Here is a 57,671-nt window from a genome sequence, read left to right on the forward strand (position 1 = left end):
CCCGAGGCAGGGCCCGAGGCGGGGCTCGAGTCCGGCGACGAGTCCGGTCCCGAGGCCTGAACCGGGACCACACCGCGCTGGGCCGCCGCCGCACCCGCTACGGTGCGGACCGCACCCGTCGAGGTGATCCGGCGCGGCTCCACCGGCCGACGCAGCTCCGGGGCCTCCCGCACGGGCTGCTCCGGGAGCGATACCGGAGCGGCCTTGTCGGCCTTGGGGCGCGGCGGTGCCCACACGTAGGCCTGGCTGCGGTCGACGTCGGACTCGCCGCCGATGCCGGAGGTCTGGAAGTGCTCACGCACGGCCTTCGGCACCATCAGGGCGGACGCCGCGACGACCGGCATGCCGAGCGCCATGAGCAGGTCGCCGAGGTTCACGCCGAGGCTCGCGCCCGAGGTGGCGATGACCACGACGAGCCCGAGCACACCCGCGACGCACGCGGCGCCGACGGCGGGCACGTGCCCGGTGTTGGGGTCACGCTGGAGCGAGCGCCGCGCGAACCAGGCGATGCCGGCGACAACAACGCCGAGCACGAGCCGCAGCACCAGCGTCACGCCGGCGCCGGACCCGATGAAGCCCGGGTCGATCAGCTGCACGAGCGCGGCGAGCGCGCTGCAGACCGCGAGCAGCACCATGACGTCGAACGCACGCATGGCCACCCGCACCCAGACGCCGGCGGCCTGCTCGGTGCTGGCCTCCGCGTCGGCCTCGGGGTCACGGCGCACAGCGGGCGAACCGGCGACAGCCGCCGCGAGCGGGAGCAGCACCAGCCCGAACCGGCTCGGGTCGGTAATGCCCGGGAGCATCGACTCCAGCCCGGTCAGCGAGTCGCCGGAGGTGAAGACGAAGAGCAGCGCCAGCACCAGGCCGGCGGCGACGAGCACGAGCCGCGAGGGGCGGTCGTGCCGCACTGTGCCGCCCACCAGGAGCCACGCCAGGCCGACCACCAGCACCAGCCACACGGGCGCGAGCAGCCGGTCGCCCAGCGTCGCGTCCGCGGCGAACTCGGCGAGCGCCGTCGAGATGAGGGCGCCCAGGGCGATCAGCACGCCGACGCCGGCGAGGCCGAGCCGCCAGCCGCGCACCACTGCGCCGTCCTCCTCGACCGGGCCGAGCTCGCTGTCGCGCGGGGTGGCGGCGAGCGCCGCCCCGGCGAGCGCGAGGCCGAGGCCGGTGCCGACGCCCGCGCCGCTGCGCAGGTCGAGCACGAGGTGGATCAGGCCGATCACGGCGATCGGGAGCCCGGCGACCAGGCGCGCGCGCCTGGTGGAGTGCACGGTCCACGTCACGGGCAGCACGGAGAGGCGCGCGAGGTACGGCAGCGTCAGGGAGGCGAGCGACAGCGCGACGGCCAGGACCACCTCGACGCGGTCCGCGGACCGGTCGGCGAGGTTCCAGGGCAGCGCGAGCGAGACGAGCAGCGCGAGCGCGGCGATGGCGTCCCGGATGTAGTCGGCCACCTCGATGTTCGCGAAGGGTCTGGCGCTCGCGGAGCCGTCGTGCGCGCCGTCGGTCGCCGGTGGCGAGATCGTGCCGAGGTATTCGTGGCCGAGGTTCTCGGTCGGGGCGCCGTTCGCGTCCTGGGCGCCGTCGTCCGATGCTCTCTCGTCACGCTCGGAAGCGTGCTGGTCCATCATCCGTTCACTCCTCGATAACGCCGCTGGTCGAGACTGGGTGCGTGGCAGGCGGCGCTGGGGTCCACGACGTTTCTACCCGCTGGGAACGTGCCCTGTCAGGCCCTGCTGCGGCGAGTCCGGTCACACCTGCATTTCTGCGCACGTCCATCACATTAGGCGTGCGTGGAAGAACCGCTGACGGCGGGAGCCGTCAGCACGTCGAGGTCACAGGAGAACTCAAGTGGACGCTAGCGCCGCACCAGCCCCCAGAACCTGCGACGTCTGGCTCGTTCCGGTACGACGCCGGGAAGCCTGGACGCGCCTGCTGACCGTACCGGATCGGGAGCAGCTCGTGGGCCTCGACGCCGTGGCCACCGATGTGCATCTGACGTCGCGCGCCGCGCAGCGGCTGATCCTGGCCCGCTATCTCGGCCTCGCGCCGGAGGACATCGTCGTCGACCGGGGGTGTGACCGCTGCGGCGACCCACAGCACGGACGCCCCCACGTGCCGGGTTCGGCGCTGGACTACTCGGTCTCGCACACGCGGGCCTGGGTGCTGGTCGCCGTGGTGGGCGACGGCCGGGTCGGTGCGGACCTCGACGCCCGGCCTGCGGACCGCGACCTGGACGACCTCGCGGCGGCCGCCCTCACGCCTGCCGAGCACCGCGCCTGGCGCCGTCTGCCCGCGCGCGACCGTGCCGACGCGCTCCTCGCGTCCTGGACGCGCAAGGAGGCGACGACCAAGCTCATCGGGCACGGCCTGGCGATCCCGCTCCGGGACCTCGACGTGACGGGGCCGCGGCCGACCCTCGTATCGGCCGACCCGGCGGTGCGGCTCCCCCACCCGCGCCCGTACCTGACCCACCTGCCCGCGCCGGCCGGCTACAGCGCGGCGCTGGCCACGACCACACACGTGGACCAGGTCCGCCACCTACGCCTCCCGGAGGAAGTCCCGGACCTGCTCCGGCCGACCCGGCCCGCCCGCCTGGCAGCTACCCGTCAGATGCCCAGCTGGTAGGCGCCCCAGTAGGCCAGGGTTACCAGCAGCACCGTCGCGCCGAGCACTATGGCCCAGAAGCCGGTCCGGAGGACGACGACGGCTGCGCCGTGGCGGTGCGTCTCGGGGCCGACCCCCGCGGGCTGCACCACCCGTCCCCGCAGGTCCCGGACCCGGTTCAGGAGCAGTGCCGCCGCGACGACGGTCACGATCCCGAGCAGCCGGACAGCGATCCAACCGCCCTGCACCACCAGGGCGTTCCGCTCGTAGTCCAGGGCCAGGCGCGCGACGGCCGCGAGGTACACAACAAGTCCGGCGGTCGTCACGACGGCGCCGACCCCCAGCCCCGCCAGGGGTCCGCGCAGGCCGGGCGCAAGGCGGGCGCCCAGGCGGCCGGACCGACGTCGGGCAAGACTGCCGGCCAAGGCCGCCCCGCCGACCAGCAGCGGACCCGCGACCAGCAGCGCGCCGGCGGTGATTACCACCCCGACCAGCCAGTCGCCGTCGCCGTACCACTGCGGCTGCGGCACGGGCGCCGCGAGGTAGAGCTGGCGAGGTTGGGCCCCGGCGATCTGCGGCGCGGCGGACGCCGTACCGGGCAGCCCGAGCACCCAGTCGGCGACGTCGGTCGCGAAGTCGGGGTGCAGCACCAGGCCCTGCGGCGTCTCCACGTTGATGCCGTGGTTCGCGCGCTCGTAGAACCGGACGGTCACGTCGTCGGCGTCGGCGATGAGCTCCCGCGTGCCCTGTTCGAGCGGCATCGAGGCGTCGTTCGTGCCGAAGACGGCGAGGATCGGGTCCTGCTGCTCCCGCAGCCAAGGCCGCACGTCGAAGTCCGCGTACTCGAAGCCCCCGCCCGGCACCTTCATCCCCACCGCGCGCGGGATCGCGCGGAACACCCCGGCCGGCACGTCCGTGTTGCGCAGGTAGTTGTCGACGGCGTACGCGGCCTGCTGCCGAGGCGGCACGACCGGGGCGGAGACCAGGATCTGGAACGCGAGCCGCGGGTCGTTCACCATCATCACGGGTGACACCCACGCGCCCTCCGACTCCGCGTACAGGCCCACGTCGTCCGGGTCGACGCCCGGGACGTCGCGCAGGAAGCCCACCGAGTGCTCGTAGTCGCGCGCCATGGCCTCGTAGTCCCGGTGCCGGGTGGAGTAGTTGTCCAGCCGCTTGTCCGGCACCAGCGTGGTGATCCCGGCGCTCGCCAGCGCGGTGGCGGCCAGCGTGAACGCGTCGACGGCCTTGCCGGTGCCGGCGCCATGGATGAACACGATCCCGGGGTGCTCGGCGTCGGGGCCGGAGCCGTCGGCGTCGACCGGCTCCCTGAGGAGCCCGCCCACCTCCAGCCCGTCGGCGAGCGGGATGGTCACCGCGGTCTCGCGGACCTCGTAGTCGCCCGGCTCACCGGCCCCGGCCGAGGTGCCGCCGATCGCCGTCGACTCCGACCCGAGGCGCAGGTGCGCCGTCACCGGTTCCGGCTCCCAGGCCGGGCCCGCGACCGCGCCGGTAATCGCGAGCGCGACAAGAATCACTGCAGATGCGGCGACCGTCCGAAAGAACACCTTCGGATGCTACGCCCGGCGCGTACGACGTTCACTCCGGCGTGCGGTCACATCTCGGAGCCGGTGGAGCGGGCGCGCCGGTAGCGGACGGGCAGGCCCTGCGGGTGGCGCACCCAGGGCGACGGGACCCAGGCGAGATCGTGGTCCTCGACCGCGAGCTCAAGGTCCAGCTCGGACAGGAGCCGGTTGATCGCTACCCGCGCGATGATCCGCGCCTGCCGCGACGCCGGGCAGCGGTGCGGGCCTACGCCCCAGGCGAGGTGGGCCCGGTTGCCGACCTCGTCCCAGCTGTCCCCGGTGTGCACCCGGGGGTCCTGGTTCGCCGCGGCCACGGCCATGATCAGGGGATCGCCCTTGCGGACCAGCTTTCCGTCCAGCACCACGTCCTGCATCGCGTACCGGGGCAGCGGCGTGTTCGCGGCAGGTGCCTCGCGCCAGAGCACCTCGTCCAGCACCTCGTCCAGCGCGATCCGGCCGCCGGTCCAGCGCGCCGCAAACCGCTTGTCCGTGAGCAGCAGCCGCAGGGTCAGCGCGATCCACGCCGTGAGGAACTCGCTCGCGGCGATGAGCGGCACCGCCATGGAGTCGGCGATCTCGCGGTCGTTCTCGAAGTTCCGGTGCTGCACAAAGGCGGCGGTCAGGTCGGCCCCGCCCGAGGCGCGCCGGCTGAGGACGTGCGCCATGAGGCTGCGGCCCATGCGCTCGCGCGCCTGCGCAGCCTCACCCGTGTGGTCGATGATGTGCCCCGAGTCGACCATCATCTGGTCCGCGGTCTCCTGGTCGAACCCGAAGAGCGACGTGATGGTGAGGAAGCCGACCTTCTTGGCCCAGGCCGGGACGAGGTCCGCCTCGCCGTCGGTCCCGAGGTCGTCGATCAGCCGCATGCTGACCTCCTCGACCTGGGCCACCACCGCCTTCTCGGGCAGCGTCGCCAGCCCATCGTCCAGGGGCTTGCGGAGCCGGCGCCGCGTCTCGCCGTCGTGATGGTAGGAGGAGCTGCGCGGTTCGCGCGGCGAGATCGCGAGCAGGGCCGACCGTTCCGACAGCAGCGAGTCGTAGTGCCAGCGCCAGTTGCGCGGGTCGCGGGAGAACCGCGTCTCGTTCCGGGAGATGTCGCAGATCTCGGCATGCCCCATCACGAGCCACGCCGGCACACCCGGCTCCAGCTCGACGGGCGCGACGACGCCCCATCGGGCCCGCAGCACGTTGTAGATCTCCTGCGAGTCCGCGCCCCCCGTCGTCGCCGACAGGGGCGTGAGCCCGGTCAGGCGCGTGAGCTCGACGGGTGCCGTCCTAGCGGCCACTGTCTCCATGCGCCCCATCACAACACAGCGTCCGGATTGCCCGTGGTCGTAGCTGAGATATCAGTCGAGGTCAGAGTTCGTCGGGTCCCAGACCGTACGCGGCGCCGTGCTCGCGCAGGAAGTCACGGAGGTACGGCAGGGCGAACGAGACCTTGCCGTGCGACACCTGCTGGATCATGCCCGCCGCCATCAAGCGGCGGCGGTATGTGTTGGCGTGCTGCGGGGTGATGTCCCCCATGCGCCGGCGAACGTCCGCCATCTGCGATGGTCCGTCGTCGACGGACATGGCCACGAGGAACGTCCGGTCTAGGTCAGAGAGGTCGGCGAGCGCCGTCTCGTGGACGAGGCCCCCCAGACGTCGACGCGCGGCGCTGATCCCCGTCTCAGCCGCAGCCAGGTCGGCGAGGTCCCCTCCCGTGGCCCGCCAAACGTGATAGCCCACGAGCTGGATCAGGAACGGATAGCCAAACGTCGCCTCGGCGCGAGCTCGCTCGCCTCAGTTGTCATCGCTCGCCCATTCTCCTCGAACGTCGCGACCAAGGCGTCGTGCACCTCATCGATGCTCACATCGCCCAGAACATGCTTGTCGGCCCGCCTGAGGAACGTGAGGACATCGTCGGACAGCAGGTCGGACACGGCAGACGGCAGCCCTGCCATCACCAGCGCGAACTGACGCTGCTCCCGGACCATGTGCTGGGCCAGAGCGGCGATCTCACGCATATCCGGTACGGAGACGTGCACCTCGTCGACCGTGAGCAACAAACCCGAGTCGTGGTGCTCCAAGTCGTCGAGGAGCGCGTTCAGCTTGCGCCTCATCCCGGCGGACAGCTCAGGCGTAAGCGCGGTGGACACGCCCCCCAGAGGTCCTGGCAGGTCTATCCCCGTCACTCTCCGCTTCGGTCGCGGCCGGGGCTCCTCCAGCATGTGACTGACGTGCTCATCGAGCCGTCCCATCAGGCCCGCAGTCGCCGTCTCGTCGACGAACAGCCAACCGCGCTCGAGGGCTACGTCATCGACGGCGTTCAGCAAGGTGGTCTTGCCCACACCACGGGCACCCGTGAAGATGGTGAGCCGCCCCGGCGATCCGGGCCCTTCGTCGATCCCGTCGGCCACCGCGGCTATCTGGTCGTCACGCCCGACCAGATGAGGCGGGGTGGCGCCGGCCGACGGCTTGAACGGGTTCCTCGACACCGCCATCCGGACGCCCTTTCTTAGAGTTACTTATTTCTGTTTGCTCTAAGCCAGGCCGGACACAGGGGCAACGCCCGGCAGCGTTCAGAAGCCCAGCTTGCGGAGCTGCTTCGGGTCGCGCTGCCAGTCCTTCGCAACCTTGACGTGCAGGTCGAGATAGATCCGGTGGCCGAGCAGCTTCTCGATGCCCTGGCGCGCCTCGGTGCCTACTGACCGCAGCCGGGACCCGCCGCGGCCGATGATGATCGCCTTCTGGGAGTCGCGCTCCACGTACAGGTTGACGCGCACGTCCAGGAGCGACGGCTTGCCCTTCTCGGGATCGCCCGTGCCCTCGCGCTCGACGATCTCGTCGACGACCACCGCGAGCGAGTGCGGCAGCTCGTCGCGCACGCCCTCCAGGGCGGCCTCGCGTACGAGCTCCGCCACCATGACGGCCTCGGGCTCGTCGGTCAGCTCGCCGTCCGGGTACAGGTCGGGCCCCTCCGGCAGGTGCGAGATGAGCACCGCCTCGAGCTCCTCGACCTGGTAGCCGTCCTTCGCCGACACGGGCACGATGTCGGCCCACTCGCGGTCCACGGTCGTCGCCAGCTTGTCGACGGAGATGAGGTGCTCCATGAGGACCTCGCGCGGCACGAGGTCGGCCTTCGTCACGACGGCGACGACCGGCACCCGCCGGCGCCCCGTCATCAGCTCGGCCAGCTGGGCCGCGATGTAGCGGTCGCCGGGTCCCACCTTCTGGTCGGCGGGCAGGCAGAACGCAATGACGTCCACCTCGGACAGCGTGTCGCGCACCAGGTCGTTGAGCCGCTCGCCCAGCAGCGTGCGCGGCCGGTGCAGGCCCGGCGTGTCCACCAGCACGAGCTGGGCGTCCGGCCGGTGCACGATCCCGCGGATGGTGTGCCGGGTGGTCTGGGGCCGCGCCGACATGATCGCGACCTTCTGCCCCACCAGCGCGTTCGTCAGGGTGGACTTGCCGGCATTGGGGCGGCCCACCAGGCAGGCGAACCCGCTCCGGTGCTCCGTGGGGGTGTCGCTCACGAGGTCACTTCCTTCTGGTCACGCTTCTGATCACGGTGGTCGTGCTGGTCGAGACCACCGTTGCTGTCGTCCGGCTCGGCCGCCGGCTCGGTGCGGTGCACGAGGATCGTCGAGATCTGCTTGCGCCGGCCCTCCACCCGCTCCGCCTCCAGGTGTACACCGCGGACCACTACCGATGATCCCGCGAGCGGCACCTTGCCCAGCACCTTGGCGAGCAGGCCACCGGCGGTGTCCACGTCGTCGTCGTCCAGGCGCAGGTCGAACAGGTCGCCGAGCTCGTCGACCGGCAGGCGGGCCGGTACCCGCAGGACGCCCCCGCCCAGGTCCTCGACCTCCTGGACCGGCACGGTGTCGTGCTCGTCGGTGAGCTCGCCGACCACCTCCTCCAGGACGTCCTCGATGGTCACCAGGCCCGCGACGCCACCGTACTCGTCGACGACGAGCGCGATGTGGCTGGCCGAGGCCTGCATCTCACGCAGCAGGTCGTCGATCGGCTTGGACTCGGGCACGAAGACCGCGTCGCGGGCCACGTCGGAGGCGGGCCGTCGCGACGGCTCGCGCGCGCCACGCGCGCCGTCGTCCACGGGCCAGACCACCGCTGCCACGACGTCCTTGAGGTAGGCGACGCCGACGACGTCGTCCACCGACTCCCCGACCACGGGCACGCGGGAGAAACCGGAGCGCAGGAACAGCCGCAGGACCCGGTCGAGCGAGGTATCAGCATGCACGGTCACCATGTCGGTGCGCGGCACCATGACCTCGCGCGTGATGGTGCCGCCCAGCTCGATCACCGAGCGGATGAGCTCCCGGTCGGACTCCTCGAAGGCACTGCTCTCCCCCACCCGGTCCGCGATGTCGCGCAGCTCGGCCTCCGTGGGCGGCGACGGGTCGTAGCTCGGCACCGACAGCCGCGTGAGCCACGCAACCGCGCGCGAGACGCCGGACAGCGGGCCGACCAGCGCGAGCAGCACCGCCACCGGGTTGCGGAAGCCGAGCGCACGCGGCGACACCCGCACGAAGACGACCCCGACGACAACACCCACCACCAGCGCGATCAGCATGACCGGCAGCTCGTTGGGCACCCCCTCGCCCGGGAACACCTGCTGGACCAGCAGCGTCCCGGCCGCGATGGCGACCACCTCGGCGACAACACGCACCAGCGCGAACGAGGCCACGGTCGCCGTCGGATCAACCCCGAGCGCCTGGGCGCGGCGAATGCGGGCGGCACGCTCCGGATCCGGCGTCCGGCCCAGCTCGGCCTCCGCGAGCGCCTCCGTGAGGGAGGCGCGGGTGACGCGCAGGAGGGCGGCCTCGCCGGCCGAGAGCATGCCCGCCAGGGCCAGGCCGACCAGCACGAACAGGGTCAGCAGCAGGACGACCACGTCGGTCACCGGGTGGCGAGGAAGGTCAGGAGGAGCTTGCGCTGGAGCGTGAACATCTCCTTCTCCTCCTCCGGCTCGGCGTGGTCGTAGCCGAGCAGGTGCAGGATCCCGTGCGTCGTCAGGAGCAGGAGCTCCTCGGTGGTGGAGTGACCGGCGGCCTTGGCCTGGGTGACCGCGACCTCCGGGCACAGCACGATGTCGCCGAGCGTGCCGGCGGGGGTGACCTCGCCGTCCCGCCCGGGACGTAGCTCGTCCATCGGGAAGGAGAGGACGTCGGTCGGGCCGGGCTCGTCCATCCACTGCACGTGCAGGTCGGTCATGACGGTGGTGTCGACCAGGATGATCGACAGCTCCGACTGCGGGTGCACCCGCATGGCGTCGAGCACGTAGCGGCCGAGCGCGGCGAACTCCGCCTCGTCGACCTCGAACCCCGACTCGTTGTTGACCTCGATGCTCACCGGCGCTGCCTCTTGTTGCTTCCTGGACGATGGTCCTGCGGCTGGCGTCCCGGACGGCGGTCGTCCGAGAGCACGTCCCAGCGTGCGTAGGCATCGATGATGTCGCTCACGAGCCGGTGGCGCACGACGTCGGAGGAAGTGAGGCGGCAGAACTCGACGTCGTCGACACCCAGCAGGATGTCCTCGACGACGCGCAGGCCGGACGTGGTGCTGCCGGGCAGGTCGACCTGCGTGGCGTCACCAGTGATCACCATCCTGGAGCCGAAGCCCAGGCGGGTCAGGAACATCTTCATCTGCTCGGTGGAGGTGTTCTGCGCCTCGTCCAGCACGATGAAGGAGTCGTTCAGGCTCCTGCCCCGCATGTAGGCCAGGGGCGCCACCTCGATGGTGCCCGCCTCGATGAGCTTGGGCACCTGCTCGGGGTCGACCATGTCGTGCAGCGCGTCGTAGAGCGGCCGCAGGTACGGGTCGATCTTCTCGGACAGCGTGCCGGGCAGGAACCCGAGGCGCTCCCCGGCCTCGACGGCGGGGCGCGTCAGGATGATCCGGTTGACCTGCTTGGCCTGCAGCGCCTGCACGGCCTTGGCCATGGCGAGGTACGTCTTGCCGGTGCCGGCCGGGCCGATGCCGAACGTGATGGTGTTCGTGTCGATCGCGTCCACGTAGGCCTTCTGGCCGACCGTCTTGGGCCGGATGGTGCGGCCCCGGCTGGACAGGATGTTGAACGTGAGGACCTCGGCGGGGCGCGAGGCCGATGCTGAGCTCAGCATCGCCACCGAGCGCTTCACGACCTCGGGAGTGAGCTGGGTGCCCGCCGCCGCGACCTCGATCAGCTCGTCGAGCAGCTGTGTGACCAGGGCGACGTCGCCTGCCGGTCCGTTCACCACTATCTCGTTGCCACGAGCATGGACGTCGACGCCGGGGAAGCCCTCTTCGACGGCTCGCAGCACCGAGTCCCGGCTCCCGAGGAGCGCGACCGTCGGGATGTGGGCCGGAACGACGATCTTGTGCTCTATCCGGGTCTGGGACTGAGTGCTGGGCGTAGTTGTCATGAGCCGGCCTCGCGGGCCGATCCGCTCCTTAGTGCGGTAGGGATGACGACGCCCCCATCCTATCGACCTGCCCGGGTGACGCCACGGACTTTCCACAGACCGCCGCCGGAGGGTCGTGCCGGTCACGCGAAGCCGGGCAGCTCCCCGCCCGCGAGCAGGTGCGCGTGCACGTGGAACACCGTCTGGCCGGCCTTGGGCCCGGTGTTGAAGATCAGCCGGTACTGGCCGTCCGCGAGGTCGCTCGCGACGCCGTCGGCGAGCGCGACCACGTTCGCGAGGCCGGCGGGGTCGGACGCTGCGAACGCTGGCACGTCCGGGTAGTGCTCCTTCGGTACCACGAGCACGTGCACGGGCGCCTTGGGGGCGATGTCCCGGAAGGCGACAGCGGTGTCCGACGACGCCACGACGTCAGCGGGGATGTCGCCCGCCACGATCTTGCAGAAGAGGCAGTCAGGGCTGTCAGTGCTCGTCATGGTCCGCAGGCTACCGGGGCTGTCCGGGCGAGGCTCGCGCAGGTCGCCCGGCCGACCCCGGTGCGCTTCGCGAGGTTTTTCCAGAATGTTACGAACTTGGAAATGCCCGGGTGAAGGTGATGTGGGAGAGTTTGCGACGTTCGATGGAGATTGGCGTTCTGCAACACGGTTTCGTGGTCGCCCCCCACGCAGGTCTCGTCGTCGCCCCTCACACCACATACATAGCAGTCACCTGGAGGTTCGCGTGGGTTGGTTCATCGCCCAATCGCTCGCATTCATCATCATCGCGGCCCTGATCGGCCTCGCGATCGGCATCTGGATCGGCTGGCTCGTCTGGGGCCGACGGTCCAGGGGCAAGCACGCCACGGAGAAGGCCGAGGCCGCCCGCCTGGCCGCCGAGTCTGGTTCCGCCACCAAGAAGGCGACAAAGGCCAAGGGCAAGGGCAAGGGCAGCGTCGCGGAGAAGGCCGGCGAGGCGGAGAAGGCCGACGCCGAGCCAGTTCCCGCCGCCGTCGCGACGGGTGCCGCCGTGGCAGCCGCCGGCAGCGACGGGTCCGACGAGACGGACACCCCGACTACGGTCGGCACCGACACCGCTGCTTCTGACGCCGACGCCGCATCCGACGACACCGCTGACAGCGAGGCCGAGGTCGAGGCCGCCAAGTCCGCCGTCGTCGCCGAGGCTGAGGCCGTCGCGCGCAAGGCCGCCGAGGCGCGCGCCGCCAAGGCTGACGCCAAGGACGGTGCCAAGGACGAAGCAGGCACCAAGGCCGAGGCCGAGGCCGCCGTCGCGGCCGCCGCTGTCGAGGCTCCTGCTGTCGAGGCTCCTGCTGTCGAGACGCCCGCCGAGACGCCCGCCGCCGAGACCCCGGACGACCTGCGTCGCATCGAGGGCATCGGACCGAAGATCGCGTCCGCCCTGGTGGCCGCCGGTTACCCGACCTACGCCAAGATCGCCGCCGCGTCCGAGGACGAGCTGCGCGAGGCCGTCGCGGGCCAGGGCATCAAGTTCGCGCCCGCGGCCGCCAGCTGGGCCGACCAGGCCAAGTACCTGGCCGACGGCGACGAGGCCGGCCTGCAGGAGTTCCAGGACTACCTCGTCGGGGGCCAGGAGCGCCGCGCGAAGTTCAACGAGAACGTGGACTACACCGACGTCGACGAGATCGCGGACGCCGACGCCAAGGCCGCGGCCCTCGCCGCGGACGAGGCGGAGGCCGTCGCGGCCGAGCCGGAGCCGGAACCCGAGCCCGAGCCCGAGCCCCAGGATCTGCGCCGCATCGAGGGCATCGGCCCCAAGATCGAGGCGACGCTCCAGGCCGCCGGCTACACGACGTACGCCAAGGTCGCCGCTGCCTCGGAGGCCGAGCTGCGCGAGGCGCTCGCCACGGGCGGCATCAAGTTCGCGCCCGCGGCCGCGAGCTGGGGCGAGCAGGCGCAGCTCCTGGCGGACGGTGACGAGAGCGGCCTGCAGGAGTTCCAGGACTACCTGATCGGCGGGCAGGACCGCGCCTCGAAGTTCAAGGAGAGCGTCGACTACACCGACGTCGACGAGATCGCGGACGCCGACGCCAAGGCCGCCGCCCTCGCCGCGGACGAGGCGAAGGCCGCAGCGGCCGAGGGTGACGCCGGGGCCACCGGGGCTACCGGGTCCGAGGTGAAGGCATGAACCTGAAGCCGGTCCTGCCCCCGGTGATCGTCCTGGTCCTCGGGCTGGGCGTGCTGTCGGCCGTGCAGGACAGCGGGTTCCGCGAGGGGATCGAGTCGGACCTGACGGAGCGGGCGCAGGGGGCCCTCTCCGCGGCCGGGCTCGACGGGCTGGAGGTCCAGCTCACGGGTCGCGACGCCGACGTGACCGCCCCGACCGACGCGGAGGCGCTGGCTGCCGCGGACGTACTGGGCGACGTGGAGGGCATCCGCGTCGCGAACGCGTTCGGTCCGGCCGGGCCCGCACTGGCGGACGGCAGCGCGGACGTGGCTGACGACACCTCCGCCGACGAGGCAACCGCCTCGCCCTCCGCGACCGAAGAGCCGACCGAAGAGCCGACCGACGAAGCGTCGGAAGAGGCGACGCCCTCGCCCGAGCCGAGCGAGTCGCCGTCGGGCGATGCGGACCCGGCCGAGGAAGGCGCCGAGGACGAGGGCGAGCCGACGACCGAGGAGCGCGAGCAGGCGCAGGACGACCTGGTCGAGATCCCGAACATCACGTTCGTCACGGACAGCGCGGAGCTGACCAAGGCCGGCCGCGAGGCGGTGCAGGAGGCCGCGGACGTGCTCGCCGAGCACCCGGAGGTCGAGGTCCGTATCGAGGGGCACACCGACTCGGTAGGAACCGAGGCGGACAACCTGCGGCTCAGCGAGCGTCGTGCCGAGGCGGTGCTCGACCGGCTGGTGGAGCTGGGTATCGACCGGGACCGGCTGTCGTCGAAGGGCTTCGGCGAGTCGGACCCGGAGGTAGTCCCGCTGACCTTCGCCGACCTGGAGAAGAACCGCCGGGTCGAGTTCAACGTCCTGGACTGACGGCCAGCAGTCCGCCCCCAGAACGACCTGAGGTACCGATCCGATCCGGATTCGGTACCTCAGGTCGTTCTGGAAGCGGACCTGCGGCGGCAAGCCCGGTCAGGACCAGCGGTTCAGGCGCTCGCTCAGCATGGCTATCGCTACCGGGCCGGCCGTTGACGTGCGCAGCACGTGGGGCCCCAGGCGGGCGGTGACCGCGCCGGCCTCGGTGAGCAGGGCGACCTCGCTCTCGGAGATCCCGCCCTCGGGTCCGACGACGAGGAGCACCTCGCCGGCCTCAGGCAGGCGCACGGCCGAGAGGCCGGCCTTCGCCTCCTCATGCAGCACCGCCACCGCACCGCCCGCCGCGACCACCTCGCGGGTCCGGGCGGCGAGCTGCTTGGTGCTCAGCGGCACCTCGACCTCGGGGATGCGGGACCGGCGGGCCTGCTTCGTCGCGGCGCGCACGGTGCTGACCCAGCGGGCCCGAGACTTCGCGGCCCGGTCCCCGCGCCACACCACGACGGACCGTTCGGCCTGCCAGGGGATGATCACGTCCACACCGGTCTCGGTGGCGGCCTCGATGGCCATCTCGTCGCGGTCGCCCTTGGCCAGGGCCTGGACGAGCGTCACGACGACGGCGGGCGGCGGCTCGACGTCCCGCTCCTCGACCCGCAGGTGCACCTCGGCACCGTTCACGGACTCGACGACGGTCCGCAGGCGCACGCCGGCGCCGTCGACCACGTCGATGCGCTCCCCCGGGCCGCGGCGCTGGACGACACCAGCGTGCCGCCCCTCCGCGCCGTCGAGCACGTACACGGTGCCGGGCGCGTACTGGGACAGCGGATGGGCGGTGGACGCCTCCGCGAGAAAGACCGGTGCGCTCATGGGTGGTCGATCAGCGCCCGCTGAGCTTGTCGCGCAGGCGCGAGAACACGCCACCGTTGACCGACGTGAGCCGCGACTCGGGTCGCTCCTCGCCGCGCAGGACGGCGAGCTGCTGCATGAGCGCGGTCTGCGCCTCGTCCAGGGCCGTGGGGACCTGGACCTCGATGTGCACGTTCAGGTCACCGCGACCGGCCGAGTGCAGATGCCCCACACCCAGGCCCTTCAGCGTCATGACCTGGCCGGGCTGCGTGCCTGGGCGCAGGTCGATCTCCTGCAGCCCGTCCAGCGTGTCGAGCTCCAGCACCGTGCCGAGCGCGGCCGCCGTCATCGGGACCTGGAGAGTGCAGTGCAGCTCGTCGCCGCGCCGGACGAAGGTGTCGTGCGCGCGCTCGCGGATCTCGACGTACAGGTCTCCGGCGGGGCCGCCACCGGGGCCCACCTCACCCTGCGCGGAGAGCTTGATGCGCGTGCCGGTGTCGACGCCGGCGGGCACGTTCACGGCGATGGTGCGGCGCGAGCGCACGCGGCCCTCACCGGAGCAGTCGGTGCACGGCTCGGGGATCACTGTGCCGAAGCCGCCGCAGGCGGAGCACGGCTGGTTCGTCGTGACCGGGCCCAGGAACGAGCGGGCGACCCGCTGTACGGAGCCGCGACCGTGGCAGACGTCGCAGGTTCGGGCGTGGGTGCCCGGCCGCGCGCCGTCGCCGCCACAGGTGTTGCAGACCACCGCGGTGTCGACCTGGATCTCCCGCTTGGCGCCGAAGACCGCCTCGGACAGCTCCAGGTCGAGCCGCACCAGCGCGTCGTTGCCGCGCCGCGCGCGCGGGACCGGCCCGGCGGGCTGACCGCCGCCGAAGAACGTCTCGAAGATGTCCTGGAAACCGAACCCGGCCCCGAACCCGCCACCCGCGCCGCCACCCGGTGCGGTGGGGTCCACGCCCATGTCGTACTGCTGGCGCTTGTCCGGGTTGGAGAGCACCTCGTACGCGCGCGCGACGTCCTTGAACCGGTCCTCGCCCACGTCGCCGGCCACGTCGGGGTGCAGCTCGCGGGCCAGCTTGCGGTATGCCTTCTTGATCTGCTCGGGCGAGGCGTCGCGCGGAACACCGAGGATCTCGTAGTAGTCGGTCACAGGTCTCTCTCTGTGGGAAAGTTTTGTGGAAGGTGGGGATGTCAGCTGGGCAGCACTCGCGACAGGTAGCGCGCGACGGCGCGCACCGCGGCGATGGTGCCCGGGTAGTCCATGCGGGTGGGGCCGATCGAGCTCAGGATCGCCACCGTGTCGCCGTCGGACGAGCCGTAGCCGGACGTGACGACGGACGTCTCCGACAGCCCCGCCAGCCGGTTCTCGTGGCCGATGCTCACGGCTACCCCGGCGTCGTCGGTCATGTCGGTGAGGAGGCCGAGCAGGACCACCTGCTCCTCGAGCGCCTCGAGCACGGGCCGCAGGCCCTGCTCGAACCGCATGCTCGCCCGCGCCAGGTTGGCCTGGCCCGTCAGCACTATGCGCTCCTCGCTCTCCTCGCCGAGCGCGGCAGTGACGACCTCCGCCACCGCGGTGGCGAGCGCCCGGTGCCCGTCCGGCATCGCTTCGGTGACCCGTGCGAACGCGGTGCCGATCTCGGTCAGGCGGTGGCCGGCGGCCGCGGCGTTGAAGCGGGCGCGCAGCTCGCCGAGCGTCCCGTCGTCCATCCCGACAGGCACGTCGAGGAAGCGCTGCTCCACCCGCCCCGTGTCGGTGATGACGACGACGAGCAGCCGCCCCTCGACGGTGGGCACCAGCTCGAGGTGCCGCAGCCCGGAGCGCCGCAAGGACGGGTACTGCACGACGGCGACCTGGCCCGTCAGCTGGGCGATGAGCCGCCCGGCGCGTGCCACTACGTCGTCCAGGTCGACCGCCTCGGACAGGAAGGTCTCGATGGCGCGCTTCTGGGGAGTGGTCAGCGGCCGCACCTCGGCCAGCTGGTCGACGAACAGGCGGTAGCCCTTGTCGGTGGGGATGCGCCCCGCCGACGTGTGCGGCTGCGCGATCAGGCCGGCCTCCTCGAGCGCCGCCATGTCGTTGCGGACGGTCGCCGGGGACACGCCGAGCTGGTGCCGCTCGGTGAGTATGCGGGAGCCCACGGGCTCCCGTGTACGGACATAGTCCTCGACGATCGCTCGCAAGACATCAAGCCTACGTTCCTCGCTCACCGCGCTCACCTCCGTCCCGGGTACAACGTCCAGGACCCGCATCCGGGTTCCGGCCCGCTCACCGGCGCTGCCTCCAGCACTCTCGCCGACCGAGTGCCAATCCTACGCGCTTACCCGATGCGTCTAAGGCGATGCCCTAGACAGCACCCGACCGCCGGGCAGACCCGACCCGAAAGATGGGGCGACCGCCCGATCCGCCCCCGCTACCTCACGGACGAACCTTGAATCACGCCAGCAAAGGGCCGGCTTCGAGCCAGGAGGCAAAACGATGTTCGGGTTCTCCGACTACACCGAGTACCGCAGGAACGAGCAGGACCTCGACCGCCGCACCGAGCAGAATCGGGTGGCGCGCGAGCGGAAGGACACGGCCCGCCGTCAGGCGGCCGAACGACGCGCCGCCGAGCGGAACGACGAACGGACCGGCATGGGACGATGAGCCCATGCCGGTCCCCCGCTCCCGTCTCGTGGGCCGAGCCCGCGAGCTCGGCGAGCTCACGGCCGCTCTCGACGACATCCGCACGGGCGTGGGCCGCACCGTCGTGATCGCCGGCGAGGCCGGGATCGGCAAGACCCGCCTCCTCGACGAGCTCATCACGCGCACCGGCGACACCACGGTCCTCGTCGGGCAGTGCACCGACTCCGGCTCCGGACCCGTCCCCTACACCGCACTGGCCGGCCTGCTGGGCACCCTCGTCGCGGCCGTCGGCCCCGAGGCCGCCCTCGCCGCCGCCGGACCCGCCGCCGGCGCCCTGTCCGCGGTAGCACCCCAGCTCTTCGCACCGGCGCCCGGCGCCGGTGCCGACCGCGTCCCCGAGGTCCTCACCGACCTGCTCATCGAGCTAGCCGCACAACACCCGCTCGTCGTCGTTTTGGAGGACCTGCACTGGTCCGACGACATCACCCGCGCCGTAGCGGTCCGGCTCACCCGCGCGGCACCCCCCGGCCTGCTCCTCCTGCTCAGCTACCGCAGCGACGACGTCGGCCGTGCCCACCCGCTGCGGGCGGTCATGGCCGAGCTCGACCGGGCCCGGATCACCACCCGCCTCGACCTCACCCGCCTGGGCGCCGACGAGGTCCGGGAGATGGCGCAGGACCTGCTCGACGGCTCACCCCGGCAGAGCACTGGCCCCGGCCCGGAGGCGCTCGCCGACCTCGCCGACCGCAGCGAGGGTGTGCCGTTCTACGTCGAGGAGCTGGTGGGTTTCCTCGGCACCGACCTGCCCGGCTCGCTGCGCGACATCCTCCTGCTGCGCTACTGGAACCTCAGCCCGGCGGCCCAGGCGCTGTGCCGGGTGGTCGCGGCCAACGGGACCCGGGTCTGGTACGAGATGCTGGACGCCGTCCTGGCGGACACGTCGGCGGATCCGGCACCGTCGGGCCACGAGGAGACCGCACGCGAGGCGGTCGACGCGCAGGTGCTCGTCGTCACCGACGTCGGGTACACGTTCCGGCACGCGCTGGTCCAGGAGGCCGTCTACGCGGAGCTGCTGCCCGGCGAACGACGCCGGCTGCACGCCGCGTACGCGCGGGCTCTGGAGCGGGCCTTCGCCACGGAGTCCCGGTCGGTGGCGAAGCTGTCCCGGATCGCCGACCACTGGTGGCGCGCGGGGGTGCTCGACAAGGCGCTGGCCGCGGCCGTCGTCGGGCATCAGGCGGCGGCCGAGGGCGCGGCCTCGGCCGCCGCGGTCACGCTGGGCGAACGGGCCCTGGAGCTCTGGGAGCAGGTGCCCGACGCCGCGGCGGTGGCCGGCCTGCCGCACCACGAGCTGCTGCGCACGGTCGCCGAGTCGCTCCGCGGCTCGACCCGCACGGCTCGCGCCCTGGCGGTCGCGCACGACGCGATCGCGGAATGGCCCGACGACGACCCGGTGGGCCTCGCCAGCATGCTCGCCGACACCGCGCTCATCGCCGGTCACGCCGGCTCGGACGAGGCGCCGGAGCTCATCGAGCGTGCCCTCGCGCTCGTGGAGCCGGGCCGGGACGACGCGGTGCGCGGTCAGGTCCTGCTACGGCGGGCGCGCACCGCGATGCTCGACGGTCGGTCGCAGGAGGGAATCGAGGCGGCCACCGCCGCGTACGACGCCGGGATGGCGATCGGTGACGCCGAGCTCATGTCCGTCGCGCTGAACCTGCGGGGCGTGAGCCGGTTCCAGCTCGGCGACCCCGACGGCCTCGCGGAGATCGAGCGCGGGCGCGACGCGGCAGGGGGCGAGTGGCAGGGGCTGGTCCGGTACTACATCAACGGGTCCGACGCCCGGCTCACCATGGGCGACTGGACCGGCGCCGCGAAGATCGCCCAGGAGGGTGTGGCGGCCGCACGGCGGCATGGCGCAGCCGAGGGCGCCCGGATCATGATCGAGGGGAACGTCGTCGAGGCCCGGATCGGGCTGGGCGACTGGGCCACGGCCGCCGCCTGGTACGAGCGGACGATCCCCCTGGTGCACGACAGCGTGTACACCGCCTACCTCAGCGAGCGCCGGACCTGGCTCACGATGTGGCGCGGACAGGTGGAGCGCGCGCAGGCCGAGGCGCGGCGGCGGGCCGCCACCTGGGACCGGTTCGGGCGGCTGGAGGCGCAGATCCGGTCCCGGGTCGCGGTGACGCGGGCCGAGCTCGCACTGCTGCGGGACGAGCCCGCGGAGGCCCTGGAGCAGGTTTCGGCGGTGATCGCGCCGGACGACCCGCACATCCCGCAGTACGACCTGCCGCGGTTCGGCGTCGCCGCCCGTGCGATCGCCCGGCTGCGGGAGTCCGGCCAGGACGTGGACGACGCCCCCTACCGCGCGGCCCTGGCCACGTGCGCCCACTGGCGAACCTTTCCCCTGTGGTCGGCGCTGTTCGAGGCGGAGCTCGGCACCGGCCCGTGGACGGCCGTCGCCGACCTGCCCGGGCCCGCGCACCTGCGGCCGTACGCGCTCTACCGCGAGGGCGGTCTCCTGCTGGCGGCCGGGGACCGGACGGGGGCGCGGACGGCGCTCGGTTCGGCCGTCGCGGAGGCGGAGAAGATGGGAGCGGGCCTGGTGGTCCAGCACGCGCAGGGCCTGGCCGACCGGGCGGGGCTCGCCGCGCCGTCGTCGGGCAACGCGCCGGACCTGCTCACCGCGCGCGAGCGGCAGGTGCTGGCGCTCGTGGCCGAGGGGCTGACCAACGGCCAGATCGCCGAGCGGCTGTTCATCTCGGCCAAGACCGCGTCGGTGCACGTCTCGGCGATCCTCCGCAAGCTGGGCGTCGCGTCGCGAACGGAAGCCGCCCTCCTGGCCCGCCGTTGAGTGCGCCGTTGAGTGCCGGGCCGTGACACTCCGAACCGACAGATATCCAGCACTCAACGGGTCCGCGGACCTAGGCTCGCGGCGTGCGCGACGAACGGTATGGGCCTGACGTGCTGTCCCCAGCGTTTCCCGGCGCGCAGCGGGGGCGGCGGCCTACGTCGCGGCCCACGCCCGCCGAGCACGGGCTTGTGGTCGAAGAGGTGGAGACCGGCTGGGTCGGCGCCGTCGTCCGGGTCGAGAAGTCGGGCGGGATGCACGTGGTGGTCTTGGAGGACCGGCGCGGCCGCACCCGCACCTTCCCGCTCGGCCCCGGGTTCTGGGTCGAGGGCCAGCCCGTGGTGCTGACCGCGCCCGTCGTGAACCGGGCCCCCGCGCAGCCCACCCGCACGGCCTCCGGGTCCGTAGCGGTGCACGGCGCCCGGGCCCGCGTAGCGCGCGGCAGCCGCATCTGGGTGGAGGGCAAGCACGACGCCGAGCTCGTCGAGAAGGTCTGGGGCGACGACCTGCGGGTCGAGGGGGTCGTGGTCGAGATGCTCGACGGCGTCGACCACCTCGCCGAGCGGCTCGCCGAGTTCGAGCCCGACGCCGAACGCCGCGTCGGCGTGCTGGTCGACCACCTGGTGCCAGGCTCCAAGGAGCAGCGGCTGACGGACGAGGCCCTGCGCCACGTCCCGCAGGGCACCGTGCTGGTGCTCGGCCATCCCTACGTCGACGTGTGGCAGGCGGTGCGCGCCGAGCGGCTCGGGCTGGACCGCTGGCCGGTGATCGACCGGGGCACCGAGTGGAAGCTCGGCATCCTGCGCTCCCTGGGCTGGCCTGCTGATACCCAGGCCGACGTCGCGCGCGGCTGGCAACGCATCCTCGGCAGTGTGCGCGATTTCCGGGACCTCGACCCCGCCCTGCTCGGCCGGGTGGAGGAACTTATCGATTTTGTGACCACCTAGTAAGGCCGCGTGCAAGCCTCAGCCCCTACGGTTGTGATCATGTCCGAGAACCCGCAGCAGCCAGAGACTCCTCAGCAGCCTGAGCAGCCACCACAGCAGCCACAGCAGCCGCAGCCCGGCCCCGCCTACGGTCCGGGCGTGCCGTACCAGCCGCAGCCGCTCAGCCCGTCGGACGAGCGGCTGTGGGCCGTCCTCGCCCAGGTCGGCCCGTTCATCCTGGGGTTCATCGCGCCCCTGGTGATCTGGCTGATCTTCAAGGACCGCAGCCGGTTCGTGGACCAGGAGGGCAAGGAGTCGCTGAACTTCCAGATCACCGTCGTCCTCGGGCTGATCGCCGCGGCGATCATCACGGGCATCACGTTCGGGTTCGGCGGGTTCGTCTACCTCGCGTTCATCGCCGCGATCGTGTTCATGATCATGGCGGCCGTGGCGAACAGCAAGGGCGCCCCGTACCGCTACCCGGTGACCATCCGCTTCATCAAGTAGGCATCCCGGCCGCCGTCGCCGTCGTCGGCCAAATGACCATGCACCTGCTGCCAGGATCCGAGTGATTCTGGCAGCAGGTGCATGGTCATTTTTCGCGGGACGACGACGGCGGCGGCGGCGGGCCGCCGGGGCGATGTCAGGCCGCGGCAGGCCCGGCCGAGATCGGGCCGCCGGTGAGGCGGCGGAAGGCGAAGGCCATCGCGACGATCGACAGCGGCAGTGTGATGAACAGGCCCAGCCCGCACGGGATCGAGCCCAGGATGTTGATGCCCAGGAGCGCGAGCTCGAGCAGGAAAACCGCGCCGAAGTTCTGCCCCACCAGGCGGAACGACGAGGTCAGGGCCGTCCATGCGCCCAGGCTCTTGTCGACCACGTGGTGGTAGGTGAACGGCGCGAAGATCGCCAGGGCGATGGCACCGAGGCCGCACAGGAGCAGGCCGATGAAGTTGGCGACCAGCAGCAGGAGCCCGGTGAGGATCACCATGCCGTAGCTGCTGATCTTGAAGAGGTTGCCCCAGGTCGCCTTCTCCCCGGAGACCTCACGCAGCGCCGCGTTGATCCCCAGGGCCGAGAGCACCGACAGGATCAGGGAGCCGACGATCCCGAGCGACGTGCTGCCGAAGCTCACCCCCGTGCCGATCCCCATGCCCATCCCCACGCCGGTCGCCTGGGCTTCAGCCACATCGTTCGCCCGGTCGCTGTACTCGCTGATCGTGCTCCCGTTGAAGATGCCGAACACGATGACCAGCAGCAGCACGAACAGCACCCAGAACAACCAGTTCCCCTTGAACCTGTTCCACGCGAAACCCAGTGCCTCGCCGACGGCGAACGGGCCGGACGGCTGCGTCCCGTAGGTCCCCTCCGGCCCGGCGTAGGCGGGCGGCTGGGCCGGGCCGCCGTACGGCGGCTGCGACGGTGCGACGGGCGGCTGGGCCGGCCCCGGCGGCGGGGTCGGACCGGTGGGCAGCTCCGTCGGGCCCGTCGGCGGCGTGGAACCGGAGGGGTTCTGCGGCGGGGTCGGCCCGCCCGCGCTCGGCTCGTACGGGTTCTGCGGCGTGTTCTCGCTCATGTGTTCCCCTATGGACTAAATCAGTGGTCAGAGGCCACCTTCACCCTTTCTTCGCATCTGCGCATGTGCAACGGCCGAGTTGTTACCAAGGGGTGTTACCAAGGGGTGTTACCGGGGGTCAGGCCTGGACCTGGTCCCCGGTCCAGCGCTGAACGAGGTAGGCGCCCATGAGGAGCATCGCCGGCGCCACCACGACGAGCCCGAGCCCGCACGTGGGGATCGACGCGATGGCCAGGCCGACAAAGATCCCGAAGACCCCGAGCGCGGTGCCGAGGTGCGACAGCACGAGCCCGATGCCGCCGCCGAGCGCCTTGCCGAAACCCACGCCCTTGAGCAGCAGGAAGGGCACGGGGAGCAGCAGGAGCGTGAAGAGGACCTGCACCAGGAGGCCCGCCATGGGCACGATGCTGCCGACGAAGGCGAGCGCACCGGTGATCAGGGCGTATCCCACGAGGCCAAAGAATCCGCGCAGCCGGAAGAAGTCGCGGAACCTGATCCGGCGGGTCCGGGTCGCGGCGAGCGCGCCGGAGTACAGAAGGGCCTGCACCAGGAAGCAGACCGCCGTGCCGGCGGCCTCGAGGACCTGAGCGTCGAGGGTCTGGGCCGCGGCCTGCGCGGCGTCGATCGCCGCCTGGTCGGTCGGATTCGTCAGGCCGACCAGGATGGACGGACTGAAACCGACGATGACGGCGGCCTGCGCGACGCCGAGGAGCAGGCTGATGAGCACCCAGAGGCCCCAGCTCGCGCCGAACGCGCTCCAGGCCCAGCGCCACGCGCGGCCAACCGTGGGCGGCCCGTCGTCGGGCCGGGGCTCCGCCCCTTGGACCGGTGAGTACTGCGGAAGTCCCTGCTGATCACCGGGCCACGGCTGGTCACCGGGCCACTGCTGCTGTTCCTGCGGTTGCCCCTGACCCCACACGCCGGGCTGCGGGTCCGGCTGCTCCGGCCGTTGCTGGGGCTGGTAGTCGGGCCGCCCGTACGGGTTGGCGGGTCGGCCGTAGGGGTCGCGCGGACCGTACGGGTCGTACGGCTGGTTCGGCTGCGGGTCCTGGCCGTACGGGTCCCGGCGTGATGGGTCCTGCGGTCGCCAGCCACCGTCGGTGTTGCTCATGCGTGTGTGCCCCTTGTTCAGGCGTACCCGTGTCGCCTCGAAACGGTGTGAATCGCCACAAGTATCAACGATTTCGCCCATCAGGCAAAACACGGCAAGCGCGGCTCCCGTGGATAGCACGGGGGCTGGTCATCAGGTCGTCAGGTCGCGCACGACGGCGTCGGCCAGGAGCCGGCCGCGCCGGGTCAGCACCGCGCGTGCGGGGGCGAGCGCGGCGCGGCCGTCGAGCAGCCCGCGCGCCACGAGGCCCGCCACCGCGGTGCGGCCCGCGGGCGACAGCACGCCGAGGTCGAGCCCCTCGCGCAGCCGCACTCCGAGCATGACCCGTTCGAGGTGTGCCTCGTCGAGGGTGAGCAGCTCCCGCCCGGCGCCGGGGCTGTGCCCGGCCTCCAGCCGCGTGGCGTAGGCGCGGGGGTGCTTGACGTTCCACCAGCGGACGCCGGCGGGCCGCGCCTCAGCGGTCGGCTCCGAAGCCGGCCCCGGCGCCGGCCCCGGCGCCGACACGTAGCTGTGCGCGCCGGGACCGATGCCCCACCAGTCGTCACCGCGCCAGTACCCGACGTTGTGCCGGCACTCGTGCCCCGGCCGGGACCAGTTCGACACCTCGTACCAGCTCAAGCCCGCGGCCGTGAGCAGGTCGTCGGCGAGCTCGTACTTGGCCGCCTGGTCGTCCTCGTCGGGCAGCGTGATCTCGCCGCGGCGCACCTGGGCGGCCATCTTGGTGCCGGGCTCGACCACCAGGGCGTACGCGGACACGTGGTCGACGCCGGTGTCCAGCGCCGTCTCGACGCTGGTGCGCCAGTCGTCCAGGGACTCGCCGGGTGTGCCGTAGATGAGGTCCAGCGACACGTCCAGCCCGGCGTCCCGGGCCCAGCGCACGACGTCGGGGATGCGCGCCGGGTCGTGGGTGCGCTCCAGCGTCGCCAGCACGTGGGGCATCGCGGACTGCATGCCGAACGAGACGCGCGTGAACCCGGCGTCGGCCAGGACCCGCAGGGACTGGGGCGTGACGGAGTCCGGGTTGGCCTCCGTGGTGACCTCGACGTCGTCGGACAATCCCCAGGCGTCCTTGATGCCGGTCAGGACCCGGGCGAGGTCCGTTGCGGGCAGCATCGTCGGGGTGCCGCCCCCGAAGAAGACCGTTCCGACCGCGGCGGGTGACCGGCCGGCGTCGGACAGCACCTGCCGCGCGAGCGTCACCTCGCGCAGGGCGGTGGTCGCGTAGGCGGCCTGGTTCGCGCCGCCGCCCAGCTCGGACGCCGTGTAGGTGTTGAAGTCGCAGTACCCGCAGCGCACCGTGCAGAACGGGACGTGCACGTACACGCCGAACGGCCGTGTGTCAGACGCCGGCGCCGTCGGGCGGACCCAGGCGGGCAACCCGCCGTCGTCGGGCACGGGAATGCCGGGAGGAAGTGCGGGCACCTACTTCTTCTTGTCCTTGGGGCCGTCCGAGTCGGAGGAGAGCGCGGCGATGAACGCCTCCTTCGGCACCTCGACGGAGCCGATGTTCTTCATGCGCTTCTTGCCCTCCTTCTGCTTCTCCAGCAGCTTGCGCTTACGGCTGATGTCGCCGCCGTAGCACTTGGCGAGCACGTCCTTGCGCATGGCACGGATGGTCTCGCGGGCGATCACGCGCGCGCCGATGGCGGCCTGGATCGGCACCTCGAACTGCTGGCGCGGGATGAGCTCCTTGAGCTTGGCGGTCATCATGACGCCGTACGAGTACGCCTTGTCGCGGTGCGCGATCGAGCTGAACGCGTCGACGTGCTCGCCCTGGAGCAGGATGTCGACCTTCACGAGGTCGGCCACCTGGTCGCCGCTCGTGTCGTAGTCCAGCGACGCGTAGCCGCGGGTCTTGGACTTGAGCTGGTCGAAGAAGTCGAAGACGATCTCGCCGAGCGGCAGCTTGTACCGCAGCTCCACGCGGTCCTCGGAGAGGTAGTCCATGCCCTGCAGGTCGCCGCGCTTGGACTGCGAGAGCTCCATGACGGCGCCCACGAACTCGGCCGGGGTGAGGATCGTGGCCTTGACGACGGGCTCGCGGACCTCCTTGATCTTGCCCCCGGGGAACTCCGACGGGTTGGTCACCTCGACCTTGGTGTTGTCCTCCATCGTCACCTCGTAGATGACGTTCGGGGCCGTGGAGATGAGCTCGAGGTTGAACTCGCGCTCCAGCCGCTCGCGCACGATCTCGAGGTGCAGCAGGCCGAGGAAGCCCACCCGGAAGCCGAAGCCGAGGGCCACCGACGTCTCGGGCTCGTAGTTGAGCGCGGCGTCGCTGAGCTTGAGCTTGTCGAGGGCGTCGCGCAGGATCGGGTAGTCGGAGCCGTCGATCGGGTACAGGCCCGAGAAGACCATGGGCTTGGGGTCGCTGTAGCCGTCGAGCGCCACGGTGGCGGGCTTGGCCGCGTTGGTCACGGTGTCGCCGACCTTGGACTGGCGCACGTCCTTCACGCCGGTGATCAGGTAGCCGACCTCGCCGACGCCGAGGCCCTTGGCCGGGTGCGGCTCGGGCGAGCTGACCCCGATCTCGAGGAGCTCGTGGGTGGCCTTCGTCGACATCATCACGATCTTCTCGCGCGGGTTCAGGTCACCGTCGATCACCCGCACGTAGGTCACCACACCGCGGTAGGTGTCGTAGACCGAGTCGAAGATCATGGCGCGGGCCGGGGCGTTCGGGTCACCGGTCGGGGCCGGCACGCGCTGCACGATGCGGTCGAGCAGCTCCTCGACGCCCACGCCCGTCTTGCCGGATACCTTGAGGACATCCGCCGGGTCGGTGCCCACCAGGTTCGCGAGCTCCTCGGCATACTTCTCCGGCTGCGCCGCCGGCAGGTCGATCTTGTTCAGGACCGGGATGATCTCCAGGTCGTTCTCCATGGCCAGGTACAGGTTGGCCAGGGTCTGCGCCTCGATGCCCTGCGCGGCGTCGACCAGCAGCACGGCGCCCTCGCACGCGGCCAGCGACCGGGACACCTCGTACGTGAAGTCGACGTGCCCGGGGGTGTCGATCATGTTCAGGGCGTGCGGCGTCACCACGCCGGCCTCGTCCGCCAGACCCCACGGCATCCGCACCGCCTGCGACTTGATGGTGATGCCGCGCTCGCGCTCGATGTCCATCCGGTCCAGGTACTGCGCACGCATGTCGCGCGAGCTCACCACGCCCGTGAGCTGGAGCATGCGGTCGGCAAGCGTGGACTTGCCGTGGTCGATGTGCGCGATGATGCAGAAGTTGCGGATCAGCTCGGGCGCGGTGGCATTCGGCTGGATGCGCGCGGAAGCTGCGGAAGTCGGGATGGGCACGGGCTTATTCTCCCACGGTCCGGCCCGCAGCCGTGCGCGGCAGGAGGCGCCTGAGCACGTCCGCGAGGGTCACCACGCCGTAGTCCGCCGCGGCCCCATCAGGACGGGGTACGACGGCGAGGTGGTTGCCCGTCTCCCGCATGCTCGTCAGGGCGCTGTGCAGCGGCACGTCGGCGGCCAGCTCGAACACGGGCCGGGTGACGCCCGCGACGGGCGCGTCGTCGGCCATCAGGAGCGTGTCGCGCACGTGCACGACGCCGTCCGCCCGGCCGCCGTCGCCCTGCACGATGATCCGCAGGTGGCCGGAGGCGCGGGACGCCTCCTGCACGTCGGCGGCAGTGGCCTCGTGCCCGACGGCGGCGGGCGCCGCGTGGTCGGCCAGCAGGTCCTCGACCGTCAGGCGGCGCAGGTCCAGCGCGCCGGAGAGCTGCGTCGAGTACGCGGCGGAGAGCGCACCCACGTTGGCCGAGTGCTCCACGAGGTGCCGCAGGTCGTCGGGGTTCTGCCCGGTCGCGGCCTCGTCAGCCGGCTCGACGCCCACGCGCCGCAGGCACCAGTTCGCCGCGCCGTTGAGCGCCAGTAGCACCGGCCGGGTCAGGGTCATGAACGCCCGCATCGGCAGCGCCAGCATCGTGGCGCTGGCCTCCGGGTGCGCGATGGCCCACGACTTGGGCGCCATCTCCCCCACGACCAGGTGCAGGAACGTGACGATGACCAGGGCCAGCACGAACCCCGCGACGTCGGCGGCCCAGAACGGCGCGCCCCACGTCTCGAACACCGGCGTCAGCCAGTGGTGCACTGCGGGCTTGGTGATGGCGCCGAGCGCCAGGGTGCAGACCGTGATGCCGAGCTGGGAACCGGCCAGGAGCACCGTGAGCTCGCTCGCGCTGCGCAGCGCGGCCCGGGCGGAGCGGCTGGTGGCCGCGGCGTCCTCCAGGCGGTGCCGCCTGGCGGCGAGCAGCGCGAACTCCACGGCCACGAAGAACGCGCTGAGCGCGATGAAAACGACGGTCGCGGCCAGGACGACCCAGGGGTTGCTCATCGGGTCTCCTCGTTCTCGCGCTCGACGACGGTGACCCGGACGCGGGACGGCACGTGCCGCTCCACCTCCAGCACCTCGATCCGCAGCGCCTCGGCGGGGGGTGGCTCGGGCGCGACAAGGTCGGCCGGGTCGGCGGGCAGCGGGACGTCTACGACGTCGCCCGCCGCGGGCAGCGAGCCGTGCACGGCGATCGCCAGCCCGGCGATCGTCTCGTGGTCGCCGTCCGGCAGGTCGTGCCCGACGGCGCGCTCCACCTCGTCGAGGTGGACGTCGCCCGCCATGACCCATACGCCGTCCGACGCGGCGGTCACGGGGTCGATCTCGTCGTCGTGCTCGTCGGTGATCTCGCCGACGAGCTCCTCGGCGAGGTCCTCGACGGTGAGCACCCCGGCGAACCCGCCGTACTCGTCCACGACGCAGGCCAGCTGGTTGTGCGTGGCGGACAGCTCCCGCAGGGCGTCCGGGAGCGCCATCGTCGTGGGCAGCACGAGCGCGGGGCGCAGCAGGTCCGCGGCCGACGCCGTCCCGGGGCCAGCCGAGAGCAGGTCCGCCAGGTGCACGACGCCGACCACGCCGCCGTTGTCGTCCACCACCGGGTAGCGGGAGTGGCCACCGGCCATCAGCTCGCGGACCTGCGCGAGCGTGTCTCCTGAGTGCACGACCCCGACCCGGGCGCGCGGGATCATGGCGTGCTCCACGTCCTGGCGGGGAAAGTCGAGGATGCGGTCGAGCAGCACCGACAGGTCCCCGGGCAGGTCACCGCTGGCGCGCGAGTCCGCGACGATGTGCTCGAGGTCGCGGACGGTCGCCGAGTGCTCGACGTCGTGCACGGGCTCGATCCGCAGCAGCCGCAGCAGGGCGTTGGACGCGGCGTCGAACACCCTGATGAGCCAGCCGAAGACGGCGAGGTAGAGCGTCGTGGAACGGGCGAGCCACAGCGCCACCGGCTCCGGCCGCGCGATCGCCAGGTTCTTCGGGACGAGCTCGCCGAACAGCATCTGCACGAGCGTCGAGAACAGGAGCGCGAGCACGGTGCCTATCGCGACGCCGGTGCCGACCGGCACCCCGACGCCGCCGAAGGCCTCGCCCAGCGCCGCGCCGACGAGCGGCTCGGCGACGTAGCCGACGAGCAGGCCGGTCACCGTGATGCCGAGCTGGGCTCCGGAGAGCATGAAGCTGGTGCGCCGGGTCACGCCGAGCGCTCGTCGCGCCCCGGCGTCGCCGGCCTCGGAACGGGTCGCGAGGCGTGCGCGGTCGACCCTCATGTACGCGAACTCCTGCGCCACGAAGTAGCCCGTCACGGCGGTGATCGCGAGGATCACCAGCACGCCCAGCAGGAGGGAGATCACCCAGCTCAACGCCACCACCTCCGCCCGGCGAGGTATCGGCGTACAGCTGGGCGGGGACTATGACTGTCGGCGTCCATGTTCCTTCACTGAGCGTTTCACTGGGAGTGTGGTCGGTCGAAGAACGACGGGGATCGTCATACGGTTCCACGGCTCGGGCGGCTCGTCATCCGGAGCACGCCCGGGTGTCGGTGGCGGGCGGTACTTTCGGCACATGACCCTCGACCACCTGTCGCTGCTGGCCCGGTTCCAGGGCGGCTTCCTCGCCGCGGTGCCCGACGCCGACCCCGACGCGCGGGTTCCCGCCTGCGGTGAGTGGACGGTGCGGGAGCTGGTGGAGCACCTCGCCGGGGTGCACCACTGGGCCGCGGGGCAGGCGCGGGCCGAGCGGGGTGTGCCTCTCGGCGACGGGCCGTTCGACCTGGCACCGCACTACGCCGCCCAGGCCGCGACCCTGCGCCGGGCCCTGGCCGAGCTCGACCCCGACGCGACCGGTCGGGTGCTCGCCCATCCCGCGCCCATGGGGCCCGGTCCGGTTCGGTTCTGGCACCGCCGGCAGACCCACGAGACGCTCGTGCACCTGCACGACCTGTTGGCCGCCGCCGCGGGTGCAGGTGCGCTCGGCCTGGTCGAGGCGGAGCCCGAGGTCTGGGCCGACACCATCGACGAGGTGGTCACCATGTTCCAGCCGCGCCAGGTCGGCCTGGGCCGCATGGCGCCGCTGCGCCACCCGGTCGCCCTCGTGGCGACCGACGTCGTCGGCGCGCCTGCCTGGGTGCTCGGCGCGCCGGGCGAGCGCGCGGACGAGGTGGCGCCCGGCGTCGTCGTCTCCGGGACCGCGGAGGGGCTGGCGCTGATGCTGTGGCGCCGCCTCACGCCCGCGGAAGCAGAGCTCACGATCGAGGGCGACCCCGCCAGGCTCGAGGCCGCACTGGCGCAGCCGATCGTGCCGTAGTGCCAGTGCCGTGGCCGCTAGCCGAGGCGCGTGATCTCCACCGTCACCGCGAGGGTCGACGAGGCGGCGCCGGCGTAGACGCCCTTGAACGGCGGCACGTCGCCGTACTCGCGCCCGCGCCCGACCACCACGTGGTCGCCGCCCACGAACATCCGGTTCGTCGGGTCGTAGCCGACCCACTCGCCGGTCCACCACTCGACCCAGGCGTGCGACTCGCCGTTGACCTGCTCGCCGATCCCGGCGTCCGGCTCGGGGTGCAGGTACCCCGACACGTACCGCGCCGGGATACCGACCGAGCGCAGCGCGCCGAGCGCGAGGTGCGCCATGTCCTGGCACACCCCCTTGCGCGCCTCCCACGCCTCGACCGCGGGCGTGTGCACGGTCGTCACACCGCGCACGTACTCGAGGCGCTCCCGTACCGCGAGGCAGATCGCCTCCGCTGCCCGGTCGGGGTCCAGCCCGCCCGCCGCCTCCAGGGCGAGCGCCGCGAGGTCCGGCGGCGGCGTGGTGACCGGCGACTCCGCGAGGAACGCCGCCTGCGCGTCGAGCACGGGCTCGCTCGCCAGGTCCTCCCACCCGGGCACGTCGCCGGCGGGACGACCGCCCGCGGAGTACCCCGAAGCCTCCACCAGCGACTCCGCGACGATCTTGAGCTGGGTGTGCGGACGCAGGATCTCGAACGCCGTCACGCTCGTGCCCCAGTAGTCGGTGTGCTCGGCGGACCACGTGGTGGGCGCCATCACCAGGGATGCTCCCCGCACCGTCTGGCGTGCGTCCTCGACGGGGCGCATGCGCACCTGGTTGTACGAGTCCGTGACCGGCGACGCGTAGTCGAACCGGGTCGTGTGGACCACCTTCAGCAGCGTCACAGCGCCTCCTCCACCCAGGCCGTCGTGGCCACCGCTGGAAAGTATCGGTGCTTGATCGCGCCGCTCGCCCGCGCGCACGCCACCTGGACGCGCTCCATGGCGTCCGGCAGGTCGGCGAGCAGGTCACCGAGCCGGGCGAACTCCAGCTCGGAGCGCATGATCCCCAGCGCCCGGCGGGCGTCGTCGGAGACCGCGTGCCGGCCCTCGACCGGCTCCAGCTCGCGCAGGGCCCGCTCCGCGGCGTGCAGCGCGTAGACGATCGACCGCGGGAACAGCCGGTCGAGGATGAGGAAGCCCGCCGCGTCGGCGTCGGACGCCCGGCCGCGGTACGCGCGCAGGTACGCCTCGTACCCGCCGCAGGACCGCAGCAGCGTGTTCCAGCCGGGACCGCCCGTGCCGAGCCGGGCCTGGGTGGTGATGAGGCGGGCGGTCATGTCGGCCCGCTCGATCGCCTGGCCCAGCACCATGAAGTGCCACGTCGAGTCGCGCGGCGTCGCCGACTCCATCAACCCCGCTACGACGGCGGCCCGCTCCCGCACCCAGGAGAAGAACTCGTGCGGCCCCCGGCCCGCGTGCGACGGGAGGGTGTTGCGGGTGGTGTTCAGGCACTCCCACAGGTCGGTCGAGACGATCTCCCGCGCGCGGCGGGCGTTCTCCCGCGCCGCGAGCATCGACCCGGCGATCGACGACGGGTTCTCCCGGTCGTGCGCCAGCAGCCGCAGCACGGTCTCGCGGTTCACCTCGCCGTCGTCGGGCCGGGCGGGATGGTCCATGATCGCCAGCAGGGACCGGCAGGCCGTGGCCTCGTCGGCCCACGGGTCCTCCGACAGCATCTGGACGTGGACGTCGAGGATCCGGGCCGTGTCGTCGGCGCGCTCGACGTACCGCCCGATCCAGAACAGCGACTCCGCGATCCGGCTCAGCATGGCGCTCTCCCTCCCGTGGTCGAGACCTGCTGCTGCTGTTGCTGCTGCTGGTTCGTGGCCACGTCGTCCGGGTTGGTCGCACGCGGCACGCCGGGCGCCGGCTCGGACGGCCGAGGGGTAGGCGTGTGGCGTTCGACCGGAGTCGGCACCACCTGGCGGAAGTCGGTACCCGCCTCCAGCACCCAGGTGTCCTTGGACCCGCCGCCCTGGGACGAGTTCACGACGAGCTGCCCCTCCGGGAGCGCTACCCGGGTGAGGCCGCCGGGCAGCACCCAGACGTCCTTGCCGTCGTTCACCGCGAAGGGGCGCAGGTCCAGGTGGCGGGGCCGGAAGGCGCCGTCGACAAACGTCGGCCCGGTCGAGAGCTGCACCACTGGCTGCGCGATCCAGCCGCGCGGGTCCTCGACGATCCGGGTCCGCACCGCGTCGATCTCGGCGCGGGTGGCCTGGGGCCCGACGACGATGCCCTTGCCGCCCGACCCGTCGACGGGCTTCACGACGAGCTCGTCGATCCGGTCGAGCACCTCGGCGCGGGCGTCGGGGTCCTCGAGGCGCCAGGTGTCGACGTTCGCGAGCACCGGCTCCTCGGCCAGGTAGTAGCGGATCAGGTCGGGCACATAGGTGTAGACGAGCTTGTCGTCGGCGACGCCGTTGCCGATCGCGTTCGCGAGCGTGACGTTCCCGAGCCGCGCGGCGCCCACCAGGCCGGGCACGCCGAGCATCGAGTCGCCGCGGAACTCGACGGGGTCGATCCACTCGTCATCCACCCGCCGGTAGATGACGTCGACGCGGCGCGAGCCCTCCGTCGTCCGCATGTAGACGCGGCCGCCCTTGGTGTACAGGTCGCGCCCCTCGACCAGCTCCACACCCAGGAGCCGGGCCAGGAGGCTGTGCTCGAAGTACGCGGAGTTGTAGACGCCCGGGGTGAGCACCACGACGGTCGGGTCGGGGACGCCGTCGGGCGCGCTCGCCACGAGGGCGGCGAGCAGCCGCTGCGGGTAGTCGACGACGGGCTGCACCCGCAGCCGGCTGAACAGCTCGGGGAACGTGCGGACCATGGCCCGGCGGTTGCTCACCACGTAGCTCACGCCCGACGGGACCCGGACGTTGTCCTCCAGGACGCGGTACCGGCCCTCCTCGTCGCGGACCAGGTCGATGCCGCTCACGTGGCAGCGCACACCCCCGGCCGGGCGGATGCTCGCGGCGACCCGCTGGAAGTCGGAGCTCGACTGGACGAGCCGCTGCGGCACCACACCGTCCTTGACGGCCTGCTGCGCGCCGTAGACGTCGTCGAGGAACGCCTCCAGGGCCCGGACCCGCTGCTGGACGCCGAGCGCGATGTCCGTCCAGTCGTCCTGCTCGATGACGCGCGGCACCACGTCCAGCGGGAAGGGACGCTCCTCGCCCGCGAAGTCGAAGGTCACCCCCTGGGCCAGGTACGAGCGCGCGAGGGCGTCCGCCCGCGACGCCACCTCGTCGGCCGTCAGGCGGGTGAGCCTTCCGTGCACCTGCTCGTAGCAGGACCGCAGCTCGCCGTCGCGGTCCAGCATCTCGTCGAAGGCCTGCTGGAGGGGATAACCATCAAACAGGTCTGCCATGTTCGAACTTTAGGACGATCATTACGACTTGCCGGTTCCGGGCATGTTTCGGCTCGATGTCGGTATTGGCGGGTGCGCCGCTCGTAAAGCGCTGGCCTGGGGTTCCGCGTCGGTGCCACGGTGTGCGCATGAGCCTGCACGACGACGAGGTCGTCTCCACCCCTGACCTGGTGCACCGCCTGGTCGCGGACCAGCTCCCGCAGTGGGCGCACCTGCCGGTGACGCCCGGTCCGGCCGGCGGCACCGACCACCACCTGTTCCGGCTCGGCGACAAGCTGCTGGTCCGGATGCCCAAGATCGCCTGGGCGCAGGACCAGGCGGTCAGCGACGCGCGCTGGCTCCCGCACCTCGCGCCGCACCTGCCGCTGCGGCTGCCCGTACCCGAGGCGGTGGGCGAGCCGGGCGCGGGCTTCCCGTTCCGCTGGTCCGTGACCCCCTGGCTCGACGGCGCGTCCCCCGCCGTCGACGAGCTCGGGACCGGCGCCGCCCGTGGGCTCGGCGAGTTCGTCGCCGCACTGCGCGCCGTGAGCACCGTGGGCGCCCCGGTCAAGGACGGCACCTCCCGCGGCGTCCCGCTCGCCCGGCTGGACGACGACGTCCGCGCCGCCATCACCGCGTCGGGCACGCGCATCGACGGCGCCGCCGTGACCAAGGCGTGGGACCGGGCGCTGGGCGCGCGCCCGGCGTCGGACGGCCGCTGGATCCACGGCGACCTGCTGCCCGGCAACCTGCTGGCCGACGGCGGGGACCTGACCGCCGTCATCGACTGGGGCGGCGTGGGCGTCGGCGACCCGGCCGCCGACCTGATCCCCGCCTGGACCCAGTTCACGGGCGCGGAACGCGCGGCCTTCTACGAGACGGCGACCGCCGGGCTGGCCGATCCCGACGACGCCTGGGAGCGCGGGCGCGGCTGGGTCCTGGTCCAGGCGGTGATCGCGCTGCCGTACTACTGGGACCGCTGGCCCGAGTTCGCGCGGGGCAGCCAGGAGCGGATCGCGGCGGTGCTGGCCGACTGACCGCGCGGCCTGGTGGGCCGGACCGATGAGTCCGGGGCGCCACCGTCGTCGGACAGGCATGACTGATTACGCAACCACCAGCCAGGGCGACCGCGTCGCCTACGACCTGTACCGGGGCTCCGGCCCCGCGCTCGTGTTCGTCGCCGGCGCCGGGCCGTATCGCGCCGTGGACCCGATCACCACACCCACGGCGCAGCTCCTCGGCGACGCCGGCCTGACCGCCGTCGTGTTCGACCGGCTGGGGCGCGGGGAGAGCCTCGCAGACGGGCGGCTCGACCTGGACCGCGAGCTGGCGGCCGTCGCCACGATGATCGAGGTCGCGGGCGGGTCCGCCGTGCTGTGCGGGCACTCTTCCGGCTGCTCCATCTCGCTCGCAGCGACCGCCGCGGGGTTGCCCGTCGACGGCCTCGCCCTCTGGGAGGCACCCCTGGGCGACCCCGCCGACAAGACCCGGACCTGGGCCGACGCGATCCTGCGCCACCTCGACGCCGAGGACTACGTGGGCGCCACCGAGAAGTTCATGGAGGACATGCCGCCGGAGTGGCTGGCGGGTATGAAGTCCGCGCCGGACTGGCCGGAGAGCGCGCGGTCGTCGCGCAGCCAGCGGGCCGACGCGCAGTCGCTCGCCTGGGCGCAGCAGGCGCTGGAGGACGGCGCCCTCGACGTCAAGGTTCCGGTGCTCACCATGTACGGCACGGCGACCTTCCCGGAGATGCCCGTGGCAGCGGCCAGCATCGTGGCAGCAGTCGAGAAGGGCAGGGAGAAGGAGATGCCGGGCGCTATGCACTCCTGGGAGCCGGAGCCGATGGCGGCGGAGCTGGCGGAGTTCGCGCGGGCGTGCGCCGGTTAAGTACTGGATTAAACCGTTCCGGTACGGTTTCGGGCGTGACCTTCGCATCTGACAACAGCTACCCCGGCGACTACGAGGGGGACGTCCACCCGATCTACCACCCCGAGCTGGACGGCGAGCCGGACCCCGGCGAGGTGGTCTGGACCTGGGTGCCCTACGAGGAGGACCACAGCCAGGGCAAGGACCGGCCCGTGCTGCTCGTCGGCAAGGACGGGCCGTGGCTGCTGGGCCTCCAGCTGTCCAGCCAGGACCACGACCGCGACGCGCTGCAGGAGGCCCGTGCCGGCCGCATCTGGATGGACGTCGGCACGGGCCGCTGGGACCCGTCCGGGCGTGACTCCGAGGTGCGCATCAACCGGGTGGTGCGCATCGACCCCGACGACGTGCGCCGCGAGGGCGACGTCCTGGCGGAGGACGTCTTCAACGACGTCGTGAAGTACATGGAGCGGGCGCTCGACCTCACCTGAGGCACGACGCCGGGCTACCCTGCGGTGCGTGACTCAGAACCCGTGGATCAAGCTGCTCGGCGACGTCGTCGAGGCCGTGGCGCGCGCCGCCTTCGACCAGAAGGACCGCCCGAGCGGCGACCGGCCCGCGCCGGGGCCGAAGCCGGGTCCGAAGCCCGCGGGCCGGCGCACGTCGCAGGGCCAGGAGGTGCCCGACACCGACGGCTACCCCGGCGACTACGAGGGCAAGGTCACGCCGGTCTACCGCCCCGAGCTCGACGGCGAGCCAGACCCGGGCGAGGTCGTCTGGTCGTGGGTGCCCTATGAAGAAGATCACAGCCAGGGCAAGGACCGGCCGGTGCTGATCGTGGGCAACGACGGCCCCTGGCTCCTCGCGCTGCAGCTCACCAGCCAGGACCACGACCGCGACGCCAAGCAGGAGACGCGCGCCGGGCGCCGCTGGATGGACATCGGCAGCGGCGCCTGGGACAGCTCCGGGCGCCCCTCCGAGGTGCGCCTCAACCGCGTGATCCGGATCCACCCCGACGCCGTGCGCCGCGAGGGCGCGATCCTGGACCGGGCGGTCTTCGACCAGGTCTCTGCCGCGCTCTGAACTGCTGGTTAGGGCTGGAACTGCTGGCTAGGGCTGGACCGAGACCACGAGGAACGCCGCGAACAGCACCAGGTGCACCACACCGTGGAGGGTGTTGGCCCGGCCCGGCGCGATGCTCAGCATCGCCACCACCACCGAGACGGCCAGCAGCACCATCTGGGTCGGGTCGAGGCCGAGCGTGAGCGGCCCGCCCATCCAGATCATCGCGATGGCGACGGTGGGGATGGTCAGGCCGATCGACGCCATCGCGGAGCCGTAGGCGAGGTTGAGGCTGGTCTGCACCCGGTCGCGCGCGGCGTTGCGAACCGCGGCGATCGACTCGGGCGCGAGCACCAGCAGCGCGATCACAACGCCGACGACGCCGTAGGGCAGGCCGGCCGCCTCCACCCCGTACTCGATGGTCGGGGAGAGCATCTTGGCCAGGAACACCACGGAGACCAGCGCGACCAGCAGCAGCGCGACGCTGTACCAGGCCTCCTTGGTGGCCGGCGGGTCGGCGTGGTCGTCGCCGTCCGCGTCGAGGAGTCCCGTGACCCGGCCGTGCTCGTCGCTGGAGACCGGCAGGAAGAAGTCGCGGTGCCGCACCGTCTGCGTGAACACGAATGCCCCGTACAGCAGCAGCGACGCGACGGCGGCGAAGCCGAGCTGGAAGGCGGTGTAGGCGCCGTCGTCCGCCGACGTGGTGAAGCGGGGCAGGACCAGGGTGACCGCGGCCAGCGCGATCACGGTGGCCAGCGCCGACCCGGTGCCCGAGGCGTTGAAGCTCACCAGGTGGTGCTTGCTCGCCCCCACGAGCAGGGCGAGCCCGACGATCCCGTTGAACGTGATCATCACCGCGGCGAAGACCGTGTCGCGGGCGTACGTGCTCGACGCTTCGCCGCCGCTGCTCATCAGCATGAGGATCAACCCCACCTCGATCACGGTCACCGCGACCGCGAGGATGAGGGAGCCGAACGGCTCGCCGACCTTGTGCGCCACCACCTCCGCGTGGTGCACCGCCGCGACCACCGCGCCGACCAGTGCCGCTCCGATCGCCGCCAGGATCGCCGGGTGGTCGTGGTTGCTCCATGTGACCACGAGGAGCACCAGGGCAAGGATCGGGACCACCACGGTCCACTGGAAGCGGCCTCTCAGCGTCCTGGTACTCATGGGTCGGATTCTAAGGTGCCCGATCAGAACGTTTCGGGGCCGACGGCGGGCGTTGTCGGTGTCACACCAAGCCGCTCCGCGAGGCACCCGGTGCTCTGGTAACCTTGGAGGTCGCGTGTCCGCCCAGGTCGGCGGGCACAGTCGCAGCTCCTCTCCACGGGTCCCCACCCCAGTCCCGGAACTGCGACCGCCCTCTACGACCTATCCGCTCGCCGACAGGCGAACACACCAGGAAGTCCACTCGTGGCAAACATCAAGTCCCAGATTAAGCGCATCAAGACGAACGAGAAGGCTCGTCTGCGCAACAAGTCCGTCAAGTCGGAGCTGAAGACCCACGTGCGCAAGGTGCGCGAGGCCGTCGCAGCCGGCGACAAGGAGACCGCGACGGTCACCCTTGCCACCGCGTCGCGCAAGCTCGACAAGGCTGTCGCCAAGGGCGTCATCCACTCGAACCAGGCCGCGAACCGCAAGTCGGCTCTCGCGAAGTCGGTCGCGGCTCTCTGAGCCCACTTCGTCAGACGCCGTTCGCCCCTCGCGGGTGAACGGCGTCTTTCGTGCGCCTGGGCTCGGGCTGCGCCGCGTCAGCGGCGGGAGCGCGCGATGGTCATGACCGCGCGCTCCACCGCGAACACCGCGTCCCTGGCCTCGCCCTTGACGTCGGCGTCGGCCTGCGCGACGGCGGAGATCGCCGCCGCCAGGCCCTCCGGCGTCCAGCTGCGCAGGTCCTTGCGGGCACGGTCGATCTGCCAGGGCGCCATGCCCAGGTCCCGCGCGCCGGGCCCGCCGCCGCGCATCGCGGCGACCTTCGCCAGGTTGCGGAGCCGCAGCGCCAGCGCAGCGACGATCGGCACCGGGTCGAGGCCGGTGTCCAGTGCGTGCCGCAGGAGCGCGACGGCGCCGCCGGTGTCGCCGGCCACCGCGGCATCGGCGACCCGGAAGCCCGTGGCCTCGACGCGGCCGCCGTAGTACCGGTTCACCGTGTCGGCCGTGATGGTGCCGGTGGTGTCGGCGATCAGCTGCGCGCAGGCCGAGGCGAGCTCGCGCAGGTCGTTGCCGAGTGCGTCCACGAGGGCGCGCACCGCCTCGGCGTCGGCCCGGCGGCGTGCCGCCTTGAACTCCCCCATCACAAATGACGCCTTCTCCGCGTCCTTCGTCACCGGCTCGCAGACCATGACCGGCGCGCCCGACTTCGTGACCGTGTCGAGCATCTTCTTGCCGCGCTGCCCGCCGCCGTGCACCACCACGACTGTCGTCTCCTCGTCGGGTGCGGCGACGTATCCGATGAGGTCGGCCATCAGATCCTCGGTGCCCGACTCCGTCGAGCGGACCACGACCACCTTGGCCTCACCGAACAGGGACGGGCTCGCCGCGACCAGCAGCTGGCCCGCGCCGTACGTGGCGCCCTCCAGCTCGACCTTCTCGACCTCGGGGTCGCGCTCCCGCACGAGCGCCACGACGCCGTCCACCGCCCGCTCGGTCAGGAGCGGCTCGGCCCCGCGCACCAGCACGATCGGAGCCACCGTGGGCTCGTCCCAGCTACGGCCGGAGGGAACGGTGGCGGTACGGCGCTTGGTCGCTGGAGGCACGGACACAGCCTGCCACGCGACACCGACAGTCACTCCCAGAGCAGGTCGGCCAGCGCGATCCGTCCGCCGTCGGTCCACGCGTTCGCGATCACGCAGGCGCCCGCCTCGGCGCAGTCCGCAGCGCCCCCACCGACGAGCCGGATCTCTCGCTGGACGGGCAGCCGCGTGGCCACGGAGCCCGCACGGTCGGCCACCACGCGCTTCCCCTCGTCGTACAGGCAGTTGTCCCCGTCCACGCCGCCGCCCGACGTCGTGGCGCACTGCACGATCCGCACGGCCATACCGGGCGCGTAGCCGCGCCCCGTCACGGTGACACGGCCGTCGGAAGCGCCGAGCTCCTGCTCGGACAGCTCGAGCGTCGGGGCCTCCGGCGGTTCGGCCCCGTCGGGCAGCGGGGCCGGCGCCGCCGCGAGCACCCGGTCCGAAAGGTCAGCGACAGCCAGGGTGCAGGGGTCGCCGGTGCAGTCCACCTCGGACACCGAGCCGACGTTGACGAACGCCCTGACCTGCCGGGTCGCCGAGAAGCCGCCGCGGGCGTCCGCGATCACCTGCTCGCTGGTCGACATGTCGCAGTCGTCGAGGGCGCTCGCGCCTGCCGTCGTACCGCCCGTGCACTGGACCAGGTACTGGTTACGGCCCGCGAAGCCCGTGCCGTGCACCAGCCAGGCAGACCCGGTGGCCTGGACGGTGATGGCCGGGTCACCCGGGGTGTCCGGCGCCGTCGGGCTCGCCTCGGGGGTGCTCGTCGCCCCTGTCTCGTGCGCTTCCGGGCCCGCCGAGCCCTCCGTGGCTGAGGTGCACGCGGCCAGGAGGAGCACGACGGCGACGACCGGCGCGAGCAGGCGCGCGCGTCTCACGGATAACCCATGTAGACGTCGACGCTCTGGGCGATCCGCCAGGTCCAGGCGCCGTGGTTCCGCATCCAGGCCACGCCCTTGTCCCACACGTGGAACTCCTGCTCGAGGTAACAGGCCGGCGCGTTGGTCTGGTTGAGCTCGCCCAGGTCCGAGCGGTAATGGCGGGCGTCGTTGGTGCCCGGGCTGCCGGCACCAACGCGCTCGGTCATGATCTCCGCGCACCGCTCGCCGGCCGGCGACACGTACATCACGTGGGTGCCGTACCGCTCCGGCGAGAACCCCGTCTCGCACGACTTGCTGATCGCGTTGGAGTGGATGGGCAGATGCAGGTCCGCGCCCAGCCGGTTGGAGTTCGCGATGTTTCTCCTCGTCAGGCCGTTGCCACGCACCACCTTGTAGCCCCGTTCCAGCAGGTTCAGCTGGTCGGGGTCGTCCTGCGTCGCCGTGGACACCGCGACCTGGAAGGCGTTCGCATTCTCGCTGAACCCGTCGCAGCCGGTGTTGGTGTGGCACACCGTGTCGCCGCGGTCATGGCACGCCTCGGACAGGTAGATCACCTTGCCGTTCCAGGTTTCCGGCACGTACGTCACGTCGGCGGCCGCGGTCGGGGCCACGGCCAGGAACCCGGCAGCGCCCAGGACCAGGACCGCGAGGACGGAGACGAACCGTCGCATCGTCGCGCGCATCGTCATCCCCTCACCCGAGGTCGATCGGCAGATCGGTCGAGGCGCACATGTCCCCGCCGGTCGCGTACGCGAAGGCGAGGCAGTCCCCGTCGAGCGTGAACCTCACCGAGTCGATGGCCCCGTTGCTGTGGGCCGTGAACAGGAGTGCCTGCCAGACGTCGCCCGGGTAGACCCCGGCGTCGGACAGGGCCTGCTCGAACCCGGCGGCGACGTCGACTGTCGCCTCGCCCTCGGCGACCTGCACCTGCGTCGGAGGTAGGCCGGCGCCAGGGAGGTAGGCCGCCAGGACCTCGTCGACCGCCTTCGCCAGCGTGGTGCCGGACGAGCCGCCCTGAACCGTCCGCGCGGTCGCCTGGACGCGCTCGCTCGGGCCGCAGCCCAGGTAGGGCGTGGTGGCGCCGTCGTCGGACCGCGGCCCTTCGGGAACGTCCGGGCAGGCCTCGGCGGTCGACACCGGGTCGCCCGCCACCGCCTCGGCGTCCAGCTCGGCGCGCGCCTCACCCGACATCGTGTCCATCCCGCCCACGACGACGGTCCAGCCGTCGAGCACCTCTGCCGACTCGTCGAGCCACTGCCCCGCGGCCACCGGGTCCTGCCCGACATCGACCCGCACGACCTGGTCGGCCTCCGAGACGTCCGTGACGACCGACTCCCCCAGCAGCTCCTGCCGGAGCTGCAGCTCGGCCGCGGTCTGGTCCCTGCCGGCGGCGCTGAACGCCGCAGCCGGGACGAGCACCACCACCGCTGCGGTCACCGCGATGATCCGGCGATATCGCCGGGCGGTCACTCTCAGATCGATCACGAAGCCCCCTGGTTACGTGATGACGAAAACTCCCTGTCATCACCCACGTTAGGGCCGCCCTCAGGATCCGCAACGTTTCGCGAAGTGTGGCGCCACCTGCACGGACCTGCGCGATCGGCAACCGGCCGTGGTCAGGAGCTGGCTGCGGTCAGGAGCTGGCTGCGGTCAGCAGCTGGCTGCGGTCAGCAACCGGCCAGGGACATCTCCTCTCCGCGCACGACCAGCGCAACCGTGCCGCACTCGTCGGTGCGCACCACGGTGGCCCCGACACCCGCGTACAGGTCGAGAGCCTCGTGAGTGGGGTGGCCGTAGTCGTTACCCCGGCCCGACGAGATCAGCGCGACTTGCGGACGCAGGCGCTCCGCGAGGGCCCGGGACTGCACGGCTGACCCATGGTGGGCGACCTTGACGACGTCGGTGCGGGCGACCAGCGGGACCAGCGCGGCCTGGCCCGTGTCCTCCAGATCGCCCAGCAGCAGCACGTCCAGCCCGGCGACCCGGGCGGCGAGCACAACGCTCGAGTCGTTCGCCCCCTCGCCCGCGCCCGCCAGCAGCACCTGCCAGGCCAGGGTCCCCGCCGTTCCCCGGTCGCCGGTCTGCGCCGTCCGCACGGGCACGCCGGCGGCGGCGAGCGCCGCCTCGGTCGCCGCGGCGTTCACCGCGGGCTCCGCTACCGGGGACACGAGCGCCGCCGTCACCTCGCGCCCCGCGAGGACCGGGCCGAGGCCACCCACGTGGTCTGCGTGGAAGTGGCTGAGCACAAGCAGGTCCACCCGGGCGACACCGAGCCGGTCGAGGCAGCTACTGGCGGCCGGCCCGTCCGGGCCCACGTCCACCACCACGGCAGACGCCGGCCCGGTCCGTAGCACCAAGGCGTCCCCCTGCCCGACGTCGCACGCCGCCACCTGCCAGTCCTCCGGCATCTCCCCCGGCAGCCCGGAGCGGGCCACCAGGCGCGGTACCGCCACCGCGACGACCAGCGCGGCCGCCGAGGCGGCCGCCAGGAGCACGAGGAGCCGCCCCCGGGTGAGCCTCCGCCGCCGTGCGGCGAGTGCCTCGCGGAGGCCGGACCGCATCGCCGAGCGCCACGACTCGGGCCAGCCAGGCCGCGGGACTCGCCGCAGCGCCGCCCACAAGACCACCGCCGTGAGAGCGACCAGCAGGAGCGCACCCGGCGGCCCGCCCAGCCACGGGACGGTGGCACCGGGAAGGGCCGCGCACCAGTGGGCGACGGCGGCGATCCACCACGTCGCGCCGCTCGCCACCCAGGCCACGAGCCCAGCAGCGGGCGGGAGCCATGGCGCGAGGATCGTGGCGACCAGCCCCAGCACCGTGGCCGGGACCAGCGCCGGCGCGGCCAGCAGGTTCGCGAGGACCGACACCGTGGACACCGACGGGTCGAGCAGGACCAGCAGGGGTGCGCACGCGGCCTGCGCGGCGATCGGGACCGCCAGGGCGAACGCCGCCACATCCCCCGTCCACGGTGCAAGCCGCGCCGCCAGCGGGGCCGCGAGCAGCACAAGACCCGCGGTCGCCGCCGCGGACAGGGCAAACCCGAACGACCGGGCCAGCCACGGATCGACCACCAGCAGCCCGACGACCGACGCCGCGAGCGCCGGCACCGACTGCGAGGGCCGGCCGATCGCCACTCCCGTCAGAGCGAACGCGGCCATGACCGCCGCTCGCAGCACGGCGGGCTCGGGCCGGACGAGCGCCACGAAGGTCAGCGACGCAAGCGCGATGAGGACCACCCGGGCCGATCGCGGGAGCCGGGCAGCGGAGCAGAGCAGGGTCAGGACGGCGACGACGACCGCGAAGTGACCGCCGCTGACTGCCGTGATGTGGGTCAGGCCAGTTTTGCGCATCTCCTCGGCCAGGTCGTCCGGGAGACGCGAGGTGTCGCCGATCGCGGCGCCGGGCACCAGGCCACGCGCCTGCGCGGACAGCGGGTCTGTGACCTCCAGGAGCGCCGTGCGATGGGCGTCGAGCCCGAGCAGTACCGACGGCGGGGCCCGGATCTCGCGGGTTCCGTCTGGGCCGGCGGTTCCGTCTGGACCGCCGGTTCCGTCTGGACCGCCGGTTCCGTCTGGACCGCCGGTTCCCGCTGGGCCGTCGGCGGTCAGGCGCGCTGCCTCCGCCGCGCCGGGATCTGCGGACCGGAGCGTGCCCGACACGCTGACGGTCGCCCCGTAGCGGGGTGCGGTGCTCGACAGCACCTGGACGTGCCCCCGTGCCGTCGACTCGACGCCACGGGCGTCCACCACGCGAGCGGCCAGCACCCAGCGGTGCTGCTCGGCTCCAGGGGCAAAGGCGAAGGGCTCCGGCTGGGACGCGACGACGCCGGTGAGCGTCACCGTCACCCGCTGCTCGGCGAGCGCAGCCAGCGGAGCGCGACCCGCGAGCTGGACGTGAGCGGACACCGTCACCGCAAGCGCGCAGGCCGCGGCAAGGGTGATGTGCGCGAGGGTGGCATGCGCGACGACGGGCCGGGGGCCGCCACGCGCCAGGACCGTCACGATCACCAGAGGCAGGCCGGCCACCACGACGACGGCCGCAGCCACCCACGTCGCCGGACCGGTCCAGCCGGCCCAGGGCCGGTCAGCAGCCAGGCCGCGACCCAGGCGACCAGCGCAGCCGGCACGATCCGCAGGTCGGTCATGGCCCTACCCGCGCGCTGCCGCGGATCTCCTCCAGCGTGGCCGGGCCGATACCAGGCACGTCCTGCAGCTCGTCCACGCTCGCGAACGGCCCGTTGGCCTCGCGCCACTCGACGATCGCCTGCGCGATCGACGGCCCGACGCCGGGCAGCGCCTCCAGCGCGACCGCGTCGGCGGTGTTGAGATCGACCGTGCCGCCCGCGCCCGGGCCACCCTGCCCGCCCGCGATCTGTCCGCCCGAGCCCTGCCCGCCCAAGCCCTGCGCCCCAACCGGCCCGGGCACCGGCTCCCCCGGCTTCGGCACGTACAGCTGCTCGCCGTCGGCCACCGTGCGGGCCAGGTTCACCGCGGTCAGGTCTGCCTTGGCGGTCGCGCCACCGGCTGCCTGGAGGGCATCCGCGACGCGGGCGCCGACAGGCAGGGTGACCAGACCCGGCTCGGCGACGGCACCGACCACGTGCACCAGCAGACCGCCGCCCGCTGCCGCGCTTGATCCCGGTCCCGACACTGGGTCCGACGCCGGGCCTGAACCTCCGTCGGGGCCCGATGCGACTGGTGCCGGGCCGCTCCCGACGAACGGGCTCGGCGAACCGCCGCTGGGCGCCTCGTCCGCGGCTGTCGAGCCCAGGGTCTGGAGGGTTTCGCCGCCCAACGAGACCACCGCCACGCCGACGCCGAGCAGGAGGACGGTCACAACGGCGACCACCGCCGTCGTGCCGGTCAGGGCCCACCGGCGGGGGCCGTGCTCGGCCCGTGGGTCGGTCGGATGCCCGTGCGCGGCCGCGTACGCCGCCGCCACACCCGAGGTCGACCGCCGGGCACGCAGGCGGGCGACCAGCTCGTCGGAGTCGGACCGGGTCTCGGCCTCGTCCCGGACGGTCACCGGGCTGAACGGCCACGGGTCTGGCCGTCGCTGTTGTGCGGTCTCTGGCTGCATGAGTCAGGACGCTAGGCGCGCACCGTACGCCTCGGGAGGACCCGACAGCCCGCCTGTGCACAGACCCGGTTCATCGTCGGTTGTGGTCGGGCTCGTTCCCGCGGCGGGTCGCCACGAGGGTCTGTGCACCCCGTCTACGAGATTCGGCGGCATCGGCCGATGAGTTCTCCGGTGCGTCGTCGTCGGACCTGGCAGATGCGCGACAATCGAGCGGTACCCCCGCCGCCCAAGCGCGAGACAAACCGGGAGCGACCATGACCGACAAGAAGACCTTCACCCTCGACGCGCCGGGCGCCAGCCTCACCTATGACGTGCGCGAGGCCGCCGCACCGACCGACGAGCCGCCGCTGGTGCTGATCGGCCTGCCGATGGGTGCGGAGGGCTTCACCACGCTGGCGAGCCACTTCACCGACCGGACCCTGGTGACCTACGACCCGCGCGGGGTCGAGCGCAGCACCCGGTCGGGCGAAGACAAGCCCGGCGTCGCTACCCACGCCGACGACGTGCACCGGATCATCGAGGCGGTCGGCGGCGGTCCGGTGGACCTGCTGGCCTCCAGCGGCGGTGCGATCGTGGCGCTCGACCTCGCAGCCAGGCACCCGGAGGACCTGAGGACCCTCGTCGCGCACGAGCCGCCGCTGGCCTCCGTGCTGCCGGACCGGGAGGCAATGGTGGCCGCCATGGCCGACATGCACGACACCTATCAGGCGAAGGGTTTCGGCGCCGCGATGGCCAAGTTCTTGACCCTGTTCATGATCGAGGGCGAGCTCCCCGCCGACTACGCGAACCAGCCCGACCCGGACCCGGCGGCCTTCGGCATGCCGGCCGAGGACGACGGCTCCCGCGACGACCTCATGTTCGGTGTCAACATGCTGGTACTGCCGCCGTACGTGCCGCAGTACGAGACGCTCAAGTCGGGTGCACCACGCGTGGTGATCGCCGTCGGCGTGGATACCGGCGAGGCGATGATGGCCCGCGCCGCCCGCGCGACCGCCGCCCTGCTCGACCAGGAGGCGGTCGTCTTCCCCGGCGGCCACGGCGGCTTCAGCGGCGGGGAGTACGGCCAGCCCGCGGACAAGCCCGTCGAGTTCGCGGCCAGGCTGCGTGAGGTACTGGCCGATCGGTAGATCGCCGAGCAGTCGGTAGCCGCAGCAGCGGCTCAGTGCGTGTGGTTGCCCAGGTCCGCGACGACGACGGCGAGCGTTCCCGGGCCGACGTGCACCCCCAGCACGGCGCTCAGCGGCGTGACCTCGACGTCGGCCCGGGTGCGGGTATGCAGGCGGCCGGCGAGGGCGTGCGCCCGGTCGTAGGCGCCGAAGTGGTGCACGGCGACCACGGGCCGCTCCGCCTCCGCGACGAAGCCCGCGGCCAGCTCCAGCAGCCGCTCGGCACCGGCGGCGCGGGTGCGCACACGCTGGGACAGCTCCACCGCGCCGTCGGACAGCCGGAGGATCGGCTTGACTCCCAGGACCGTGCCCAGCGCCGCGGCCGGACCGGACAACCGGCCGCCGCGGCGCAGGTGCTCCAGGGTGTCGACGACGAACACGGCCTGGGCGGTCCCCGCGACCTCGATGGCTCGGGCGGCGACGTGGTCGGCGTCCGACCCCGCGGCGGCGCACGCCGCCGCCGCACGCGCCGCGAAACCGAGGCCCGCCGCGCCCGTGCGCGAGTCGACGGCGCGCACCTGCAGGGGCGACCGAGCCGCGGCGGTGCCCGCCGAGCCGACCGTGCCCGACAACGCGCCCGACAGGTGCACGGAGACGATGGACCTCGCACCGGCGTCACCGAGCCCGCGGTAGACCGCGGCGAATGCCTCCGGCGACGGCTGGGAGGTCGTCACCTGCACCCCCTCGGCGACAAGCTCGGCCAGGCGTTCGGGCGTGATGTCCTCGCCCTCGCCGTAGGCCTCGTCGCCCACGAGGACACGCAAGGGCACCACGACCGGGCCGCCCGGCAGCCCCGCGGGCAGGCAGGCGGTGGAGTCGGTGACGACCCGCACCTCCTGGGGTGCCGGGCGGGAAGGACGACGTCGGGTGCGCATGACCGCGTCACTCTATCCGCGCGAGGAACCGCAACGCTAAACCGCCCGGGGCCTCCCCGCGCGCCGGGCCGGGAGGCGACCTAACGTACGAGACATGTCCGATGAATCGACGCCAGACCTTGCCGCTCTGCGTGCGGCCGCCGCGGCGGCCCAGAAGGCCCTCGCCGAGGCGGAGCAGGCCGCCGCGCCCGTACCGGCTGCGGAGGCCGAACCTGCGGCGGGCGCCGCCGCTGGTGGCCTGGAGGGCTACGCGGCCGAGGTCGCCGCGGGCTACGCCGCCGAGGCAACGCTGGCGCTGGGCGCCCTCCTGGAGGGCGAGCCGGGCGGTGAGGCCACCCCGAACCCGCAGGTCCAGGTCGGTTTTGCGCTCTCCATGCTGAACCGCCACGGCCTCGTGGCAGGCGCCACGGGAACCGGCAAGACCAAGACGCTGCAGGGCATGGCCGAGGGGCTCTCGCTGGCCGGGGTGCCGGTGTTCCTGGCGGACGTCAAGGGCGACCTGTCCGGGCTGACACTCCCCGGCCCCGACAACCCGAAGGTCGCGGAGCGGGCGGCGAGCATCGGGCAGGACTGGACGCCCACCCAGTACCCGGTCGAGTTCTACTCGCTGGGCGGCATCGGCAAGGGCGTACCGATCCGGACGACCATCACCGACTTCGGACCGCTGCTGCTCTCCAAGGTGCTCGGCCTCAACGAGACGCAGGAGTCCTGCCTCACCCTGATCTTCCACTGGGCCGACAAGAAGGGCCTGGCGCTGCTCGACCTGAAGGACCTGCAGTCGGTGATCGCGCACCTGACCTCCGACGAGGGCAAGGCCGAGCTCCAGGGGATCGGCGGTGTCTCGGCGGCCACGGCCGGCGTCATCCTGCGCGAGATCGTGGGCCTGGAGGGGCAGGGCGCCGACGTGTTCTTCGGTGAGCCGGCGTTCTCGTCGTCGGACCTCATCGCGACCAAGGGCGACCTCGGCGTGCTGAGCGTGCTGGAGCTGCCCGCCGTCCAGGACCGGCCGCAGCTGTTCTCGACGTTCCTGATGTGGCTGCTCGCGGACCTGTTCCAGGAGTTGCCCGAGGTGGGCGACGCCGACAAGCCCAAGCTGGTCTTCTTCTTCGACGAGGCGCACCTGCTGTTCGCGGACGCCTCGAAGGACTTTCTGCAGCAGGTGGTCCAGACCGTCCGGCTGATCCGGTCCAAGGGGGTCGGCGTCTTCTTCGTGACGCAGTCGCCGAAGGACGTGCCGTCCGACGTCCTGGCTCAGCTCGGCAACCGGGTACAGCACGCGCTGCGCGCCTTCACGCCCGACGACGCCGCCGCGCTCCGGGCCGCCGCCCGCACGTTCCCGACCTCGCCGTACGACCTGGAGCGCCTGCTGCAGGAGCTCGGCACCGGCGAGGCGGTCGTCACGGTGCTCACCGAGAAGGGCGCGCCGTCGCCGGTGGCGTGGACCCGGGTGCGCGCGCCGCAGGCCTCGATGGACCCGGCGGGCGACGCCGAGATCGACCGGGTAGTGGCGGCGTCACCCGGTCAGGCGAAGTACGGCACTGCGGTCGACGCGGAGTCGGCGTTCGAGCTGCTCCAGGCGAAGGCCCAGGAGCAGGCGGCCGGGCAGGCCGCTGCCGGGGGCGAAGCCACGGCCGGCGCCGACCAGCAGGCGCTCGCCAAGGAGCGGGCCCGGCTCGAGAAGGAGGCCGCGACCCGCGAGAAGGCGGAGGCACGCCAGAAGGAGCAAGCCGCCCGCGAACGCAACCGCGTGGTGGGCTCGCTCGCCAAGACGGCGGGCACCGTCCTCGTCCGGGAGCTGACCCGCTCCCTGTTCGGCACCCGCCGCCGCTGACCCTCCCGGGTCAGGCCGGGACTATGTTGACCAGGTTCGGGGCGCGGACGATCACCTTGCGGACGCCGCGGCCGTCCAGGAACTTGACCACGTTCGGCTCGGCCAGGGCCGTTGCCTCCAGGTCCTGTGCCGAGATGTCCGGGGCGACCTCGAACCGGGCACGCACCTTGCCCTGTACCTGAACCACGCAGGTCACGGTGTCCTGGACGAGGTACTGGTCCTCGGCCGTCGGGAACGGCGCGCGCGCCAGCGACTCGTCGTGCCCGAGCCGGGACCACAGCTCCTCCGCGATGTGCGGCGCGATCGGCGCCGTCATCAGGACCAGCGGCTCCACGGCCGAGCGCGGCACGGCCGGCAGCCCCGTGAGGTGGTTGTTCAGCGTGATGAGCTTGGCGATGGCCGTGTTCGGCCGCATGCTCTCCATCTCCAGGCGGACGTCCGCGATGGTGCGGTGCACGGCGCGCAGGGTGGCGGTGTCGGGCTCGTCGTCCGTCACCGTGAGCTCGCCCGTCTCCTCCGAGACGACATTGCGCCAGAGGCGCTGCAGGAACCGCTGCGACCCGACGACGGCGCGCGTGTCCCACGGCCGCGAAAGGTCCAGCGGGCCCATCGACATCTCGTAGACCCGGAACGTGTCGGCGCCGTACTGCTCGTACATGTCGTCAGGCGTCACTACGTTCTTCAGCGACTTGCCCATCTTCCCGTACTCACGGTTGACGGTCTGTCCCTGCCAGGTGAACCCGGTCTGCTCGTCGCCCTCCACCTCGTCGGCGGGCACGTACTGGCCGCGCGAGTCGGTATACGCGTACGCCTGGATGTAGCCCTGGTTGAAGAGCTTGCCGAACGGCTCGATGCCCGAGACATGACCCAGGTCGAACAGGACCTTGTGCCAGAACCGCGCGTACAGCAGGTGCAGCACCGCGTGCTCCACACCGCCCACGTAGAGGTCGACGCCGCCGGCCGGGCCGGACGTCGGGTTGTGCTCCGGCCCCAGCCAGTACTGCTCGAGCTCCGGGAGCGCAGCCGCGGCGGTCTCGGCCGGGTCCAGGTAGCGCAGGTAGTACCAGCACGACCCGGCCCAGTTGGGCATCGTGTTGGTGTCGCGGCGGTACTTCTTCGGCCCGTCGCCCAGGTCGAGCGTGACGTGCACCCACTCGTCGTTTCGGCCCAGCGGCGCCTCCGGCTCGGAGTTCGCGTCCTGGGGGTCGAAGGTGCGCGGCGCGTAGTCCGGCACGTCCGGCAGGTCGACCGGGAGCATCGCGTCCGGGATCGCCACGGGCCGGTCGTTCTCGTCCCAGACCACCGGGAACGGCTCGCCCCAGTAGCGCTGCCGGCTGAACAGCCAGTCGTTGAGGCGGTAGGTGGTGGTGCCCTCGCCGATGTTCTTGCTCTCCAGCCACGCGATGATCTTCGCCTTGGCCTCGGTCACGCCCAGGCCGTCGAGCGAGATCTCGTCGTTCGAGGAGCGCACGGCTACCCCGTCGCCCGCGTACGCCCCGGTGTGGTCCTCCGGCAGGCCCCCGACGGGCTCCACCGTGTGGATCACCGGCAGGTCATAGGCCTCTGCGAACGCATGGTCGCGCTCGTCGCCGCCCGGCACCGCCATGATGGCGCCGGTCCCGTAGCCCATGAGCACGTAGTCCGCGGTGAACACCGGGACCTGTGTGCCGCTGACCGGGTTCACGGCCAGGTGCCCCGTGAAGACGCCGGTCTTCTTGCCCGCGTCGGCCTGCCGCTCGACGGCGGTCTTCGCGGACGCCTCGCGCCGGTACGCGGCGACGGCCGCGACCGGGGTGTCGTACCCGCCGGTCCAGCTGCTGCGCGTCCCGTCCGGCCACGCGGAGGGGACCTCGTCGAGCAGCGGGTGCTCGGGAGCGACCACCATGAAGGTGGCACCGAACAGGGTGTCGGGCCGGGTGGTGAAGACCTCGAGCGTGCCGGCCGCGCCGGCCGGGTCACCCTCGGCGGTCCCGACGACGTCGAACCGCACGTTCGCGCCGGTGGACCGGCCGATCCAGTTGCGCTGCATCGACTTGACCTTCTCCGGCCAGTCGATCAGCTCCAGGTCGTCCGTGAGGCGGTCGGCGTAGGCGGTGATGCGCATCTTCCACTGCCGCAGGCTGCGCTGGAACACCGGAAAGTTACCGCGCTCGGACCGGCCGTCGGAGGTGACCTCCTCGTTCGCGAGCACGGTGCCCAGGCCCGGGCACCAGTTCACCGGAGAGGAGTCGACGTAGGCGAGGCGCTGCGCGTCGACGACGTCGCGCTGCTCGAACTCGCTGAGCGCGGACCAGACGGCGCCGCCCGTGTTGTCGCCGTCGTGCCCGGGGACGGAGCGCGTGCCGGCGGCCAGCTCCGCGCGGAGCTCGGCGATGGGGCGGGCCCGGCCGCGGCTGTCCCCGGCGCCCGTCGACGGGCCGGGGCGCTCCGCTTCGGCGTCGTACCAGGAGTCGAAGATCTGCAGGAAGATCCACTGCGTCCAGCGGACGTACTCGAGGTCGATAGTTGCGAAAGTGCGGCGGGAGTCGTGGCCCAGGCCGAGGCGGCGCAGCTGGCGCCGCATGTTGATGATGTTGGCCTCGGTCGTCACGCGCGGGTGCTGCCCCGTCTGGACGGCATACTGCTCCGCGGGCAGGCCGAACGCGTCGTAGCCCAGCGCGTGCAGCACGTTGTCGCCGCGCATGCGGCGGAAGCGCCCGGTCACGTCGGTGGCGATGTAGCCCAGCGGGTGGCCCACGTGCAGGCCCGCACCCGAGGGGTACGGGAACATGTCCATGATGAAGTACGGGTCGCCCTCCGCCGGGCTCCCGCCCGGCCCCGTAAGTCGCCCCTGCGGGTTCGCCGCGTGAAAGGTGCCGCGCTCTTCCCAGACGTCCTGCCAGCGCAGCTCGATCTGCTGTGCGAGGGCTGGGGTATAGCGGAAACGGGGCTCGTCCTGGGACGTGGTGCGCTCGGGTGCGTCGGGCATGGTCACGGCTGCGAGTCTAGCGACCGCGCGGCTACCCGGCCCTCGGTTGTCCACAGGCACGAAGGTTCATCGGACATTCGCCCCTGCCTCTCCCCAAGTTCTATGCCCGGGTGCTCGAATGGCTCGCATGATGCCCCTGTTGCGAAAGATCCTCGCCACCAGCATCGCCGCCGCCACCGTGTGGACGGCCTCGACCGCGGCCGCCGTCCCGATGCCGCAGGCAACCGGCGCCCAGCCCGCCACCGTAGAACCGGCGACCCACCGCCCGGCCGCCGACCACGTCGTCTTCCTGGCGCTGGACGGGTTCGACGTCGAGTACCTCGACCTGCTGCGCGGTGACGACCCGGCCGCGGAGATGCCGAACCTGGAACGCCTCCTGCGGCGCGGCAGCGTCACGACCTCGACCGGTGTGATGACCTCGATCACCAACCCGTCGTGGTCGTCCGTCGCGACCGGCGCCTGGCCGGAGACCCACCACAACACCGCCTACTGGTTCGACCCGGCCACCAACACGGCCAAGGGTCAGCAGCGCGACCTCGTCGTACCGACGATCGCGCAGTCGATCCGAGCGCAGGGCGGCACCGTCTTCTCGTCGCAGTGGTTCATCCTGCAGAACTACGGCGTCACGTACGGCGACCCGGACGGCCTCTACACGCAGCCCGGCGGCGACTGCGCCCGCCGCACCGACGACGCCGTCGCCGTGCTGCGCGGCGAACCGGTCAGCTCGGGCGGGCAGCTCGTCACCGCCAGCGGCATCCCGGCGCTCATGGCGGTCTACTGCGACACGCTCGACGCGATCGGGCACGACGGCGGCGACGCCGACCCACGCATCCCGGGCGCCCTGGAGGAGATCGACCAGCAGCTCGGACGCATCATGACGGCCACCCAGGAGGCGGGCGTCTACGACCGCACGGCGTTTGTCATCACCGGCGACCACGGCATGACGACGTTCGACAAGGGTTTCGCCACCGAGGCCCTCGCCGCGATCGAGGCGGCCGGGTTCACCCCGCAGATCCTGACCAGCGGCCAGTCGCCGGCACCCGACACCGACGTCGTCATAGTCGTCGGCGGTGTCGCGGACGTCCGGATCATCGGCGAGCAGGCGGGCGACCGGGCCGCCGTCCGACGCCTGGAGCGGGCGCTGAACGCACTACCGCAAGTGCAGAACGTGTTCAACAAGACCGACCAGCGGCGTCTGCACATGAGCCCGAACCACGGCGACCTGCTCGTGGAACCCGCGCCGGGCTGGTCGTTCGGAGCCACTCCGGCCGACGCCGCAGGGCGGCACGGAGCGACCACCGAGCTGCGCATCCCGCTGGTCCTGGCGGGCGCGGGCGTCCAGCCGGGCGCGCACCCGTACAGGCCGCGGCACATCGACATCGCACCGACGATCTCGGCGCTGCTGGGCTACTCACCGCCGTCGGCCAGCGAGGGCCGTGTGCTGCGCGAGGCGCTACGCCGCTGACCTCAGAACGACGCGACCAGGTCTCCGCCCACCGCGAGCATCAACCACCCGACGGCGACGACGTAGCCGATGATCAGGATGATGTGGCGGTTGCTCACCAGGGCGTCACGCAGCCCGGCGCCCACGGGCAGGTCGCCCGACCCCACGCCCCGCACCACCTGGTACCAGAGCAGCGGCCACATGATGGTCCACACGACCATGCAGTAGGGGCACAGCGCGATGATCACGTGGAAGCTGGTGTACATCAGGAAGAAGACGAGCGCCTGACCCAGGACAGTCCCGATCAGCAGCGACGTCCAGTACCAGCGCGGCAGGCGGGTGCCCAGCAGCATCATCACGCCGGTCGTGATGACGACGGGGAACGCCGCGACCCCGATGTACGGGTTCGGGAAGCCGAGCAGTGCGCCCTGCCACGACTCCATGGCCGCGCTGCAGGTGACGAACAGATTGATGGTGCAGGACGCCGTGCGGTCCGGGTCCACGAACGCCAGGTACTTCTCCCAGGCCAGGGCGAACGAGGCTACGAAGCCGATCGCGCCCAGCACCACCAGGAGCAGGCCCATGGTCCGCGCGCCGAGCGGCTGGGGGCCGGGCCCCGCAACGCTCTCCGTCGAGCTGCCGATCGAGCTTTCCGACGACGTCGTGGTCGCCCCGGTCTCAGTCACGCGCACAGGGTACCGGCGCAGGCTGGGACCTCGCTGGACTTGTGGTCACAAAGTTGTCTCCGCCGCCTGGTGGACAACCCGCTGCCGCCCGAACGCCAGGATCAGGCCGAGCCCCAGCACGGTGACCGCGGCCCCGGCCCAGGCCGGCGCGAGATAGCCCCAGCCGGCGTTGATGACCACGCCGCCCATGAACGCGCCGGCACCGTTGGCCACGTTGAGCCCGGCGTGGCACAGCGCCGCACCCAGCGACGGCGCGCCGGGCGAGAGGTCCATGAGGCGGGTCTGGAACGCGAGGCCCAGCACCTGGGAGGTGACGCCGAGCAGGAACAGGGAGATCAACGCGGGCACCACCGAGCCGCCCGTCAGCGCGAACAGGACGAGCGAGGCCGCCGTCGTCACGAAACCGATCACCACCGCGCGCAGCACACCGCGGTCGGCGAGCCGCCCGCCGATCTGCATCCCGACGGTCATGCCGACGCCGAACAGGGCGAGCACCCAGGGCACCGCACCGCCGGGCAGGCCGGTCACCCCGGTCAGGGTGGGGGCCACGTAGGTGTAGACGGCGAACATGCCGCCGAACCCGATGGCGCCCACTACGAACGCGAACCACAGCGGTACGTTCCGCAGGGTCGCCAGCTCGGTCCGCACCGAGCGCCCCGCCCCGCCCGCGCCGGCCGGCACGAGGCGCCACAGACCCAGCAGGGTCACGATCCCGAGCACACCGATCAGGACGTAGGAGACCCGCCACCCGAAGGCCTGCCCCACCCACGTGGACAGCGGGACGCCGACGATGTTCGCGATGGTCAGGCCGGTCATCATGGTCGCGACGGCCCGCCCGCGCTGGGCCGGCCCGGCGACGGCGGCCCCCACCGCCGCCCCGACGCCGAAGAACGCGCCGTGCGGCAGCCCGGCCAGGAATCGCCCGGCCACGAGCCAGCCGATGTCCGGCGCCGCCGCCGACAGCACGTTCGCCACGGTATAGGCGCCCATGAGCAGGAGCAGCAGGCGCTTGCGCGACATCCGCGCCGCGGCAACGGTCAGCAGCGGCGCCCCGACGACGACGCCCAGCGCGTACGCGGTGATGGTGTGCCCCACCTGCGGGTCGGTCGCCAGGAGGTCGGCACCGACGTCGGGCAGCAGGCCCATGGCGGCGAACTCGGTGGTGCCGATGGTGAAGCCGCCGACGGCGAGGGCGACGAGCGCGGGCGCCGCGCGGCGCATCGAGCCGGTCTTGGCCGCCTCGCCAGCCACCTCGTCGGGGGCGTGCTGCTCAGAGCTGGTCGCCATGGGAACTCCAGGGGTGTCGTATCGATTCGGTAAGACCGTCGGCGACACCGGCGACGAAACAGCGGGAACGAGGAGAAGCCTACTCCCGTGCCACCCACACCCGGGAGGCCGCGAGCAGGCCGAGGTCGGCAACCCGCTCGTCCGGGCAGGTCCAGGAGACGGCGACCGTGCCGGCGAACTCGCGCCGGGCCTGCACCTCGACGCGCATGTCGAGGTCCAGGCCGAGCTCGGCGAGGTAGCGCAGCGCCTCAGGGTCGGCGTCGGAGATCCGGACGACGGTGCCGCTGTCACCCGCGTGCATGGCCGACAGCGGCATCGCGTCCGGCCGCACCACCGTGCCGTCGGCGGCCGGGATCGGGTCGCCGTGCGGGTCGCGCGACGGGTTGCCCAGGCGCGCGGCCATCCGCTCCACGAACACGTCGGAGACGGCGTGCTCCAGCACCTCGGCCTCGTCGTGCACCTCGTCCCAGCCGTACCCGAGCTGGTCCACGAGGAAGGTCTCCAGGAGCCGGTGGCGGCGCACCATCATGAGCGCGAGGCGGCGGCCGTCGTCGGTCAGCCGGATCGCGCCGTAGCGCTCGTGCTCCAGCAGGCCCTGCCCGGACAGGCGGCGCACCGTCTCCGAGACGGTGGACGCGCCGACCCCGAGCCGGTCGGCGAGGTGCTTGGTGGTCACCTTCTCGTCCGACCACTCCTGGGCCGACCACACCGCCTTCAGGTAGTCCTGGGCGACGGGCGTCAGCTCGGCCGGGTCGGTTGCGCTCTCCACGCCCCGAGCCTAGTTGCCCGACGGCGACGGCGTCCGCCCCGAGCCGGACGTCGTCCCGCCGAGCACCCCACCCAGCACACCCCCGGGCACCCCGTCCGGTATCTCGTCCGGCAGCGGAACCGCTGGCGGCATCGCCTGCCGCTCGCTCACCGACGCCTCGCCGTCGGGCGTGACCTCGACGAGCTGCCAGTCCACGAGCTGGCGCCGCTCCGGGTCGAACCGCAGCACCGTCATCTCCGAGGAGTCGCGCAGGGGGCCCACCGAGGCGTTGCCCTGCGTCGCGCCGGCGGTGCTCGCGTTCACGTATCGCACGCCGTAGCCCACTACCTCCGGACCCATCCGCGTGTGCATGTGCCCCGAGATCTGGAACGGCACGCAGCCCGACTCCAGGGCGGCGGTGCCGACGACGGGCTGGTGCACCATGAGCAGGTCCACCCGGTCCTCCGCGGTGAAGCCGCCCAGGCCGGCCTCCCCCGCGGCGTCGCACGCGACGTCCCGCAGCCGCTCGCCGGCCTCCTCGGGCGTCTCCTCGCGCGCGTTGACGGTGCCGCCGCCGATCCGGGTCTCCAGCGGGTCCCGGTCGCCGAGGATCCGGATGCCCGCCACCTCGACGATGTCGCCGTCGAGCACGATCTGGCGGTTCGCCAGCTCGGTGGCCGTCGTCAGCCGCGAGTCGTGGTTGCCGTCCGCCACGACGAACGGGACGCCGTCGGGCACGGCCGACGCGAACGAGTCCACGCAGACGGACTCCACGCTCGTGCCGTTGATGGTGGTGTCCCCCGCGTTGAGCATCACGTCGGGCGCGAGCCGGTCGGCAAGGTCCCTGATGAGCGGCGTCATGCCGGTGTTGCAGTGCAGGTCCGAGACCAGGAGCAGGGTCACGTAGTCGGGTTCCTCGGGGCTGTCCGACGCCGCGGCGTCTGGCTCGGTGCCCGGCTCGGCGGCCGCCGCCTCCTGCTCGGCGACCCGGGCGTCCCAGGCCGCCATGAGCTGCTCGCGGGCGCCCGCGTAGAACACCTCGTTGGCCTGGTAGGCGTCCACGAGCTGCCCGCTGTAGGTGTCGACCACCCCGGCCAGCCGGCCCGTGATGCGGGCGCCCTCCAGCGCGGTCCCCGCGAACACCGGCGAGGCGGGGAGCGTCGCCCGCTGCTCGGGTGCCGAGCTGGCCGTGACTGTCCCGGCCACCAGAACGACGACGAGCACAACGCCGGTGATCGCCCAGGTGCGGGCGGCGAGCGCCCCGGCGAGGTAGCGCCGTCGGGCCGGACCGAGCAGGGCGCGCAGCCCGAGACCTGCCGCGACCAGGAGCACCGCCGCCGTGCCCGTGCCGCGGACCGCGTCCCAGACCAGCGCCCAGGCCACGGTGCGCACTGTCTGCTGCGGGGAGTCGAAGAACTGGAGGTAGCCGTCGAGGTCTCCCGCGAGCGCGTCGAAGCTGGCGGCGTCCACGGCCGAGAGGTCTGCGGGGATCT

Annotated in this window: 52 protein-coding genes (2 of these 52 running past the window's edge); 16 read left to right on the forward strand and 36 right to left on the reverse strand. The window is 72.4% G+C overall.

All coding sequences use genetic code 11. From position 1 onward, the window contains the following. A protein-coding gene (locus AB1046_RS10150) for a hypothetical protein (RefSeq protein WP_369374908.1) crosses the window boundary here: on the reverse strand, positions 1-1,637 show its 5' portion. 178 nt of this gene lie to the left of the window's left edge; only the first 1,637 of its 1,815 coding nucleotides appear in the window; the start codon lies at positions 1,635-1,637; the stop codon falls past the left edge of the window. A gap of 220 nt (positions 1,638-1,857) precedes the next feature. On the opposite strand from AB1046_RS10150, the gene AB1046_RS10155 reads away from it, so the two are divergent. Beyond that, positions 1,858-2,634, forward strand: coding sequence for a 4'-phosphopantetheinyl transferase superfamily protein (locus tag AB1046_RS10155; RefSeq protein ID WP_369374910.1), 777 nt, complete (start codon positions 1,858-1,860; stop codon positions 2,632-2,634). On the opposite strand, the gene AB1046_RS10160 is transcribed toward AB1046_RS10155, so the two are convergent. The 9 genes from AB1046_RS10160 to AB1046_RS10200 all read right to left on the reverse strand — a co-directional run bounded on the left by AB1046_RS10160 (position 2,616) and on the right by AB1046_RS10200 (position 11,079). After that, a complete protein-coding gene (locus tag AB1046_RS10160; protein ID WP_369374912.1) occupies positions 2,616-4,181 on the reverse strand; it encodes an alpha/beta hydrolase in 1,566 nt (521 codons plus the stop codon). The genes AB1046_RS10155 and AB1046_RS10160 overlap by 19 nt on opposite strands. A gap of 47 nt (positions 4,182-4,228) precedes the next feature. Then, positions 4,229-5,494 (reverse strand): cytochrome P450, encoded by a 1,266-nt coding sequence (locus tag AB1046_RS10165; protein WP_369374914.1) that lies wholly within the window; start codon positions 5,492-5,494, stop codon positions 4,229-4,231. A gap of 61 nt (positions 5,495-5,555) precedes the next feature. After that, complete coding sequence (locus AB1046_RS10170) at positions 5,556-5,927, reverse strand: hypothetical protein (protein ID WP_369374916.1); 372 nt, start codon at positions 5,925-5,927, stop codon at positions 5,556-5,558. Positions 5,928-5,935: 8 nt separating this feature from the next. Then, complete coding sequence (locus AB1046_RS10175; protein WP_369374918.1) at positions 5,936-6,682, reverse strand: ATP-binding protein; 747 nt, start codon at positions 6,680-6,682, stop codon at positions 5,936-5,938. A gap of 78 nt (positions 6,683-6,760) precedes the next feature. Further along, a complete protein-coding gene (era, locus tag AB1046_RS10180; RefSeq protein WP_369374920.1) occupies positions 6,761-7,714 on the reverse strand; it encodes a GTPase Era in 954 nt (317 codons plus the stop codon). Continuing rightward, a complete protein-coding gene (locus AB1046_RS10185; protein WP_369374922.1) occupies positions 7,711-9,105 on the reverse strand; it encodes a hemolysin family protein in 1,395 nt (464 codons plus the stop codon). Before AB1046_RS10185 ends, era begins: the two co-directional genes overlap by 4 nt. Next, positions 9,102-9,554, reverse strand: a complete 453-nt coding sequence (gene ybeY, locus AB1046_RS10190) for an rRNA maturation RNase YbeY (protein WP_369374924.1) — start codon at positions 9,552-9,554, stop codon at positions 9,102-9,104. The genes AB1046_RS10185 and ybeY overlap by 4 nt, the downstream gene beginning before the upstream one ends. Then, positions 9,551-10,606 (reverse strand): PhoH family protein, encoded by a 1,056-nt coding sequence (locus AB1046_RS10195; RefSeq protein ID WP_369374926.1) that lies wholly within the window; start codon positions 10,604-10,606, stop codon positions 9,551-9,553. The genes ybeY and AB1046_RS10195 overlap by 4 nt, the downstream gene beginning before the upstream one ends. Positions 10,607-10,728: 122 nt before the next feature. Beyond that, positions 10,729-11,079: a histidine triad nucleotide-binding protein gene (locus AB1046_RS10200; protein WP_369374928.1), complete on the reverse strand. Its 351-nt coding sequence runs from the start codon at positions 11,077-11,079 to the stop codon at positions 10,729-10,731. A gap of 244 nt (positions 11,080-11,323) precedes the next feature. Here AB1046_RS10200 and AB1046_RS10205 point away from each other — a divergent pair, with 244 nt between their 5' ends. Both AB1046_RS10205 and AB1046_RS10210 read left to right on the forward strand, forming a co-directional pair. After that, positions 11,324-12,745 carry a helix-hairpin-helix domain-containing protein gene (locus AB1046_RS10205; RefSeq protein ID WP_369374930.1) on the forward strand — a complete coding sequence of 474 codons (1,422 nt, stop codon included), beginning with the start codon at positions 11,324-11,326 and terminating at the stop codon, positions 12,743-12,745. After that, complete coding sequence (locus tag AB1046_RS10210; protein ID WP_369374932.1) at positions 12,742-13,596, forward strand: OmpA family protein; 855 nt, start codon at positions 12,742-12,744, stop codon at positions 13,594-13,596. The genes AB1046_RS10205 and AB1046_RS10210 overlap by 4 nt, the downstream gene beginning before the upstream one ends. Positions 13,597-13,695: 99 nt before the next feature. On the opposite strand, the gene AB1046_RS10215 is transcribed toward AB1046_RS10210, so the two are convergent. The 3 genes from AB1046_RS10215 to hrcA are packed head-to-tail and all read right to left on the reverse strand — an operon-like array spanning position 13,696 to position 16,656. Beyond that, complete coding sequence (locus tag AB1046_RS10215) at positions 13,696-14,463, reverse strand: 16S rRNA (uracil(1498)-N(3))-methyltransferase (protein ID WP_369374934.1); 768 nt, start codon at positions 14,461-14,463, stop codon at positions 13,696-13,698. 10 nt (positions 14,464-14,473) lie between these two features. After that, the gene (dnaJ, locus tag AB1046_RS10220; RefSeq protein WP_369374936.1) at positions 14,474-15,595 is read right to left on the reverse strand and encodes a molecular chaperone DnaJ; all 1,122 of its coding nucleotides are present in this window, start codon (positions 15,593-15,595) and stop codon (positions 14,474-14,476) included. A gap of 41 nt (positions 15,596-15,636) precedes the next feature. After that, the gene (gene hrcA / locus AB1046_RS10225) at positions 15,637-16,656 is read right to left on the reverse strand and encodes a heat-inducible transcriptional repressor HrcA (protein ID WP_369374938.1); all 1,020 of its coding nucleotides are present in this window, start codon (positions 16,654-16,656) and stop codon (positions 15,637-15,639) included. Positions 16,657-16,924: 268 nt separating this feature from the next. Between hrcA and AB1046_RS10230 the strand changes: the two genes are divergently transcribed. The 4 genes from AB1046_RS10230 to AB1046_RS10245 all read left to right on the forward strand — a co-directional run bounded on the left by AB1046_RS10230 (position 16,925) and on the right by AB1046_RS10245 (position 21,355). Next, positions 16,925-17,092, forward strand: coding sequence for a hypothetical protein (locus AB1046_RS10230; protein WP_369374940.1), 168 nt, complete (start codon positions 16,925-16,927; stop codon positions 17,090-17,092). Between the two features lie 4 nt (positions 17,093-17,096). Further along, on the forward strand, positions 17,097-19,925 hold the full coding sequence (locus AB1046_RS10235; RefSeq protein ID WP_369374942.1) for an AAA family ATPase: 2,829 nt from the start codon (positions 17,097-17,099) through the stop codon (positions 19,923-19,925). An 83-nt stretch (positions 19,926-20,008) separates the two neighbouring features. Continuing rightward, positions 20,009-20,869: a DUF3097 domain-containing protein gene (locus AB1046_RS10240; protein WP_369374944.1), complete on the forward strand. Its 861-nt coding sequence runs from the start codon at positions 20,009-20,011 to the stop codon at positions 20,867-20,869. A gap of 39 nt (positions 20,870-20,908) precedes the next feature. Beyond that, the gene (locus AB1046_RS10245) at positions 20,909-21,355 is read left to right on the forward strand and encodes a DUF4870 domain-containing protein (protein WP_369374946.1); all 447 of its coding nucleotides are present in this window, start codon (positions 20,909-20,911) and stop codon (positions 21,353-21,355) included. Positions 21,356-21,491: 136 nt separating this feature from the next. On the opposite strand, the gene AB1046_RS10250 is transcribed toward AB1046_RS10245, so the two are convergent. The 6 genes from AB1046_RS10250 to AB1046_RS10275 form a co-directional block, all read right to left on the reverse strand. After that, a complete protein-coding gene (locus tag AB1046_RS10250; RefSeq protein WP_369374948.1) occupies positions 21,492-22,424 on the reverse strand; it encodes a hypothetical protein in 933 nt (310 codons plus the stop codon). Between the two features lie 118 nt (positions 22,425-22,542). Then, positions 22,543-23,535, reverse strand: a complete 993-nt coding sequence (locus tag AB1046_RS10255; RefSeq protein WP_369374950.1) for a hypothetical protein — start codon at positions 23,533-23,535, stop codon at positions 22,543-22,545. A gap of 132 nt (positions 23,536-23,667) precedes the next feature. Next, positions 23,668-24,957, reverse strand: coding sequence for a radical SAM family heme chaperone HemW (gene hemW, locus AB1046_RS10260; protein ID WP_369374952.1), 1,290 nt, complete (start codon positions 24,955-24,957; stop codon positions 23,668-23,670). After that, positions 24,958-26,838: a translation elongation factor 4 gene (gene lepA / locus AB1046_RS10265; protein ID WP_369374954.1), complete on the reverse strand. Its 1,881-nt coding sequence runs from the start codon at positions 26,836-26,838 to the stop codon at positions 24,958-24,960. It abuts the gene before it with no gap. Positions 26,839-26,842: 4 nt separating this feature from the next. Next, positions 26,843-27,880, reverse strand: coding sequence for a CNNM domain-containing protein (locus AB1046_RS10270; RefSeq protein WP_369374956.1), 1,038 nt, complete (start codon positions 27,878-27,880; stop codon positions 26,843-26,845). Next, the gene (locus tag AB1046_RS10275) at positions 27,877-29,238 is read right to left on the reverse strand and encodes a hemolysin family protein (protein WP_369374958.1); all 1,362 of its coding nucleotides are present in this window, start codon (positions 29,236-29,238) and stop codon (positions 27,877-27,879) included. Before AB1046_RS10275 ends, AB1046_RS10270 begins: the two co-directional genes overlap by 4 nt. 202 nt (positions 29,239-29,440) lie before the next feature. Here AB1046_RS10275 and AB1046_RS10280 point away from each other — a divergent pair, with 202 nt between their 5' ends. Then, positions 29,441-30,181 carry a maleylpyruvate isomerase N-terminal domain-containing protein gene (locus tag AB1046_RS10280; RefSeq protein ID WP_369374960.1) on the forward strand — a complete coding sequence of 247 codons (741 nt, stop codon included), beginning with the start codon at positions 29,441-29,443 and terminating at the stop codon, positions 30,179-30,181. 17 nt (positions 30,182-30,198) lie between these two features. Here AB1046_RS10280 and AB1046_RS10285 read toward each other — a convergent pair whose 3' ends face one another. The 3 genes from AB1046_RS10285 to AB1046_RS10295 are packed head-to-tail and all read right to left on the reverse strand — an operon-like array spanning position 30,199 to position 33,574. Next, positions 30,199-31,050 carry a transglutaminase domain-containing protein gene (locus AB1046_RS10285; RefSeq protein ID WP_369374961.1) on the reverse strand — a complete coding sequence of 284 codons (852 nt, stop codon included), beginning with the start codon at positions 31,048-31,050 and terminating at the stop codon, positions 30,199-30,201. After that, positions 31,047-31,976: an alpha-E domain-containing protein gene (locus AB1046_RS10290; protein WP_369374963.1), complete on the reverse strand. Its 930-nt coding sequence runs from the start codon at positions 31,974-31,976 to the stop codon at positions 31,047-31,049. Before AB1046_RS10290 ends, AB1046_RS10285 begins: the two co-directional genes overlap by 4 nt. Next, the gene (locus AB1046_RS10295; RefSeq protein WP_369374965.1) at positions 31,970-33,574 is read right to left on the reverse strand and encodes a circularly permuted type 2 ATP-grasp protein; all 1,605 of its coding nucleotides are present in this window, start codon (positions 33,572-33,574) and stop codon (positions 31,970-31,972) included. Before AB1046_RS10295 ends, AB1046_RS10290 begins: the two co-directional genes overlap by 7 nt. A gap of 128 nt (positions 33,575-33,702) precedes the next feature. Here AB1046_RS10295 and AB1046_RS10300 point away from each other — a divergent pair, with 128 nt between their 5' ends. From AB1046_RS10300 to AB1046_RS10315, 4 genes are read left to right on the forward strand one after another with little or no spacing between them, the layout of a single operon-like run. Then, on the forward strand, positions 33,703-34,590 hold the full coding sequence (locus AB1046_RS10300; RefSeq protein WP_369374967.1) for an aminoglycoside phosphotransferase family protein: 888 nt from the start codon (positions 33,703-33,705) through the stop codon (positions 34,588-34,590). 58 nt (positions 34,591-34,648) lie between these two features. Continuing rightward, a complete protein-coding gene (locus AB1046_RS10305; RefSeq protein ID WP_369374969.1) occupies positions 34,649-35,440 on the forward strand; it encodes an alpha/beta fold hydrolase in 792 nt (263 codons plus the stop codon). A gap of 35 nt (positions 35,441-35,475) precedes the next feature. Beyond that, complete coding sequence (locus tag AB1046_RS10310; RefSeq protein WP_369374971.1) at positions 35,476-35,907, forward strand: type II toxin-antitoxin system PemK/MazF family toxin; 432 nt, start codon at positions 35,476-35,478, stop codon at positions 35,905-35,907. A 28-nt stretch (positions 35,908-35,935) separates the two neighbouring features. Then, positions 35,936-36,499, forward strand: coding sequence for a type II toxin-antitoxin system PemK/MazF family toxin (locus tag AB1046_RS10315; protein ID WP_369374973.1), 564 nt, complete (start codon positions 35,936-35,938; stop codon positions 36,497-36,499). A gap of 27 nt (positions 36,500-36,526) precedes the next feature. On the opposite strand, the gene AB1046_RS10320 is transcribed toward AB1046_RS10315, so the two are convergent. Then, complete coding sequence (locus AB1046_RS10320; RefSeq protein ID WP_369374975.1) at positions 36,527-37,648, reverse strand: calcium:proton antiporter; 1,122 nt, start codon at positions 37,646-37,648, stop codon at positions 36,527-36,529. 243 nt (positions 37,649-37,891) lie between these two features. Here AB1046_RS10320 and rpsT point away from each other — a divergent pair, with 243 nt between their 5' ends. Then, the gene (rpsT, locus tag AB1046_RS10325; RefSeq protein WP_369374977.1) at positions 37,892-38,152 is read left to right on the forward strand and encodes a 30S ribosomal protein S20; all 261 of its coding nucleotides are present in this window, start codon (positions 37,892-37,894) and stop codon (positions 38,150-38,152) included. A 77-nt stretch (positions 38,153-38,229) separates the two neighbouring features. Here rpsT and holA read toward each other — a convergent pair whose 3' ends face one another. From holA to AB1046_RS10360, 7 genes are all read right to left on the reverse strand, one after another. After that, on the reverse strand, positions 38,230-39,234 hold the full coding sequence (gene holA, locus AB1046_RS10330) for a DNA polymerase III subunit delta (protein WP_369374979.1): 1,005 nt from the start codon (positions 39,232-39,234) through the stop codon (positions 38,230-38,232). A 29-nt stretch (positions 39,235-39,263) separates the two neighbouring features. Continuing rightward, positions 39,264-40,091: a neocarzinostatin apoprotein domain-containing protein gene (locus AB1046_RS10335; RefSeq protein WP_369374981.1), complete on the reverse strand. Its 828-nt coding sequence runs from the start codon at positions 40,089-40,091 to the stop codon at positions 39,264-39,266. After that, on the reverse strand, positions 40,088-40,777 hold the full coding sequence (locus AB1046_RS10340) for a hypothetical protein (RefSeq protein ID WP_369374983.1): 690 nt from the start codon (positions 40,775-40,777) through the stop codon (positions 40,088-40,090). Before AB1046_RS10340 ends, AB1046_RS10335 begins: the two co-directional genes overlap by 4 nt. Positions 40,778-40,787: 10 nt before the next feature. Continuing rightward, positions 40,788-41,579, reverse strand: a complete 792-nt coding sequence (locus tag AB1046_RS10345; RefSeq protein WP_369374985.1) for a hypothetical protein — start codon at positions 41,577-41,579, stop codon at positions 40,788-40,790. 182 nt (positions 41,580-41,761) lie between these two features. Further along, positions 41,762-44,140 carry a ComEC/Rec2 family competence protein gene (locus AB1046_RS10350; RefSeq protein WP_369374986.1) on the reverse strand — a complete coding sequence of 793 codons (2,379 nt, stop codon included), beginning with the start codon at positions 44,138-44,140 and terminating at the stop codon, positions 41,762-41,764. Continuing rightward, on the reverse strand, positions 44,098-44,238 hold the full coding sequence (locus AB1046_RS10355; protein WP_369374988.1) for a hypothetical protein: 141 nt from the start codon (positions 44,236-44,238) through the stop codon (positions 44,098-44,100). The genes AB1046_RS10350 and AB1046_RS10355 overlap by 43 nt, the downstream gene beginning before the upstream one ends. Beyond that, positions 44,235-45,173 (reverse strand): helix-hairpin-helix domain-containing protein, encoded by a 939-nt coding sequence (locus tag AB1046_RS10360; RefSeq protein ID WP_369374990.1) that lies wholly within the window; start codon positions 45,171-45,173, stop codon positions 44,235-44,237. The genes AB1046_RS10355 and AB1046_RS10360 overlap by 4 nt, the downstream gene beginning before the upstream one ends. A 254-nt stretch (positions 45,174-45,427) precedes the next feature. Here AB1046_RS10360 and AB1046_RS10365 point away from each other — a divergent pair, with 254 nt between their 5' ends. Next, entirely contained in the window at positions 45,428-46,300 is an 873-nt protein-coding gene (locus AB1046_RS10365; protein WP_369374992.1) for an alpha/beta fold hydrolase, read from the forward strand. Positions 46,301-46,332: 32 nt separating this feature from the next. Here the strand turns inward: AB1046_RS10365 and AB1046_RS10370 are convergent, their stop codons facing one another. Then, positions 46,333-47,214, reverse strand: coding sequence for a DegV family protein (locus tag AB1046_RS10370; protein WP_369374994.1), 882 nt, complete (start codon positions 47,212-47,214; stop codon positions 46,333-46,335). 94 nt (positions 47,215-47,308) lie between these two features. Here AB1046_RS10370 and AB1046_RS10375 point away from each other — a divergent pair, with 94 nt between their 5' ends. Continuing rightward, the gene (locus tag AB1046_RS10375) at positions 47,309-49,045 is read left to right on the forward strand and encodes a helicase HerA-like domain-containing protein (RefSeq protein ID WP_369374996.1); all 1,737 of its coding nucleotides are present in this window, start codon (positions 47,309-47,311) and stop codon (positions 49,043-49,045) included. A 10-nt stretch (positions 49,046-49,055) separates the two neighbouring features. Here AB1046_RS10375 and leuS read toward each other — a convergent pair whose 3' ends face one another. Continuing rightward, positions 49,056-52,013, reverse strand: coding sequence for a leucine--tRNA ligase (gene leuS / locus AB1046_RS10380; RefSeq protein WP_369375649.1), 2,958 nt, complete (start codon positions 52,011-52,013; stop codon positions 49,056-49,058). Positions 52,014-52,143: 130 nt separating this feature from the next. On the opposite strand from leuS, the gene AB1046_RS10385 reads away from it, so the two are divergent. Beyond that, positions 52,144-53,478 (forward strand): alkaline phosphatase family protein, encoded by a 1,335-nt coding sequence (locus AB1046_RS10385; RefSeq protein WP_369374998.1) that lies wholly within the window; start codon positions 52,144-52,146, stop codon positions 53,476-53,478. A 2-nt stretch (positions 53,479-53,480) separates the two neighbouring features. Here the strand turns inward: AB1046_RS10385 and AB1046_RS10390 are convergent, their stop codons facing one another. The 4 genes from AB1046_RS10390 to AB1046_RS10405 form a co-directional block, all read right to left on the reverse strand. Next, the gene (locus AB1046_RS10390) at positions 53,481-54,143 is read right to left on the reverse strand and encodes a vitamin K epoxide reductase family protein (RefSeq protein WP_369375000.1); all 663 of its coding nucleotides are present in this window, start codon (positions 54,141-54,143) and stop codon (positions 53,481-53,483) included. Between the two features lie 45 nt (positions 54,144-54,188). Next, the gene (locus AB1046_RS10395) at positions 54,189-55,430 is read right to left on the reverse strand and encodes an MFS transporter (RefSeq protein WP_369375002.1); all 1,242 of its coding nucleotides are present in this window, start codon (positions 55,428-55,430) and stop codon (positions 54,189-54,191) included. A 79-nt stretch (positions 55,431-55,509) separates the two neighbouring features. Then, positions 55,510-56,199, reverse strand: coding sequence for a metal-dependent transcriptional regulator (locus AB1046_RS10400; RefSeq protein WP_369375004.1), 690 nt, complete (start codon positions 56,197-56,199; stop codon positions 55,510-55,512). 9 nt (positions 56,200-56,208) lie between these two features. Further along, positions 56,209-57,671, reverse strand: partial view of a metallophosphoesterase gene (locus AB1046_RS10405; RefSeq protein ID WP_369375006.1) — the 3' portion only. The gene runs 238 nt beyond the window's last position; 1,463 of the gene's 1,701 nt are visible here — the last part of the coding sequence; its start codon lies off the right edge, out of view; it ends in the stop codon at positions 56,209-56,211.

The organism is Promicromonospora sp. Populi, from assembly GCF_041081105.1.
GTDB lineage: Bacteria > Actinomycetota > Actinomycetes > Actinomycetales > Cellulomonadaceae > Promicromonospora.

Coding starts and splice junctions, on each gene's coding strand:
- AB1046_RS10165 (WP_369374914.1), bottom strand. CDS start 5,494: ATGGAGACAGTGGCCGCTAGGACGGCACCCGTCGAGCTCACGCGCCTG.
- AB1046_RS10175 (WP_369374918.1), bottom strand. CDS start 6,682: ATGGCGGTGTCGAGGAACCCGTTCAAGCCGTCGGCCGGCGCCACCCCG.
- AB1046_RS10195 (WP_369374926.1), bottom strand. CDS start 10,606: ATGACAACTACGCCCAGCACTCAGTCCCAGACCCGGATAGAGCACAAG.
- AB1046_RS10200 (WP_369374928.1), bottom strand. CDS start 11,079: ATGACGAGCACTGACAGCCCTGACTGCCTCTTCTGCAAGATCGTGGCG.
- AB1046_RS10210 (WP_369374932.1), top strand. CDS start 12,742: ATGAACCTGAAGCCGGTCCTGCCCCCGGTGATCGTCCTGGTCCTCGGG.
- AB1046_RS10215 (WP_369374934.1), bottom strand. CDS start 14,463: ATGAGCGCACCGGTCTTTCTCGCGGAGGCGTCCACCGCCCATCCGCTG.
- AB1046_RS10230 (WP_369374940.1), top strand. CDS start 16,925: ATGTTCGGGTTCTCCGACTACACCGAGTACCGCAGGAACGAGCAGGAC.
- AB1046_RS10235 (WP_369374942.1), top strand. CDS start 17,097: ATGCCGGTCCCCCGCTCCCGTCTCGTGGGCCGAGCCCGCGAGCTCGGC.
- AB1046_RS10245 (WP_369374946.1), top strand. CDS start 20,909: ATGTCCGAGAACCCGCAGCAGCCAGAGACTCCTCAGCAGCCTGAGCAG.
- AB1046_RS10250 (WP_369374948.1), bottom strand. CDS start 22,424: ATGAGCGAGAACACGCCGCAGAACCCGTACGAGCCGAGCGCGGGCGGG.
- AB1046_RS10255 (WP_369374950.1), bottom strand. CDS start 23,535: ATGAGCAACACCGACGGTGGCTGGCGACCGCAGGACCCATCACGCCGG.
- AB1046_RS10270 (WP_369374956.1), bottom strand. CDS start 27,880: ATGAGCAACCCCTGGGTCGTCCTGGCCGCGACCGTCGTTTTCATCGCG.
- AB1046_RS10280 (WP_369374960.1), top strand. CDS start 29,441: ATGACCCTCGACCACCTGTCGCTGCTGGCCCGGTTCCAGGGCGGCTTC.
- AB1046_RS10290 (WP_369374963.1), bottom strand. CDS start 31,976: ATGCTGAGCCGGATCGCGGAGTCGCTGTTCTGGATCGGGCGGTACGTC.
- AB1046_RS10295 (WP_369374965.1), bottom strand. CDS start 33,574: ATGGCAGACCTGTTTGATGGTTATCCCCTCCAGCAGGCCTTCGACGAG.
- AB1046_RS10300 (WP_369374967.1), top strand. CDS start 33,703: ATGAGCCTGCACGACGACGAGGTCGTCTCCACCCCTGACCTGGTGCAC.
- AB1046_RS10305 (WP_369374969.1), top strand. CDS start 34,649: ATGACTGATTACGCAACCACCAGCCAGGGCGACCGCGTCGCCTACGAC.
- AB1046_RS10320 (WP_369374975.1), bottom strand. CDS start 37,648: ATGAGTACCAGGACGCTGAGAGGCCGCTTCCAGTGGACCGTGGTGGTC.
- AB1046_RS10340 (WP_369374983.1), bottom strand. CDS start 40,777: ATGCGCGCGACGATGCGACGGTTCGTCTCCGTCCTCGCGGTCCTGGTC.
- AB1046_RS10355 (WP_369374988.1), bottom strand. CDS start 44,238: ATGACCGACCTGCGGATCGTGCCGGCTGCGCTGGTCGCCTGGGTCGCG.
- AB1046_RS10360 (WP_369374990.1), bottom strand. CDS start 45,173: ATGCAGCCAGAGACCGCACAACAGCGACGGCCAGACCCGTGGCCGTTC.
- AB1046_RS10365 (WP_369374992.1), top strand. CDS start 45,428: ATGACCGACAAGAAGACCTTCACCCTCGACGCGCCGGGCGCCAGCCTC.
- AB1046_RS10370 (WP_369374994.1), bottom strand. CDS start 47,214: ATGCGCACCCGACGTCGTCCTTCCCGCCCGGCACCCCAGGAGGTGCGG.
- AB1046_RS10375 (WP_369374996.1), top strand. CDS start 47,309: ATGTCCGATGAATCGACGCCAGACCTTGCCGCTCTGCGTGCGGCCGCC.
- leuS (WP_369375649.1), bottom strand. CDS start 52,013: ATGCCCGACGCACCCGAGCGCACCACGTCCCAGGACGAGCCCCGTTTC.
- AB1046_RS10385 (WP_369374998.1), top strand. CDS start 52,144: ATGCCCCTGTTGCGAAAGATCCTCGCCACCAGCATCGCCGCCGCCACC.
- AB1046_RS10395 (WP_369375002.1), bottom strand. CDS start 55,430: ATGGCGACCAGCTCTGAGCAGCACGCCCCCGACGAGGTGGCTGGCGAG.